48 protein-coding genes (1 of these 48 running past the window's edge) are annotated in these 57,671 nt (G+C 69.6%); 28 read left to right on the top strand and 20 right to left on the bottom strand.

The features are described 5' to 3' along the window. Window positions 1-196: the 3' end of a PrsW family glutamic-type intramembrane protease gene (locus D457_RS0123105; protein ID WP_020480262.1), read on the top strand. 1,955 nt of this gene lie to the left of the window's left edge; 196 of the gene's 2,151 nt are visible here — the last part of the coding sequence; its start codon lies beyond the left edge, outside the window; the stop codon is at window positions 194-196. Window position 197: 1 nt separating this feature from the next. On the opposite strand, the gene D457_RS33180 is transcribed toward D457_RS0123105, so the two are convergent. Together D457_RS33180 and D457_RS0123095 are read right to left on the bottom strand one after the other, a co-directional pair. Further along, window positions 198-479, bottom strand: a complete 282-nt coding sequence (locus tag D457_RS33180) for a type II toxin-antitoxin system Phd/YefM family antitoxin (protein ID WP_017583049.1) — start codon at window positions 477-479, stop codon at window positions 198-200. Between the two features lie 5 nt (window positions 480-484). After that, window positions 485-2,854, bottom strand: a complete 2,370-nt coding sequence (locus D457_RS0123095; protein ID WP_017583048.1) for a molybdopterin-dependent oxidoreductase — start codon at window positions 2,852-2,854, stop codon at window positions 485-487. A gap of 160 nt (window positions 2,855-3,014) precedes the next feature. Here D457_RS0123095 and D457_RS0123090 point away from each other — a divergent pair, with 160 nt between their 5' ends. The 3 genes from D457_RS0123090 (at window position 3,015) to D457_RS0123080 (ending at window position 6,419) form a co-directional block, all read left to right on the top strand. Then, window positions 3,015-3,962, top strand: a complete 948-nt coding sequence (locus D457_RS0123090) for an HpcH/HpaI aldolase/citrate lyase family protein (protein WP_017583047.1) — start codon at window positions 3,015-3,017, stop codon at window positions 3,960-3,962. Window positions 3,963-4,080: 118 nt separating this feature from the next. Beyond that, window positions 4,081-4,779, top strand: coding sequence for a response regulator transcription factor (locus tag D457_RS0123085; RefSeq protein ID WP_017583046.1), 699 nt, complete (start codon window positions 4,081-4,083; stop codon window positions 4,777-4,779). 101 nt (window positions 4,780-4,880) lie between these two features. Then, window positions 4,881-6,419 carry a HAMP domain-containing sensor histidine kinase gene (locus D457_RS0123080; protein WP_051073008.1) on the top strand — a complete coding sequence of 513 codons (1,539 nt, stop codon included), beginning with the start codon at window positions 4,881-4,883 and terminating at the stop codon, window positions 6,417-6,419. Between the two features lie 103 nt (window positions 6,420-6,522). On the opposite strand, the gene D457_RS0123075 is transcribed toward D457_RS0123080, so the two are convergent. Beyond that, complete coding sequence (locus D457_RS0123075; protein ID WP_026116937.1) at window positions 6,523-7,896, bottom strand: glycosyltransferase; 1,374 nt, start codon at window positions 7,894-7,896, stop codon at window positions 6,523-6,525. 396 nt (window positions 7,897-8,292) lie between these two features. Next, the gene (locus D457_RS0123070; RefSeq protein ID WP_017583043.1) at window positions 8,293-10,119 is read right to left on the bottom strand and encodes a trypsin-like peptidase domain-containing protein; all 1,827 of its coding nucleotides are present in this window, start codon (window positions 10,117-10,119) and stop codon (window positions 8,293-8,295) included. Window positions 10,120-10,370: 251 nt separating this feature from the next. Here D457_RS0123070 and D457_RS0123065 point away from each other — a divergent pair, with 251 nt between their 5' ends. Both D457_RS0123065 and D457_RS0123060 read left to right on the top strand, forming a co-directional pair. Beyond that, window positions 10,371-10,976 (top strand): response regulator transcription factor, encoded by a 606-nt coding sequence (locus D457_RS0123065; RefSeq protein ID WP_017583042.1) that lies wholly within the window; start codon window positions 10,371-10,373, stop codon window positions 10,974-10,976. A gap of 93 nt (window positions 10,977-11,069) precedes the next feature. After that, window positions 11,070-11,708, top strand: a complete 639-nt coding sequence (locus tag D457_RS0123060) for a hypothetical protein (RefSeq protein WP_051073005.1) — start codon at window positions 11,070-11,072, stop codon at window positions 11,706-11,708. Window positions 11,709-11,768: 60 nt separating this feature from the next. On the opposite strand, the gene D457_RS0123055 is transcribed toward D457_RS0123060, so the two are convergent. Then, window positions 11,769-13,934, bottom strand: a complete 2,166-nt coding sequence (locus tag D457_RS0123055) for a SpoIIE family protein phosphatase (RefSeq protein WP_026116936.1) — start codon at window positions 13,932-13,934, stop codon at window positions 11,769-11,771. 493 nt (window positions 13,935-14,427) lie between these two features. On the opposite strand from D457_RS0123055, the gene D457_RS0123050 reads away from it, so the two are divergent. Both D457_RS0123050 and D457_RS0123045 read left to right on the top strand, forming a co-directional pair. Further along, window positions 14,428-18,855 (top strand): HAMP domain-containing protein, encoded by a 4,428-nt coding sequence (locus D457_RS0123050; protein ID WP_017583039.1) that lies wholly within the window; start codon window positions 14,428-14,430, stop codon window positions 18,853-18,855. Between the two features lie 6 nt (window positions 18,856-18,861). Beyond that, on the top strand, window positions 18,862-19,503 hold the full coding sequence (locus tag D457_RS0123045; RefSeq protein ID WP_017583038.1) for a response regulator: 642 nt from the start codon (window positions 18,862-18,864) through the stop codon (window positions 19,501-19,503). Window positions 19,504-19,582: 79 nt separating this feature from the next. Here D457_RS0123045 and D457_RS0123040 read toward each other — a convergent pair whose 3' ends face one another. Continuing rightward, window positions 19,583-20,212: a pentapeptide repeat-containing protein gene (locus D457_RS0123040; RefSeq protein WP_017583037.1), complete on the bottom strand. Its 630-nt coding sequence runs from the start codon at window positions 20,210-20,212 to the stop codon at window positions 19,583-19,585. 20 nt (window positions 20,213-20,232) lie between these two features. Next, a complete protein-coding gene (locus D457_RS0123035) occupies window positions 20,233-21,393 on the bottom strand; it encodes a PAS domain-containing protein (protein WP_017583036.1) in 1,161 nt (386 codons plus the stop codon). Between the two features lie 174 nt (window positions 21,394-21,567). Between D457_RS0123035 and D457_RS0123030 the strand changes: the two genes are divergently transcribed. Both D457_RS0123030 and D457_RS0123025 read left to right on the top strand, forming a co-directional pair. Then, a complete protein-coding gene (locus D457_RS0123030; RefSeq protein WP_017583035.1) occupies window positions 21,568-22,341 on the top strand; it encodes a GAF and ANTAR domain-containing protein in 774 nt (257 codons plus the stop codon). Window positions 22,342-22,513: 172 nt separating this feature from the next. Further along, complete coding sequence (locus tag D457_RS0123025; protein WP_017583034.1) at window positions 22,514-22,861, top strand: STAS domain-containing protein; 348 nt, start codon at window positions 22,514-22,516, stop codon at window positions 22,859-22,861. Window positions 22,862-22,868: 7 nt separating this feature from the next. On the opposite strand, the gene D457_RS0123020 is transcribed toward D457_RS0123025, so the two are convergent. Together D457_RS0123020 and D457_RS0123015 are read right to left on the bottom strand one after the other, a co-directional pair. Then, a complete protein-coding gene (locus D457_RS0123020; protein ID WP_017583033.1) occupies window positions 22,869-23,900 on the bottom strand; it encodes an anti-sigma factor RsbA family regulatory protein in 1,032 nt (343 codons plus the stop codon). 16 nt (window positions 23,901-23,916) lie between these two features. Then, window positions 23,917-25,191 (bottom strand): glycosyltransferase, encoded by a 1,275-nt coding sequence (locus D457_RS0123015; RefSeq protein ID WP_026116934.1) that lies wholly within the window; start codon window positions 25,189-25,191, stop codon window positions 23,917-23,919. An 897-nt stretch (window positions 25,192-26,088) separates the two neighbouring features. Between D457_RS0123015 and D457_RS0123010 the strand changes: the two genes are divergently transcribed. Then, the gene (locus D457_RS0123010) at window positions 26,089-26,850 is read left to right on the top strand and encodes a PP2C family protein-serine/threonine phosphatase (protein ID WP_017583031.1); all 762 of its coding nucleotides are present in this window, start codon (window positions 26,089-26,091) and stop codon (window positions 26,848-26,850) included. Between the two features lie 103 nt (window positions 26,851-26,953). On the opposite strand, the gene D457_RS0123005 is transcribed toward D457_RS0123010, so the two are convergent. From D457_RS0123005 to D457_RS35015, 3 genes are all read right to left on the bottom strand, one after another. Next, window positions 26,954-27,604: a copper resistance CopC family protein gene (locus D457_RS0123005; RefSeq protein ID WP_017583030.1), complete on the bottom strand. Its 651-nt coding sequence runs from the start codon at window positions 27,602-27,604 to the stop codon at window positions 26,954-26,956. A gap of 127 nt (window positions 27,605-27,731) precedes the next feature. Further along, the gene (locus tag D457_RS0123000) at window positions 27,732-28,286 is read right to left on the bottom strand and encodes a hypothetical protein (RefSeq protein WP_017583029.1); all 555 of its coding nucleotides are present in this window, start codon (window positions 28,284-28,286) and stop codon (window positions 27,732-27,734) included. Window positions 28,287-28,498: 212 nt separating this feature from the next. Beyond that, a complete protein-coding gene (locus tag D457_RS35015) occupies window positions 28,499-28,762 on the bottom strand; it encodes a WhiB family transcriptional regulator (protein ID WP_017546866.1) in 264 nt (87 codons plus the stop codon). Between the two features lie 791 nt (window positions 28,763-29,553). Here D457_RS35015 and ectA point away from each other — a divergent pair. The 11 genes from ectA to D457_RS0122940 all read left to right on the top strand — a co-directional run bounded on the left by ectA (window position 29,554) and on the right by D457_RS0122940 (window position 40,640). After that, a complete protein-coding gene (gene ectA, locus D457_RS0122990; RefSeq protein WP_275041018.1) occupies window positions 29,554-30,060 on the top strand; it encodes a diaminobutyrate acetyltransferase in 507 nt (168 codons plus the stop codon). A 91-nt stretch (window positions 30,061-30,151) separates the two neighbouring features. Continuing rightward, on the top strand, window positions 30,152-31,423 hold the full coding sequence (gene ectB, locus D457_RS0122985; RefSeq protein WP_017583026.1) for a diaminobutyrate--2-oxoglutarate transaminase: 1,272 nt from the start codon (window positions 30,152-30,154) through the stop codon (window positions 31,421-31,423). A 188-nt stretch (window positions 31,424-31,611) separates the two neighbouring features. Next, the gene (locus D457_RS0122980) at window positions 31,612-32,013 is read left to right on the top strand and encodes an ectoine synthase (RefSeq protein ID WP_017583025.1); all 402 of its coding nucleotides are present in this window, start codon (window positions 31,612-31,614) and stop codon (window positions 32,011-32,013) included. A 514-nt stretch (window positions 32,014-32,527) separates the two neighbouring features. Beyond that, the gene (ehuB, locus tag D457_RS0122975) at window positions 32,528-33,385 is read left to right on the top strand and encodes an ectoine/hydroxyectoine ABC transporter substrate-binding protein EhuB (protein WP_017583024.1); all 858 of its coding nucleotides are present in this window, start codon (window positions 32,528-32,530) and stop codon (window positions 33,383-33,385) included. Between the two features lie 6 nt (window positions 33,386-33,391). Next, a complete protein-coding gene (ehuC, locus tag D457_RS0122970; protein ID WP_017583023.1) occupies window positions 33,392-34,120 on the top strand; it encodes an ectoine/hydroxyectoine ABC transporter permease subunit EhuC in 729 nt (242 codons plus the stop codon). A gap of 35 nt (window positions 34,121-34,155) precedes the next feature. Then, window positions 34,156-34,761 carry an ectoine/hydroxyectoine ABC transporter permease subunit EhuD gene (gene ehuD / locus D457_RS0122965; RefSeq protein ID WP_051073007.1) on the top strand — a complete coding sequence of 202 codons (606 nt, stop codon included), beginning with the start codon at window positions 34,156-34,158 and terminating at the stop codon, window positions 34,759-34,761. Next, window positions 34,748-35,584: an ectoine/hydroxyectoine ABC transporter ATP-binding protein EhuA gene (gene ehuA, locus D457_RS0122960; protein WP_017583021.1), complete on the top strand. Its 837-nt coding sequence runs from the start codon at window positions 34,748-34,750 to the stop codon at window positions 35,582-35,584. Before ehuD ends, ehuA begins: the two co-directional genes overlap by 14 nt. A gap of 213 nt (window positions 35,585-35,797) precedes the next feature. Continuing rightward, window positions 35,798-36,739 (top strand): CPBP family intramembrane glutamic endopeptidase, encoded by a 942-nt coding sequence (locus tag D457_RS0122955; RefSeq protein WP_193374537.1) that lies wholly within the window; start codon window positions 35,798-35,800, stop codon window positions 36,737-36,739. A 231-nt stretch (window positions 36,740-36,970) separates the two neighbouring features. Further along, window positions 36,971-39,076: an RNA degradosome polyphosphate kinase gene (locus tag D457_RS0122950; RefSeq protein ID WP_083926835.1), complete on the top strand. Its 2,106-nt coding sequence runs from the start codon at window positions 36,971-36,973 to the stop codon at window positions 39,074-39,076. Window positions 39,077-39,186: 110 nt separating this feature from the next. Then, window positions 39,187-40,131 carry an NUDIX hydrolase gene (locus D457_RS0122945; RefSeq protein WP_026116932.1) on the top strand — a complete coding sequence of 315 codons (945 nt, stop codon included), beginning with the start codon at window positions 39,187-39,189 and terminating at the stop codon, window positions 40,129-40,131. 56 nt (window positions 40,132-40,187) lie between these two features. After that, window positions 40,188-40,640 carry an SRPBCC family protein gene (locus D457_RS0122940; protein ID WP_017583017.1) on the top strand — a complete coding sequence of 151 codons (453 nt, stop codon included), beginning with the start codon at window positions 40,188-40,190 and terminating at the stop codon, window positions 40,638-40,640. Between the two features lie 146 nt (window positions 40,641-40,786). On the opposite strand, the gene D457_RS33175 is transcribed toward D457_RS0122940, so the two are convergent. Next, the gene (locus D457_RS33175; protein WP_017583016.1) at window positions 40,787-41,029 is read right to left on the bottom strand and encodes a hypothetical protein; all 243 of its coding nucleotides are present in this window, start codon (window positions 41,027-41,029) and stop codon (window positions 40,787-40,789) included. Between the two features lie 312 nt (window positions 41,030-41,341). Here D457_RS33175 and D457_RS0122930 point away from each other — a divergent pair, with 312 nt between their 5' ends. Continuing rightward, window positions 41,342-42,037: a M50 family metallopeptidase gene (locus tag D457_RS0122930; RefSeq protein ID WP_017583015.1), complete on the top strand. Its 696-nt coding sequence runs from the start codon at window positions 41,342-41,344 to the stop codon at window positions 42,035-42,037. A gap of 133 nt (window positions 42,038-42,170) precedes the next feature. Here the strand turns inward: D457_RS0122930 and D457_RS0122925 are convergent, their stop codons facing one another. The 3 genes from D457_RS0122925 to D457_RS0122915 all read right to left on the bottom strand — a co-directional run bounded on the left by D457_RS0122925 (window position 42,171) and on the right by D457_RS0122915 (window position 46,661). After that, window positions 42,171-42,527 (bottom strand): STAS domain-containing protein, encoded by a 357-nt coding sequence (locus D457_RS0122925; RefSeq protein WP_017583014.1) that lies wholly within the window; start codon window positions 42,525-42,527, stop codon window positions 42,171-42,173. A gap of 610 nt (window positions 42,528-43,137) precedes the next feature. Then, window positions 43,138-45,348 carry a hypothetical protein gene (locus D457_RS0122920; RefSeq protein ID WP_017583013.1) on the bottom strand — a complete coding sequence of 737 codons (2,211 nt, stop codon included), beginning with the start codon at window positions 45,346-45,348 and terminating at the stop codon, window positions 43,138-43,140. Window positions 45,349-45,566: 218 nt separating this feature from the next. Next, window positions 45,567-46,661 (bottom strand): CaiB/BaiF CoA transferase family protein, encoded by a 1,095-nt coding sequence (locus D457_RS0122915; RefSeq protein ID WP_017583012.1) that lies wholly within the window; start codon window positions 46,659-46,661, stop codon window positions 45,567-45,569. A gap of 398 nt (window positions 46,662-47,059) precedes the next feature. Here D457_RS0122915 and D457_RS0122910 point away from each other — a divergent pair, with 398 nt between their 5' ends. Both D457_RS0122910 and rsmA read left to right on the top strand, forming a co-directional pair. Then, window positions 47,060-48,247, top strand: a complete 1,188-nt coding sequence (locus D457_RS0122910; RefSeq protein ID WP_051073004.1) for a resuscitation-promoting factor — start codon at window positions 47,060-47,062, stop codon at window positions 48,245-48,247. Window positions 48,248-48,321: 74 nt separating this feature from the next. Continuing rightward, window positions 48,322-49,230 (top strand): 16S rRNA (adenine(1518)-N(6)/adenine(1519)-N(6))-dimethyltransferase RsmA, encoded by a 909-nt coding sequence (gene rsmA / locus D457_RS0122905; RefSeq protein WP_026116930.1) that lies wholly within the window; start codon window positions 48,322-48,324, stop codon window positions 49,228-49,230. 157 nt (window positions 49,231-49,387) lie between these two features. Here the strand turns inward: rsmA and D457_RS0122900 are convergent, their stop codons facing one another. Then, on the bottom strand, window positions 49,388-49,612 hold the full coding sequence (locus tag D457_RS0122900) for a hypothetical protein (RefSeq protein WP_017583009.1): 225 nt from the start codon (window positions 49,610-49,612) through the stop codon (window positions 49,388-49,390). Continuing rightward, window positions 49,593-51,311, bottom strand: a complete 1,719-nt coding sequence (locus tag D457_RS0122895; RefSeq protein ID WP_083926834.1) for a PspC domain-containing protein — start codon at window positions 51,309-51,311, stop codon at window positions 49,593-49,595. Before D457_RS0122895 ends, D457_RS0122900 begins: the two co-directional genes overlap by 20 nt. Before the next feature lie 228 nt (window positions 51,312-51,539). Between D457_RS0122895 and D457_RS0122890 the strand changes: the two genes are divergently transcribed. After that, window positions 51,540-52,742, top strand: coding sequence for an ATP-binding protein (locus D457_RS0122890; RefSeq protein ID WP_017583008.1), 1,203 nt, complete (start codon window positions 51,540-51,542; stop codon window positions 52,740-52,742). A 108-nt stretch (window positions 52,743-52,850) separates the two neighbouring features. Next, on the top strand, window positions 52,851-53,522 hold the full coding sequence (locus D457_RS0122885; RefSeq protein ID WP_017583007.1) for a response regulator: 672 nt from the start codon (window positions 52,851-52,853) through the stop codon (window positions 53,520-53,522). A gap of 95 nt (window positions 53,523-53,617) precedes the next feature. On the opposite strand, the gene D457_RS0122880 is transcribed toward D457_RS0122885, so the two are convergent. After that, on the bottom strand, window positions 53,618-54,547 hold the full coding sequence (locus D457_RS0122880; RefSeq protein WP_026116927.1) for a nucleoside hydrolase: 930 nt from the start codon (window positions 54,545-54,547) through the stop codon (window positions 53,618-53,620). A gap of 263 nt (window positions 54,548-54,810) precedes the next feature. On the opposite strand from D457_RS0122880, the gene pcrA reads away from it, so the two are divergent. Then, complete coding sequence (gene pcrA / locus D457_RS0122875) at window positions 54,811-57,141, top strand: DNA helicase PcrA (RefSeq protein WP_017583005.1); 2,331 nt, start codon at window positions 54,811-54,813, stop codon at window positions 57,139-57,141. 314 nt (window positions 57,142-57,455) lie between these two features. Here the strand turns inward: pcrA and D457_RS36785 are convergent. Then, window positions 57,456-57,671, bottom strand: a 216-nt coding sequence (locus D457_RS36785) for a hypothetical protein (RefSeq protein ID WP_204367468.1), incomplete at its 5' end; no start/stop codon positions are given.

The raw sequence follows: 57,671 nt of genomic DNA, 5'->3' as shown, positions 1-57,671 counted from the left end.
GGCCGTACTCAGCCTGCTCACCCTGGGCAACGGGGTCCCGCACGCCCACCCGAGAACGGGCGATTTCCTCCGTGCGCCCACCGCCCACACCGGCGCCGTCCTCGGCATGCTGGCCCCGGGCCAGGTGGGCTACGCGCTCCTGAGCCTGTTCGGCCTGATCCTGCCCAGGAGGGTCAACCACCTCATCCGCCGCTGATTCACCTAGAGGGGTCCCTGCCCAGCCGCTCACGCATGAGCGCGGCCATCGCGTCCTCGGTGGTCAGCTCCTCGGCGCCAGTGGACTCGGCCAGGTCCGCGCGTGCCTCTGAATCGGTCAGGACGCTCAGTGTCTCCAACAGTGACGAGTACCGATCCGCGGACATCATGACGACGACCGGGCGGCCTCCCTCGGTGAAGGTGTAGTCGACAGGCTCACGCTGGACCCGGTCGGCCAGTTCGGTGAAACGAGCGGCGGCTTCGGTTAGCGAAATGCTTTCCATCGCGCTCAGCCCTCGACGGGTTCCACGCCCGCCGGCGGGTCGAAGGCGCGGACCGGGGGCAGCGCGCCCTCGTACGGTTCCACCTTCACCCGGACCAGCTGGCCGGTGCAGCCCTGGGACAGGGAGGAGGTGCCCACGTCCTCGGTGAGGGCGTTCGGGTTGCCGTGCGCGCAGGTGACGTCGGCGCTCGACGGGTCGTACCAGGCGCCGGTCGACAGCTGGACCACGCCGGGACGGAGCGCGTCGCTCAGCACCAGACCGGCCAGGCACGAGCCCCTCGGGCTGGACACGCGGACCACGTCGCCCTCGCGCACCCCTGCGCTTTCGGCGTCCCGCGGGTGCATGCGCAGCGGGTCGCGGCCGTTGATCTTCCGGGAGACGCTGTAGCCGCCCATGTCCTGCTGGCTGTGTAGCCGGGTGTTGGGCTGGTTGGCGACCAGTACCAGCGGCCACGCGTCGCCCTCCCCGGCGGTGCGGTGCCGACCGGAGCCGGGGCCCAGGCCGGTCACCGCCGGGCCCGGAAGCCACACCGGGTGGCCGGGGCAGTCCTCGTAGCCGAACGACGCGATGGTCTCCGAGTACAGCTCGATCCGCCCGCTCGGCGTGCGCAGCGCGTTCGCCTCCGGGTCCTCGCGGAACTCGCCCAGGTGGGTCTCGTCCTCGACCCGGGCGGGCATGTCGATCCGGCCCCGCTCCCAGAACTCGTCGAAACCGGGGACCTCCAGGTCGCGGCGGGCCAGCAGCGCCCGCCAGCGCTCGTAGGCCACCCGCATCCACTCGCGGCTGGTCCGCCCCTCGGTGAACTCCTCGCGCACACCCAGCCGCTCGGCCAGGTCCGCGTAGGTGTCGTACTCGTCGCGGGCCAGGCCGTGCGGCGCGACGACCCGGGGCATCGCGCGCAGTGCCAGATCGCCGTGGCTGGCAGCGAGGTCGTCGCGCTCCAGCACGGTGGTCGCGGGGATCACGATGTCGGCGTGCCGCGCCGTGGCCGTCCAGTGCGTTTCGTGCACCACCACGGTGTCCGGTCGGCTGAAGGCCCGGGTCAAACGGCTCAGATCCTGGTGGTGGTGGAAGGGGTTGCCGCCCGCCCAGTACACCAGCCTGATGTCCGGGTAGGTGCGTTGCTCACCGTTGAAGTCGTAGGGCTCCCCGGGGTGCAGCAGCAGGTCGGAGACCTTGGCCACCGGGATGGACTCGCGCACCGCGTTGTTGCCCTGCGGCATGCGCGGCAGCCCCAGCGGGGTCGCGCCGCCGCCGTAGTTGCCCATGGACCCGTACCCCGACGCGAACCCCGCCCCGGGCAGACCCACCTGCCCCAGGCAGCAGGCCAGTGCGAACCCCGCCCACAGCGGCTGCTCGCCGAACTTGGCGCGCTGCACCGACCAGCCGACGTTGATCAGCGTGCGCTGGTCCGCCATCCGCCGGGCCAGCGCCCGCAGATCGGCGGCGGGCACCCCGCTCACCCGCTCGGCCCACTCGGGGGAGCGCTCGACCCCGCCCGGGTTCCCGTGCTCGTCCCGGCCGCCCATCACGTAGGCGCGCAGCCGGTCGGCACCCACGGTGTAACGGTCCAGGAAGGCGGTGTCGGCCAAGCCCTCGCTGAACAGCACGTGCATCAGACCCAGCATCACGGCGGTGTCCGTACCCGGCCGCAGCGAGACCCAGGTCGACTTAAGGTCCTCGCCGGTGTCGTCGCGCAACGGCGACACCGACACGAACTCCGTCCCGGCGTCCGAGGCCGCGCGCATCGCCGGACCCGCGGTCTGGGCGGTCCGACCGCCCGAGGAGGTCCACGTGTTGGACACCCGCAGCCCGCCGAAGCTCACCAGGAGCTCGGTGTGCTCGCGGATGCGCTTCCATGACGGCACCCGGCTGAACAGGCGGTTCGCGGCGGGCGTGCCGATCAAGTGCGGGAACAGCACCTCCAGCGCGCCGTGGCTGTAGGTGTTCACGGACCGCGTGTACCCGCCGAGGGTGTTCAGGAAGCGGTGCAGCTGGCTCTGCGCGTGGTGGATGCGGCCAGCGCTGCCCCAGCCGTAGGAACCGCCGTAGATCGCGGAATTGCCGTGCTCGGTGCGCACCCGCTCCAGCTCGCGGGCGAGCAGGTCCAGCACCGTGGACCACTCCACCTCCACGTAGGCGTCCTCGGGGTCGCCGCGGCGCGGGTCGGGGCCGGGGCCGTGCTCCAACCACCGGCGGCGCACCGCCGGACGGGCCACCCGGGTGCGGTGGTGCTGGGCCACGGGCGTGTTGCCGATGACCGGTGCCGCCGCCGGGTCGTCGGGGTTGGCGCGCACCCCGACCACCCGGTCGTCGTGGACCTCGACCTGGTAGCTGCCCCAGTGGGCGCTGGTCGGGCGAAGGGTGGCGGCCATGTGCACTCCCGTGTGGTTCTGCCGGGCTCCTGGAGAGCCGTGTGGTTCTGGATGGTGCCTTCCCGGGCCCGCACCACACTCTATGCACCGCACAGTGCGATGATGAGGCCCGTGGGCCGGGTGCGGCCCGTGTCACGGACGGCGAGGGAGCAGGCAGAGGATGGGCGAGCTCAGGTCACGGCGGTCGGTACTCGCGGTACCCGGGTCCAACCCCCGGTTCGTGGAGAAAGCCCGAGGGCTGGACACCGACGCGTTCTTCCTGGACCTGGAGGACGCGGTCGCGCCCCTGGAGAAGGAGTCCGCCCGCGAGACCGTGGTCAAGGCGCTCAACGACGGCGGCTGGGAGGGCCGGGTCCGCTCGGTTCGGGTCAACGACATCTCCACCGGCTGGGCCTACCGCGACGTCATCACCGTGGTCGAGGGCGCCGGAGCCCACCTGGACACCCTGGTCCTGCCCAAGGTCACCGCCGCCCGGGACGTCCACTGGCTGGACACCCTGCTCACCCAGATCGAACGCGCCGCGGGCCTGCCCGTCGGCCGGATCGGCATCGAGGCGCAGATCGAGGACGCCAAGGGCCTGGTGAACGTCGACGAGATCGCCGCCGCCTCGCCCCGCCTGGAGACCCTGGTCTACGGGCCAGCCGACTTCATGGCCTCGATCAACATGAAGAGCCTGGTCGTGGGCGAGCAACCGCCCGGCTACGACGTCGGCGACGCCTACCACCACGTCCTCATGCGCATCCTCGTGGCGGCCCGCGCGCACGGCATCCAGGCCATCGACGGCCCCTACCTGCAGATCCGCGACGTCGACGCCTTCCGCCGGGCGGCTGGACGCACCGCCGCACTCGGTTTCGACGGCAAGTGGGTCCTGCACCCGCTCCAGGTGGAGGCGGCCAACGAGGCCTTCGCGCCCTCCCAGGAGGACTACGACCACGCCGAGCTGATCCTGGACGCCTATGCGCACGCCACCACCGTGGACCGGCGCGGCGCTGTGATGCTCGGCGAGGAGATGCTCGACGAGGCCTCCCGGAAGATGGCGCTGGTCGTGGCGGGCAAGGGCCGGGCCGCCGGGCTGTCCCGGACCCGCTCCTTCGACGCCGAAGGCTGATCCGGGGCGTGGTCTGAGTCCGCACCCGCGAAGCAGGTCGGGGCCGACCACCCGCGGTCACACAGCGTTCCGCCCCGCCTCTTACCGACCTCTCACCAAGGTGGGAGAGCATGGGCCCATGGAAAGCACCGCCACCGTCCTGGTCGCCGACGACGACCGGGCCATCAGGGAGTCCCTGGAACGCGCCCTCCAACTGGAGGGGTACACGGTGCGGACGGCCGCGGACGGCGTCCAGGCACTGGCCGCCGTCCACGCCGACCCCGTGGACCTGCTCGTCCTCGACGTGATGATGCCCGGCGTCGACGGCCTCGGTGTGGCCCGTGTCCTGCGTGCCGAGCGCGACAGAACCCCCATCCTGATGCTCACCGCCCGCGTGGAGACCCCGGACCGGGTTGCGGGCCTGGACGCCGGGGCAGACGATTACCTGGCCAAACCCTTCGAACTCGACGAACTCCTCGCCCGGCTGCGCGCCCTGCTGCGCCGCGCCGTCCCCGTGCCCGAGGAAACCGGTGAGGAGGGCCCGCTCCGGGCGGGCGAACTCCGCCTGGACGCCCGGGCCCGCCGGGTCTGGCGGGGCGAACGCGAGATCGAGCTGTCCAAGACCGAGTTCGACCTGCTCGAACTCCTCATGCGCAACGCCGGGATCGTCCTGGACCACGCCACCATCTACGACCGCATCTGGGGCTACGACTTCGGCCCCGAGTCCAAGAACCTCGCGGTCTACATCAGCTACCTGCGCCGCAAACTGGAGGACGGCGGCCCGCCGCTGATCCAGACGGTCCGGGGCGTCGGGTACACACTGCGCCCCCAGGGGTGATCCGCATGTCCAAACCCGGCCAAGCTCACTCCGGCCAAGCCCAGCGCGAACCGGTGCGCCCCCACCAGCACGACGGGGCGCTCCCCAACCAGCGCAAACCGATGTTCCTCAACCCGGGCCACTGGCGGCTCGGTACTCGGTTCGCCGTGCTGTTCGCCCTGGTCGCGGCGGTCACGATCGCCCTCGTCGGCACCCTGGCCTACAGCACCGCGGCCGCGCTCATCAGGGCGGACGCCAAGAGCGAGTTCGACGCGGCCGTACTGAACCTGTCCCGGGAGCTCGCGCTGTCCTCGGAGAACAACCAAGGCACCCCGGACAGCAACACCTTCACCTTCCTGGCCCCGGGCAGTTTCGACGCCCAGATCCTGGCGCCGGACGGCACCTGGGCCCGGCTGCTCGCCAGCAGCCACGAACTGTCCAGCTTCCACCCCACCACCGCTGACCTGGAGGTGGCCCGGGCCGATGAAGCCGGGGTCATGGATTCTCGCGAGACCGAGGTCCACGGCAAGGAGTACCGCGTGGGCACGGTCTCCCTGGGGGAGGGGCAGGGCGCGGTCCAGCTCCTGCAACGGCTCTCGCCGGTGGAACAGATGATTGGACGGCTGGCCACCCAGATCCTGTGGGTGGGCCTGTTCGTTGCCCTGTGCGCGGCCTCGATCGGCTGGCTGGTCGGCCACCGCATCACCGACCGCCTGGTCCGGCTGACCGACGCGGCGGAGTACGTCAGCTCCACGGGACGCCTGGACCCGGTCACTCCGAACCGGCCGGGCAACGGTGGCGGCAACGGTGACGCGACCGGCCACGGCCAGCGGAACGAGAACGGCCAGAGGAACAAGGACGGACAGAGCAACGAGACCGGACAGGGGAGCGGATACGGTGCCCCGGAGGACCCCGGCCACGATGAGGTGGGTCGCTTGAGCAGCGCGTTCAACGCCATGCTGGCCCGCCTGGCCCGCTCCAAGGACGAACAGCGCCGCCTGGTGCAGGACGCCGCGCACGAACTGCGCACCCCGCTCACGAGCCTGCGTACCAACGTCCAGGTGCTGGGCCGGGTGGACCGGCTCACTCCGGAGGCGCGCCAACGGCTCATCGACGACCTCCAGGGGGAGACCCGCGAGCTCACCGACCTCGTCAACGAACTGGTCGGCCTGGCCACCGGCAACCACGAGGACGAGACACCGAGCGCGGTCGCCCTCGCCGATGTCGCCGAACGCGTCGCTGCCCGCAGTCGCCGCCGCACCGGCCGGGAGATCCTGGTGGACGCAGACGACAGCCTGGTCTGGGGCCGCCCGGGAGCCCTGGAACGGGCCCTGGCCAACCCCGTGGAGAACTCCGCGAAGTTCGACCCCGGGGGGAGCGCGCCGATCCAGATCCGCATCCGCAGCGGGACGGTGGAGGTCCTGGACCGGGGCCCCGGCGTGGACCCGGCCGAGATCGGGCACCTCTTCGAACGCTTCTTCCGAGCCACCGTCGCCCGCGGCCTGCCCGGGTCGGGTTTGGGCCTGGCCATGGTCAAAGAGATCGCCCACGCTCATGGCGGACAGGTCTTCGCCCGCGATAGGGAGGGCGGCGGCACGGTCATCGGCTTCCACCTGCCGCTCTACCAACCACATCAGGACAGCCCAGGGCAGGGGGCGTAGGGCCGGGGCCGGTGACCGGGGCTGTAGGGGGAGAGCCGAGAGGCAGGGCCCGTGAGCGGGTACGCAGATCCTTTCACCCCCGCCCCGTCCCCACCTGCGCCCCTTATGCCCGGGCGCCGACGGACACGTCGTGGTAGATCTGTTCGAACCGCTTCAGGGAGTCCTCCAGGCGGTGCCGGGAGGCCATCGACCGGCTGTGCGCGCCCATCCGTGCCCGGACCGCCTCCTCCGACACCACCGAACCCACCCGTGCCGCGAGCGCGGCGGGGTCTCCCGGCGGGTACAGGTAGCCGTTACGGCCCTCCTCCACCAGGTGCGGCAGAGCCATGGCGTCGGCGGCCACCACCGGCAGCCCACTGGCCATCGCCTCCAGGGTGGCGATGCTCTGGAGTTCGGCGATACCGGCGATGGTGAACACGTCCGCGCACCGGTAGACGTCCGGCAGGTCCTCGTGCGCGACGAAACCGAGGAACACCACCCGGTCGGCCACCCCCTCCGCGCGGGCGAGCGCTTCCCACCGTTCCCGGTGCGCGCCGTGTCCCGCGAGCACCAGCTGAATGCCGGGGGAACCCGAGGAGCTGGCGGAACCTGAGGAACCAGACGAGCCGCGGGAGAGCGCGACCGCCCGGATCAGTTCGTCGGTGCGCTTTTCCTCGTCCAGACGGCCCACGAACAGCATCGTCCTGCGGTCGGGGATACCCAGCCGGGCACGGATTCGACGCCGTTCGGCGGCCTGGCCGCCTCCTGTCTCCGAGCCGCTTCCCCTAACCGGGCCCCCCTCGCTCAGCGGCCGGAACCGCACCAGGTCGATGCCGCAGGAGACCGGTTCCACCGGCCGGGCGAACCCCTGGTTCATCAGAAGTCCGGCCGCGGCGGGGGTCGGTGTGGTCACGTGTTCGACCCGTGAAAGCACCCGGCCCAGGTCCCACCAGGACAGTCTGGCCATGTGCGGGCGCAGCGGTTCGGGGATCCGCATGTGGTCGAAGAGGTTCTCGGGCATGAAGTGGTTGGTGGCCACCACCGGAATGCCGTGGGTGTGTGCGGCGTTGGCAAGCATCCGGCCGACCAGGAAGTGGTTCTGGATGTGTACGGCGTCCGGGCGCAGTCGGTCCAGGAGGCGGTTCAGATGCCCCCGGACCCCCGGCGGCAGGGCCAGTCTCACGCTCTCGTGGGCCAGCGACGGCATGGAGCGCAGCCGGTGCTCCACCACCTCGTCCTGCTCGACCACGTGCGGACGCCCGCTCGCGGAGGGGCACAGGACGTGCACGTCGGCGCCGCGTTCGGCCAGGCCCCGGGCGAGCCGCGCGGTGAAGTAGGCGGCGCCGTTCACGTCGGGAGGGTAGGTGTCGGTACCGATGAGTACTCGGGTGCGGCGTCTCCCGCCGCCCTTCCCCGGGGATTCACCCGCTCCCGGAGACCTGTTCTCCCCCAAGGCCCGGGGAACGGCGGGGGACTGAGGTGCGAAGGACGTGGACATACCGGTTCTCCTGGGGGCGTGAGCGGCTCGGCCTTGCTTCTGGGCCGGTGCGGCGCGGTGTACCCCGAGTCTGAGCTACGGGCATGGACCGTCGCCGACCTTCCGGTGACACCGAGGCGACCGGAGATGTAGCACACGGCGCAGGAGAGAATACCCTTCGTGTTCAATCATGTGTGTCAAGTCACATTGTTGCTGGCTCTGCTGTGCGTTCTCCGCACCTGGCCCCGTGACCGGCCTCTGCCCCTGCCCCGAATCCTCCGGCCCGCCTTGCCCTCGAAACCGGTCCTTTGGTCTTGAACCCCCGGCTCCGGCCGCTCACACGGGCGGGGGCGGACCGGCCCACTGGCCGACCCGCCCCCGCCCGCGTATCGGAGAAAGTGGCGGAAGACGCCCCCGTCAGTCCTCCTCGATCTCCGAGGTCTCCTCCTCGGCCGTGGCGGCGCCCTGTTCGCCGAGGGTCACCGTCACCTCCTGTTCCGAGCCGCTGCCGCCGCGCAGGACGCCCAGGGTGACGTCGTCACCGGGCTGGCGGGCGCGGATCTGCGCGATCAGCTGGTCGGGCGAGGTCACGTTCTCGCCGTCCACGGACACCACCACGTCACCGGGCTCCAGCCCGGCCTCGTCGGCGGCTCCGCCCTCGGTGAGCTCCATGATCTCGGCCCCGCCGGTCCGGCTGGGCGCGATGGTGGCCTGAATGGCCGGGTAGCTCGCGCTGCCGTGCTCGATCAGCTGCTCGGCGATCGGCTGAGCTTGGTTGATCGGGATGGCGAACCCCAGACCCACCGAACCGCTCTCCTGGGAGAGCCCGGCGATCGCGGTGTTGATGCCGATCACCTCACCGGCCATGTTCACCAGCGGGCCGCCGGAGTTGCCGGGGTTGATCGCCGCGTCGGTCTGGATCGCGTTGATCACCGTTGAGGTCTGGCTGCTGCCGCTCTCGGTGGCTCCGGTGTTCACGGGGCGGTTGAGCGCGCTCACCACACCCGAGGTCACGGTGCCGGACAGGCCGAGCGGCGAACCGATCGCCACCACGTCACCGCCCACACCGACCTGGTCGGAGTCGCCGAGCGTCGCCGGGGCGAGGTCCGTACGGCCCTTGGCCTGGATCACGGCGATGTCGGAGACCGGGTCGGCGCCGAGCACCTCCGCCTCCGCCGAGCTACCGTCGTTGAACTGCACGAGCAGGGGTCCGCCCTCAGCGGCGTCCACCACATGGGCGTTCGTGAGGATCTGGCCGTCGGACGAGATCACCACACCGCTGCCGCCGCCCGCGCTGGTCTGGATGGAGACCACACTGGGCAGGACCTGCTCGGCGACGTCGCCGACAGCGCCCTTGGTCGCGGACGAACCCTGCTCGCCGGTGAGCGAACTGATCGGCGAGCTCGGCCCGCCGGGCATCAGGTAGGCGGTGCCCAGGGCGGCCGCCGGGCCCACGATCAGGCTGGTGACCAGGGCGGTCACCGCGGCGACACCCACGATTCGGCCCGTGCCGCGCTTCTTGCGGGGCTCCTGGAGCTGGTCGGCGTGGATCCCCTGGCCGAACTGGTTGTAGTGCGCGGGCCCGAACGGACCGCCCGGCTGTGGGGCGGCGGGGCCGCCCGGCGGTGGGCCGCCGAAACCGCCGGGCCCCTGCGGAGCACCGGGGCCGGACGGACCGCCTGGAGCACCGAACCCACCGGAGGCGAACGCCGCCGCGTGCGGCCCCTGAGGCTGTCCCTGATACGGCCGCGGCCCCTGAGGCGCCCCGAAGGCGCCGGGCTGGACTGGCTGGCCGGGTTGTGCGCCACTCGGGCCCGGACTCCCCGGCTGCCCCGGACGCCCGAAGTGGCCCTGTTGTCCCTGCTGTACCGGCTGGCCCTGCTGTCCCGGGTGCCCTTCGGGGCCGGGGAAGACGTAGGACGCGCGGTCGGTGTCGTTGGGGCCGGTCGCCCAGCCGTGCTCGGGGCCCTCGGGCGGCGAGAAACGCGGCGCGTCCGAAGGCCGATCCCCGGCTGTCCCGGCGGGTTCGGCGGGCGCGTGGTGCTCGTTGGCGTCCGCCGCCTCGACGGCCTCGGACACCGGATCCCGGTGCGCTACCTGTTCACCCCCGTCAGCCTGCTCGGTACGGGGCTGCTCGGACTGGGGCTGTGCTGCGGCACCGGACCCGGTGCGACCGTGCTCGGCGTCGCCGCGCTCGGCTTCAGCACCGGTCTCCGGACCGTCACTCGGGTCGTTCGGCTGCAACTCATCCTCCGGCTGGCGGGACGATGTACTGACATGCTTCATCTTGGGGCGCGTTGGTTAGAACAGGGTGAGAGCCCGATACAGCCTGGTTTCGAGTTCGCTCCGGCGCTGGTCGGCTGCCTCCCCACCACCGAAACGCGTCTCCCCGGCGTATATGCCCCTGCGGCTTCGGGGTTTTATGCACCACAATGTCCGGAACGATACCGTGCTCGCGCCTCCAGAACGCGCCTGCGACAGGGAAGGCCCCACCCGTGATCAAGCTCGTTCTCGCCGACGACGAACACCTCGTGCGCGGAGCGATCGCCGCGCTCCTCGGCCTGGAGGAGGACATAGAGGTCGTCGCCGAGGTCGGCCGCGGCGACCAGGTGGTGGACACCGTCCTGGAACACGGCGCCGCCGTCGCCGTCCTGGACATCGAGATGCCGGGGGCCACCGGCCTGGAGGCCGCCGCCGAGCTCAAGAGACAAGCTCCCGACTGCGGGGTCGTCATCCTCACCAGCTTCGGCCGCCCGGGCTACCTGCGCCGTGCCCTGTCCTCGGGCGCCCGCGGCTTCCTCGCCAAGGACGCCCCGGTGGAGCAGCTCGCCGGAGCCATCCGCAAGGTCCACGAGGGCGGCCGCTACATCGACACCGAACTCGCCGCCGCAGCGATGGTCGGCGGGGAGAGCCCTCTCACCGACCGCGAGGCCGAGGTTCTGCGCGCCGCCGCCGACGGGGCCACCGTCGCCCGCATCGCCAAGGGCCTCCACCTCAGCGAGGGCACGGTCCGCAACTACCTGTCCAACGCCATCGGCAAGACCGGCGCCGACAACCGCATGTCCGCCATCCGCACTGCCCAGGACATGGGCTGGCTCTAAGGGTTTCCTGCGAGACAAAGGCTGATGCCGTTGATATTTCTCTGTGATCATGAATACTCACTCAGAGTAACAATCTCTAGGTGAGAGGTTTCCATGCGTCACCTTCGAAGCGTTACCTGTGTCATGGCGGCGGCTGCCGTCGCTCTTCCGCTGGCGGCCGCGAGCGCCCAGGCCGACGACTGGTCCGGCTACCACGGCGTCGAGAAGTACACTGCCGACCTCGCGCCGGTCACGGTGAACAACTCCCAGGCCTCCGGTACCGCGGAGGTCTGGCTGGTCGACAACGACGCGCGGATCAAGATCCACGTCGACGACATCCTCGCCGACCACCCGCACGCCCAGCACATCCACATCGGTGGTCGGGGCGAGTGCCCCACGGACTACGACGCCGGTATCCACAACGGACAGCGGGCGCTGAGCACACTGGACGGACTCGACGCCTACGGCGGGGTCGAGACCTCGATCACCACCGAAGGGGACACCAGCGCGGCCAGTGCGCTGGCCATCGATCGCTTCCCCACCGCTCCCGGGGGCGTCATCTCCTATGACCGCACCTTCGAGTTGAGCGACGCCGCCGTCGAAGCGATCCGCTCCGACAATGCTGTCGTCGTGATCCACGGCATCGACTACGACGGCAGCGGTACCTACGGTGATGTCCTGGGTCCCAGCGACCTGGACCCGGAACTGCCCATGGAGGCGACCAACCCGGCCGCTTGCGGGCCGCTGCGCTGAAGCGCCAGAAGAGGAACACCAGGGGCTCCTGTGTCGCGGGAGCCCCTGCCCGGTGTGTTCCTACAGGAAGCGCAGGACCAGCATCGCCGTGTCGTCCGCGTTGCCGCCCGGGGCGTACTCCTCCAGTTCGCGGTCGATGCGGCTGATCACCGCCTGGGCGGTCAGCCCCGCGGCGTGGGAGAAGATCTTCTCCAACCCCTCGTCGCCGAGCATGTCCGAGCCGCTGCGGCGTTCGGTGACGCCGTCGGTGACCGCGAGGACCACCTCGCCCGGGCGGATGTCCACGCTCTCGGTGCTGAAGCCCACGTCCTCGAAGGCGCCCAGCAGCGGTTGCGACGTGCCGAAGGCCGACACCTCGCCCTTCTGATTCAGACGCAGCGGCAGCGGGTGGCCCGCGGAGACCATGCGGACCCGCATGCCGCCTAGGTCGTCGCTGGCCGGGGTCATCTCGCCGTAGAGCATGGTCAGGAACCGGGTCGAGGTGTTCTCGTCCAGGATCGCCAGGTTCAGCCGCTGCATGATGTGCGCCGGGGTGAAGCCCTCGCGGGCCAGGGCGCGCAGGGTGTGCCGGGCCAGGCCGGTGACCGCGGCGGCCTCCGGGCCGGTGCCGCAGACGTCGCCGATCGCGAAGCACCAGCGCCCGTTGGCGGAGAAGACGTCGTAGAAGTCGCCGCCCACCTCGCTGCGCTCGTCCGAGGGCCGGTAGTAGACCGCGTGGTCCACGCCCGGGATCACCGGTTCCTTGTCCTTGGGCGGAAGCAGGCTGCGCTGGAGCGCCGTGCTCATCGCCGTGTGCCGCTCGTGCAGGCGCGCGTTCTCCATCGCCGAGGCCACCCGGCGGCTGAGGTCGTCGGCGACGTCGGCCTCCTCGCGGGTGAAGTCATCCGACTCGTTCTTGCCGATGGTCATCCGGCCCAGCGCGCGGCCGTGCGCGATCAGCGGGATGCTGATCGCCGGACCGCGGGCGATCATCCCGGTGATCTGCTCGTCCAGACCTTCCTGAACCAGGTCCTTGGACGCCCACAGTGGCCCGGGCTCGCGCTGTTCGCGCGGGGGCAGCGTGGTCAGCAGGGACCTCAGGAGGTCGTTGAGGTTCTCGTCGCCGTGCACCACATGCGTCAGCTTGGAGACGCCGAGCTCGTTGGTGGTGTGGATCGCGCACCAGCGCCCCAGCCGGGAAGTGATGAGCTGCGCGGCCAGCGCGCCGGTCATCCGCTCGTCCAGGGTGCCCGCGAGCAGGTCGCTGGCCTCGGCCAGGAAGCTCAGCGAGGCGCGGCGGCTCAGTTCGACCTCGGCCAGTCGGGCCCGCTCCACCGGCAGCGCGATCAGGTCCGCGCCCTCCTGGAGCCGTTTGGCCGCGGCCGGGCCGAAGTGGCGGGCCCGGGTGGAGGCCACGCCGAGCAGTCCGGTCACCCGGCCGTCCACGATCAGCGGCGCCGTCACCAGCGAGCGCATCCCGGCCCTGGCCAGGGCGCCCCGGGTGGCGCGGGCGATCATGAGGTCGTCGTTGATCACCGGGCCCGGCTCGGGCGCGGCCGACGGGAAGATCTCCTCGGTGCGCACCCGCAGCGGGCGCCAGTGCGCGCCGCCGGTCAGCCCGATCGCCGAGCGCACTTCCCACATGGTCTCGTCGGAGGTGGCCAGCGCGATGTAGGCGGCGTCCCCGCTCAGCGCGGTGGTCGCGTACTCCACGGTGCGCTCCAGCAGCTGGGGCAGGGAGAGCCGCGAACCCAGGGCCGCGTCCAGGGCCGACCACGCGGGCGGCCGTACGGGACGCGAGGGGCCCCGGCGGATCGGTGGTGACTCCAGGGACGGGTGTTCTTCGGCCCTGTCATCGATCCGGAACCACACGGCCTTGTCGCCCGGCCCGTAGCTCACACCCCAGCTGGAGGCGATCGCGGAGGCCAGGGCCAGGCCCAGGCCGCCGCTGCGCTCGTCCCCGGTGGAGGGGGAGGTGTCCACGGTCAGCGGTCCGGCCTGCGGCACGGCGCGCTCGGGCGCGGAGTCGGTGACCATCACCTCGGTTGAGCCGTCCGAGCGGCGCACGGTCACCTCGAGGGCCGAATCCGCGTGGATGACCGCATTGGTGACCAGTTCGCTGACCAGCAGGATGATGTCGTCGAAGGGATCGGGCACACCCCAGGTCAGGAGGGTGTCGTGCACGAATTCTCGGGCGGCCGCCGCGGTCTCGGGAGCAGGGGGGAACTCTCGTCGAGCGACCTTCAACGCGTCTTGTGCTGCCAAGCCGTCGGTGTCCTTCGTCACTGGGCGCGGGTGTGGGAGTGGTGGCCACTGCCACGATACGCGTGCCGCCTGGCCGGGGAACCCTGATCCGCTTCGAAGCGGTCCCACGGGTCCACCATGAACCTCTCACCCGGATGGTGTTCGTACCCGGCTCACACCCGACTCACAGCCGGGTCCGGCCGGCACGCTTCCGGTTCGCCGGTCGCGGGCACAAGGGGAACATGGCGAAGCCTCCTGTGCGCGATGGCTTGGCCAGTTAGTGTAAGACGACACATCCGCTTCTTTCGGGTGGTACCTCGCGACGGTAGCGTGACGGGGGATCACCAAGGGTGCGCGTGCGACACGTGTACCTCCGTGTCCCGTGCGTGAGGTTCGTACGGGGCCGGTCCACCGTGGGCCGGGCGGGTCTGGCCGCGCGGGTTCGGTGGCCGCGAAGACGTGAGCCGACAAGACGTGCGGGATTGAGGAGGGGTTCATGCCCGAGGCGGTCACGGAACTGGCCGACGATCAGCTCGACGAGATCCTGAGTGCCCTGTACCGGATGCGCGACGGCGACTTCAGCGTCCGCCTCAGGTCGCGCGGCAGCGGCAAACTCCGCGAGATCACCTCGGTGTTCAACGAGGTGATCGACCACAGCGAGCAGCTCAGTACCGAACTCCAGCGGGTCGGCGACGTCGTGCGCGACGAGGGCCGGCTCAACGAGCGGGTCAACGTCCACCCGGCCCGGGGAGCCTGGGGCAACAGCGCCCGGGCCCTCAACGTCCTCCTTGACGAGGTCGCCGAACCCGTCACCGACGTCGCCCGGGTCCTGGACTCGGTCGCCGAGGGCGAACTCAACCGCCGCGCCTCCACCGAGGGCCGCCGTGGCGAGCTCAAGGGCGACCTGTTGCGCCTGGCCAACACGGTGAACCGGATGGCCGACCAGATGAGCGGCTTCACCGAGGAGGTCACCCGGGTGGCCCGCGAGGTGGGCACCGAGGGCAAGCTGGGCGGTAGCGCCAACCTCGAGGATGTCTCCGGAGCCTGGCGCGAGGTCACCGAGTCCGTGAACCAGATGGCCTCCCGCCTCACCCTCCAGGTCCGCGACATCTCCACGGTCACGACCGCCGTCGCCAAGGGTGACCTGAGCAAGAAGATCACCATCGATGTCCAGGGCGAGATGCTCGAGCTCAAGGACACGTTCAACACGATGGTGGACCAGCTGTCCACGTTCGCCGACGAGGTCACCCGGGTGGCTCGTGAGGTGGGTACCGAGGGCAAGCTGGGCGGTCGCGCCAACGTCCGCGGGGTCCAGGGCATCTGGAAGGACCTCACGGACAACGTGAACTCCATGGCGGACAACCTCACCAACCAGGTCCGCGACATCTCCAAGGTGACCACGGCGGTGGCCCGCGGTGATCTGACCCGCAAGGTCGAGGTGGACGTCCAGGGCGAGATGCTGGACCTGAAGAACACCGTGAACACCATGGTCGACCAGCTCGACTCCCTGGCCGACGAGGTCACCCGGGTGGCCCGTGAGGTGGGTACCGAGGGCAAGCTGGGCGGTCGTGCCAACGTCAAGGGCGTGTCGGGCATCTGGAAGGACCTGACCGACAACGTCAACTCGATGGCCAACAGCCTCACCTACCAGGTCCGCAACATCTCGCAGGTGACGACGGCGGTCGCCAAGGGTGACCTGAGCAAGAAGATCACCGTCGACGCCCAGGGCGAGATGCTCGACATGAAGGACACCATCAACAAGATGGTGGACCAGCTCTCGACGTTCGCCGACGAGGTCACCCGGGTGGCCCGTGAGGTGGGTACCGAGGGCAAGCTGGCCGGTCAGGCCCACGTGCGCGACGTGTCCGGGGTCTGGAAGGACCTCACGGACAACGTGAACTCCATGGCCAACAACCTCACCTATCAGGTGCGGCAGATCTCCATGGTCACGCGGGCGGTCGCCGCCGGTGACCTGACCAAGAAGGTCACCGTCAACGCCAAGGGCGAGATGCTGGAGCTGAAGGAGACCATCAACGTGATGGTCGACCAGCTGTCCGCGTTCGCCGACGAAGTGACGCGGGTGGCCCGTGAGGTGGGTACCGAGGGCAAGCTGGGCGGTCGCGCCAGCGTCAAGGGCGTCTCCGGTATCTGGAACGACCTCACCGAGAACGTGAACTCGATGTCGCACAACCTCACCACCCAGGTGCGCAACATCTCCGAGGTCACGACCGCGGTCGCCGCAGGTGACCTCACCAAGAAGATCGACGTCAACGCCCAGGGCGAGATCCTTGAGGTGAAGACGACGGTGAACACGATGGTCGACCAGCTGTCGGCCTTCGCCACCGAGGTCACCCGGGTGGCGCACGAAGTGGGCAGTCAGGGGCAGCTGGGCGGTCAGGCCAAGGTCCAGGGCGTCACCGGTACCTGGAAGCAGCTCACCGACAGCGTGAACGGCCTGGCCGGGAACCTCACCACTCAGGTGCGCGCGATCGCCGAGGTCGCCAACGCCGTGGCCAAGGGCGACCTGACCCGCAGCATCCAGGTGGACACCCGCGGCGAGATGGAACAGCTCAGGGACAACATCAACCTGATGGTGTCCAACCTGCGCGAGACCACCACGGATCAGGCCGACGCCGACTGGCTCAAGTCCAACCTCGCCCGCATCTCCGGTCACATCCAGGGCCACCGCGACCTCAAGGAGCTGGCCCGGCTGATCATGACCGAGGTCACCCCGCTGATCAAGGCCCAGCACGGCGCCTGCTACCTGCCCGAGGACCAGAACAACGAGGGTGTCTTCCGCCTCTACGCGGGCTTCGGCTTCGACCCGCCCGAGGAGCGCCTGCGCATCCGCAAGGGTGTGGGCCTGGCCGGCGAGGCACTGTCCCAGCAGGTCGAACAGCAGATCTCCAACGTCCCTCCCGGGTACGTGACGATCCAGTCGGGTCTGGGCAGCGCCCAGCCGGGCCACCTGTACATTCTCCCGATCGTGACGGAGGGGCGCTCGCTCGGCGTGATCGAGTTCGCCTCCTACGAGGAGTTCCGGGAGATCCACAAGAACTTCCTCCGCCAGCTGGTCGCCCTGCTCGGCACCACCATCAACACCATCCTGGCCAACAACCGTACCGAGCACCTGCTCGAACAGTCCCAGCAGCTCACCAGCCAGCTGCGCGAGCGCTCCAACGAGCTCCAGCGCCAGCAGGAGGAGCTGCGCGGCAAGAACGCCGAGCTGCGCCAGAAGGCCACCCAGCTGGCCAACCAGAACCGCGCCATCGAACTCCAGAACCAGCAGATCCAGCGTTCCCGCAACGCTCTGGAGGAGCGCGCGCACCAGCTCCAGGTCTCGTCCAAGTACAAGTCCGAGTTCCTGGCGAACATGTCGCACGAACTGCGCACCCCGCTGAACAGCCTGCTGATCCTGGCCCGCCTGCTCGCCGACAACGCCGAGCAGAACCTGTCCGCCAAGCAGGTGGAGTTCGCCCAGACCATCCACAAGGCCGGCAGCGACCTGCTGCTGCTCATCGACGAGATCCTCGACCTGTCCAAGGTGGAGGCGGGCCGCGCCGAGGTGCAACCCAGCGAGGTCTCCATCGCGCAGCTGGTCGACTACGTGGAGGCCACCTTCCGCCCGGTCACCGGCGAGCAGGGACTGGCGTTCGCGGTGGACGTCTCCCCGGACATCCCCGGCACCCTGTGGACCGACGAGCAGCGCCTGCAGCAGATCCTGCGCAACCTGCTCTCCAACGCGGTCAAGTTCACCCCGCAGGGCGAGGTGCGGCTGCTGATCGAACCGGCCTGGGCGCTGGAGGACACCGACCTCGACATGTTCGTGGAGAACGAGGAGGTCATCGCGTTCACCGTCGCCGACACCGGCATCGGGATCGCGGAGGACAAGCTCCAGGTGATCTTCGAGGCCTTCCACCAGGGTGACGGCGGCACCTCCCGGCGCTTCGGCGGCACCGGGTTGGGCCTGTCCATCAGCCGGAACTTCGCCCGCCTGCTCGGCGGTGAGATCAGGGTGCAGAGCGTGGCCAACCAGGGGTCGACCTTCACCCTGCTGCTCCCGGTGCGCCTGCCCGACGATGCGGGGGAGGCCACCGACGCGATCCCCGCCATGGAGCCGGTCGCCGCACTCGAACCGAGCCGGATCGACCACGAAAGCCTCCCGGACCTGGGCGCCGACGACCTCGACATCGCCGACGAGGACTTCGACGCGGTTGTGGCCGCCCTGACCGACTCGGGGGAGGACCCCGAGCCGCTGCCGATGGTGCAGGTGCTCAAGTCGCCGGAACCTGCCGAGGCCGAGAGCACCGAGGAGGAGAGCGCCCGGGAGGCGGCCGAGGCCCGGACCGACCCGGAACGGCGCGCCGTCCTGGCCGGGCAGCGGGTGCTGATCGTCGACGACGACGTGCGCAACGTGTTCGCGCTGACCAGCGCTCTCGAGGCCCAGGGCCTGGAGGTCCTCTACGCCGACAACGGCCACACGGGGATCGAGAAGCTGGAGGCCAACGAGGACATCTCCCTCGTCCTGATGGACGTGATGATGCCCGAGCTGGACGGCAACCAGACCACCCAGCGGATCCGCGAGATGCCGCAGTTCGAGGACCTGCCGATCATCTCCCTGACGGCCAAGGCCATGCAGGGCGACCGGGAGCGCAGCCTCGCCGCGGGCGCCACCGACTACGTGACCAAGCCGGTGGACCTGGACCACCTCCTGGACGTGATGCGCAGGTGGCTCACGGCGGGTCCGGAGGAGACCAGGGCCGGTGCCGCGGGCGACGATCTCAGGGCCGCCGACACGGCCGGATCTCCGGACGGGCACAATGGCGCCACAGGTCACAACAACCACAGTGACACCAGGGATAACAGCCAAGCGAACGGGGACACTGGCAGCACCGGTAGAACCCCGACCGAAGACTCGGAGTAGCCAGCAGTGACTCAGAAGGCCAACATCCTTCTCGTCGACGACCGCGACGAGAACCTCATCGCGTTGGAGGCGGCCCTCACCTCCCTCGACCAGAACCTGGTCCGGGCCAATTCCGGTGAGGAGGCGCTGAAGCACCTTCTGGGAACCGACTTCGCGGTCATTTTGCTCGACGTGATCATGCCCGGCATGGACGGCTACGAGACCGCCGCGCACATCAAGCAGCGCGAGAAGACCAAGGACGTGCCGATCATCTTCCTGACCGCCCAGGAAGTCGATCGGCACCAGGTCTTCCGCGGCTACTCCTCGCGCGCGGTGGACTTCCTGATCAAGCCGTTCGACCCGTGGGTACTGCGCTCCAAGGTCGAGGTGTTCGTGGAGTTGCACCAGCTCAAGGCGCAGATGCGCGAGCAGGCCAGGTCCCTCCAGCGAGTGCTCAACCAGGAGACCGGCGAACCCGGCAAGGTCCTGGCCGAACAGCTCTCCCAGCGCTCCCGCCAGGTCCAGACCGACCTCACCGCGCTGCGCGAGCACGTCGTGGACAAGTACCAGGAGATCGACCAGCCCCTGGTGGACGCCGTCCGCCGGGTGGACCGCTCGGCCTCCCGCCTGTCCACCCTCGTCGACACCCTCCACGGCCCCGAAGAATAGGCCCGCCCTCCTCCCCGTGATCTTGCTACCAGAAGCAAGTTCGGCGCCGATCTTGCTTCTGGTAGCAAGATCACGGGGGTCAGGCCTCGCTGACCAGGACCCCCGGCGCCCCGTGCTCCGTGAACCAGGCGGCGAGCTCCCGCCCGCCGAGGACACGGGCCCGCCCGGTAGGTCCAACATCGGCGGTCCCGCGCACCCAGCCCTCGGCCCCGGCCACCTGACAGCCGTGCAGACGGGTGACCTCCATGAAGGCGGACCCGACCGGCCCACCCGGCCCGAAGCAGACCTCTCTCAGGTCGGCCCCACGAAGGTCCGCCCCGTCAAAGCTCGTACCGGCGGTGTAGGCGTCCCTGAACAACGCGCCGGGTAGCTCGGCCCGATACAGGTAGGCACGGATCAGCTGGGCCCCGCTGAAGTCCGCACCCGTGCCCAGGCCGTCGGAGAAGTCGGTTCGGCGCAGCCACGCACCCCTGAAGCTCGCGTGTTCGAACCGGGATCCCGGGAGCTCCGCCTTCGTGAAGTCGCACCGGTCGAACCGGCAGCCGCGGAGGTCGGATCGGTGGAGGCACTCCCACCTCATGTCGAACCCCGAGAGATCGGCCCCGCGCATGTCTTCGGTGCAGAGGCAGTGGCCGGGCTCCCCGCGGGCCCAGGCGAGGAGTTCCGTCACGGCGGCGGGGTCGTGGGGGAGGGACAGGGGTTCCCGCACGTGCCGTCTCCTGTGCTCTCTTACTGGGGCCGGGGCGGTAGGGCCAGGCCGATGTGTTCGCCGATCTCCTCGATGAGGCCGAGGTCGGCCAGGCGGAAGCTGCCGCGGTTGCTGCGGCGGATCAGGGTGAGGGCGCCTCGCACGCCGCGACTTCCCCTCAGCGGAACCGACAGCAGCGAACCCGCGCCCAGCACCGACAACAGCGGGGCGCCCGTGTCCGTGTGGCCCAGGACCGTCTCGTCCTCGATCAGCGGGAACAGCAGCGACTGGCCGCGGCCCAGGACCTCGCCGGGGATGTCGGAGTCGCCCGGGGTGAGCGCCGCGACCTCCTCGCGCTGGCCCCTGGGGGCGTCAGCCGGGCCGACCACGGAGGCGCGACGGGCTGCCTTGGGGCCCTCGGGCAGGTCGCAGACGTCGATGACCACCCAGTCCGCGTACGAGTCGGCCAGCAGGTCCGCCGCGTCGGTCAGGGCGAGGTCCTCGGTGGGCGTGGTGCCGCGCAGCAGCAGCCGGGTCATCCGGGTGAGCACGTCCAGCCTTCGGGCGGCCAGGACCACCACCTGGTCCTCCACCTCGGACTCCAACGGCGCGGGGCCTTCTTCTTCGGCGCCGTTCATCGGCGGGGACATCGCGACCAGCACCAGCGGCTGCGCCTCGGTGGGCAGTTCCAGACGCGTGAGGGTCAGGTGCACGTCCTCCGCCCAGCCGCGCTGGGCCAGCCGGGACTCCAGGTGGGCCGGGCCGTCCCCGCGCAGCACGGCGGCCAGCCACGACTGCATGGCCGCCCGTTTGCGCAGGTCCACGAAGTGGGTGAAGGGCTTGCCGGTGAGGTAGCCCGGGGCACTGCCCAGCTGGTTGGCCCCGGCGTTGTTGATCCGGCGGACGTAACCGTCGTGGTCCAACAGCACCACGGGCACGCTGAGTTCGTTGAACACGGCGCGCAACAGGACCCGGTCCCCGTCCTCTGCGGGTTTGCGGGGCCCGGGGGCTTCACTGTGCGAACGGGCCAGTTCGGCCCCGGCCGTGCCGAGCAGCCGCTCGGCGTACTCCAGCTCGGCCAGCGAGGCCTCGGCGGTGCCCTGGGCATCGTCCGGATACATGGCGTGCGTATTGCGCAAAGCGGCGATGCGCTCACTCAGAGCAGCGATCTCGCGTTGCAGATCGGCGAGGTTCTCCGACACGCTCACGGTCTCCCGATCGTCTTCGAGGGCTTCTTGCCGGTACCCGTCACGGCCGGGCCTGACACCGTTGGCTCCGATGTCCGCCCGCCGAAACCGGCGGCTGTCCGGTCGGGGGTCCCCCGAAGGTTACCGTTGGTCCTGGAACCCGGGAGTTTTCGGCAGGAGGTTCGGGCTGTGTGGATCGAACACCTCGCCCGTGACATCGGCGCGTTGGGGCAGGCGGAGAACACCACGCTCGAACGCGCCCTGGATCAGATGAGCAGGGCCGCCGCCCTCGGCGTCCCCGGCTGCTCGGCCGCCCTGGTGGTGGTCTGGCGCGAGGTGGTGGGCTCCGACGGCGCCATCCGCCACGTGGTCACCGACTACGGGGCGTCCCACGCCGACCTCTCCGAGGCCCTGGAACACCAGTACACGACCGACGAGGGCCCCACCGTGGAGGCGGTCCGGGAGATGCGCCAGGTCCGGGTCGCCGACGTGCTGCGCGAACACCGCTGGCCCCGCTACACGAGCATGGCGGTCCAGTGCGGAGACCGCTCCTCGGTCACCCAGCCCAGCAAGCTCTCCGGGGACACCGACGGCGACGAGGACCGGATCCTCACCTTCGGGGTGCACTCCGGCCGGGCCGACGCCTTCGACGAGGTGGTGGTCACCCAGCTCACCGCGCTGCTCGCCGAACACGCCGCCATGGCCCTGAACACCGCCGGCCGCCAGGCCGACGCGGCCCGCGAGTCCGCCCACATGCGCCGCGCGATGTCCGCGCGCACCCTGATCGACCAGGCCAAGGGCATCATCATGCACGCCCGGGGCTGCGACGCCGACACCGCCTTCACGGCCCTGCGGGAGGTCGCCCAGCGCAACCGCAAGAAGGTCGTGGACGTCGCCCGGGACCTGGTGGAGGAGAACACCGGGCCGCAACGGCCGCGCCGACCGCGGCCGAACGGTCGCTGAAGCCCCGGTTGCACAGACCTGACCGGGGTCGGGATGAGTCCCGAGCGTGACCGTAAGCCGTCATGATGAGGCAGGGAGTACGAACTGGGACGTCGAGGTGCGGTGGCGGTCGGTCCGCCCGGGGGCGCGCCGAACTCCGATCGGCGCACGTGAACGACAAGGAGAACCGAGCGTGACGTCAGACATCTCGATCCGTCGCGAGGATGGCGTCGTCGTCGTGGCCCCCGTGGGGGAGATGGACGCGGTCACCTCGCCCGCGCTCGCGGACGCCCTGGACGAGGTCCTGTCGGCGCCCCTGCCCAAGGGGGTGGTGGTCGACCTCGCCAAGGTGGGCTTCTGCGACTCCCGCTGTATCGGTGTGCTGGTCTCCGCCTTCCGGCAGGCCCGCGACCTCGGGCTGGGCCTCATCGTCGCCGAGCCCCAGCAGCAGGTGAACCGCCTGTTCGTGATCGCCGGGATCGACCAGGTCATCCCGATCGACGCCAGCATCGACCATGCCGTGGGAGCGCTCAAGGGCTGAGCCTGCCCTACGGGCTCTGCCGGTTCTCTTCGCCCTGCTGCTGTCGCTGCCCGGCCGGTCTCGGTTGTTCGGCGCGCACCCGCTCCTCCAGTCGCGCCTGTTGGTCAAACCGTGCCTGTTGGTCAAAGAAGTGCAGCCGCACCAGTGACCCCTGGTCGCTGCCGCTGATCTCCAGGAAGTCACAGCTCTGCCGGGCGATCCACAGCCCGTACCCGCGGGGGCGGAGCGTGTCGGCCGGGCGGTAGCCGACGAGCGGGTCGGTGAGGCCGCCCTGCTCGTCGAAGACGTCGCACACCCACCGGTCCTCGCCCCGCCACACGTGCACGCTGCCCTTGCCCGCGCCGTGTTCGAGCACGTTGGCGGCGAGCTCGTTCACCGCCACGACCACGCTTTCCACCCGGTCCCGGGGCAGCCCGACGGCCTCGCCCAGGGACGTGAGGTCCCCGCGCAGGCGGGGGAGCGACTGGCAGATCTCCAGGCGGTGCACCGGCCCGCGCACGGGGATCGGCTCCGGAGCCAGGGGGCGGCGCCCGAAGGCCTGGGTGCCCAGGTAGGCCGGGTTCGGTCGGGGCCCCTCCTCGTCCATCAGCGCCGGGTGGGTGGCACGGACCGCGGCGCGCACCCCCGGACCCAGGGTGCGCTGGTCGTGCACGCACAGCAGCCGCATGCTCATCGGGGCTAGCGCGGTGCTCAGCACCGACTCCAACCGGTGCCACTCGCGCAGTTCCATCGTGGAGCCGTCGCTGAGTTCGGCGAGCGGGGGCTCGGCGACCACGCAGACCGGCCCGGGGCCGTGGGCCAGGGCCAGCCGGTGCAGAGCGGCCAGAGTGCGCCCGGGGGCGTCGTAGAGGCTCTCCCTGGCAATGACGTCCACCCGGTCGCGCTCGTGCGGGGTGAGCCCGTCCAGGAGCGCGGCCGGGTCGGTGACCGAGAGCACCACGTGAGCGTCCTCGCGTACGGCGGATCTCAGCCGCTCCCGGGCCACCTCGTGGAACCGTCTCTCACGGCGAAAGAGCAGTCCCTGGTGTTCGAACGTCATCAGTGTGTGGGGCCGTTCAGTTGGCCGAACCGGACAGGAGGAGCTCCGCCTCGTCCTCTTCGACATCCTCGCGCACGGCCTGCTGCGGCCGGGAGCGCTCGTAGGCGATCTCGGTTTCGACGGCGATGCGCTGCCAGGTGAACCGGGAGCGGGCCCGGTCCACCGCGGCGATGCCGTAGGCGGTGCTCATGGTGGGCGTGTTCAGTACGGCGCGCACGGAGCGGGCGACCTCGTCGGGGCGGCCGAAGCGCATGAGCACGCCGCTGGTGCGGTGCAGGACCGCGCCGGGGACCGCCCCGGTGGCGGTCGCCACCACGGGCAGGCCGCAGGCCATGGCCTCCAGGACGGCGCCGCCGTAGGGGTCGTAGGAGGCAGCCGAGACGTACACGTCGGCCGAGCGCAGCAGACGCGGGAGCTCCTTGCGCTCCACCGGGCCGGTCAGGTGCACGCGGTCGTCGACCCCGGCCTCCTTGGCGAGCAGCTCGATCTTCCGGGCGTTCTCGTCCAGGGCCACTTCCTGGTCGTCCGCGGTGGAGACGAGCAGGAGTTCGGCCTCGGGTAGGCGGGTCATCGCCTCCACCAGACGCTCGGCGCCGCCGGCCTCGGTCAGGGAGGTGACCGAGATCAGCCGGGGTCGCTCCTCGCGGCGGGAGTGCCACGGCTCGGCCGAGGCGCTGCCCTCGACGCTGAAGTGGTCGGGGTCCACTCCGAACGGGACGACGCTCACGTGGTGGCGGGGCACGCCCAGGCGCGCCAGCTCGCCCTGCTGGTCGGTGGAGTTGACCAGGACGTGGTCGGCGCGGGAGGCGAGGATCGTCTCCATGCGGGCGCGGTCGGGCCGGTGGGCGAGGCCGGAGCGCTGCTCGCTGGCGTTGAGGGAGTGGAAGGTCTGGACGATCGGCGTCCCGCTCTGGTCCTTCTCGCTGTGCGCCTGGGCGTGCAGCGCGGCCAGGCCGCTGGTCCAGCCGATGGCGTGCAGGACATCCGGGCCGTCCTCGTCGAGGACGGCGGCGAGCGCGGTGCCGAAGGCTCCGGTGTGCTCGGCCTGCTCGCTGTCGTCGAGCGGTCGGGCGGGCCCGGCGTCCAGGTAGGTCACGGAGACGCCGCGGGCCATGCGCGTGCGGCCGTCGGGCTGCTCAGGGTCGCTGCGGCGCGCGTAGACGGTCACCTTGTGACCGCGCTTGGCGAGCTGACGGGACAGCGCGCACACGTGCAGGCTCGCGGGGCAGGCCGGTTCACCCCGGTGGGCGGGAAGGGGATTGGCGTGTTCGGCGACCATGGCGATCTTCACTGGGCTGAACTCCTTGGACACCGCCTTGGTGTCCGTCGTGGATGGGCCTGGGGGGACTCCGGAGCGGGGAGTCGGAATCCTCCCGGGAGCGACTGTGCGTTGTGGTCCGTCTCCGGCGCCCGGGAGGGGCGCCGGACCGCCCGGTCCGCCCGGACAGGGCGGCGGGTCCGGGACCTGGAGGACGGGTCAGGAAGCGAGTCAGGGGGATTCAGGGGATGAGATCTGGGGAACGGGTCCGCGAACCGGTGGAGGGGGATGCAGGGCAGCACTGGGCGCCGCACGCACGCGAGGTGTACGGACGGTGGATACCGGAGAGGGAAGGAGCTGGGAACGACGCACGACAAGACCACACCAAACGACCGTCGAAGGAAGGGTTCGAGCCACCGGGCGCACCTGGAAACGGGTCACTGAGGACCCAGGCGCCGCGCGGGGCGGGTCGTGTGTGTCTGCGTCTTAGACACCCAACGCCCCCCATTCTGCCAGACCGTGAGCGAGGCGACAACGTGGGTCCGATCGCCTCCGTGGCCCCACGGCACATCCGAAACCCCTCCGGCGTAACGGGTACCGGGTCCCGCACAGGCCCTCTGGTCTGCGGGTTGACCGAACCTGTCGGTTGGCCCTGTCGGCCGGGTCCCAGCAGCGCTACTGTCAGACCGGAACCGGACGACGGCACAACACACGTCCCAGGCTGAACCGTCGCAACACTTTTGGCGGCGAAAACCGGTGCGGGAACTGCATATCCGGGTGTTTTCCGCCATGATGTACGCGGATTTTGACTGACTCCGGCGGTGGCTCGGTACGGTTACAGAATCCAGACGTTGTACGGGACTCGACCAAGGCCCGGCGCCAGACGCCGGCCAACCGGCCATACGGCCGATGAAACGGGAGGAAGGGCGTATGGGTGTCGCTGGTGGGGAAGTCATTGTCACGGCCCTCACGCACCGGGGCGCTATCCGCCCCGCCAACGAGGACTCCGTGGTCATGGGTGCTCTCACCGTCGCCAGCGCGAACATGACCTCCCCGGTCCGCTGCGTGCTGCCAGTGAGTGAACCGGTCATTCTCGCGGTCGCGGACGGAATCGGCGGCCAGGCCGCGGGAGAGATCGCCTCCGAGCACGCGGTGCACCGGATGGCCGAGATGGGGCCGCGCCTCAACGGCCCGGAGGAGATCGCCCAGCTCCTCACCAACATCGACGAGGAGATCAAGGACCACGCGCTCCAACACACCGAGTTCTCCGGCATGGGGACCACGGTCGCGGGGGTCCTGCTCAACAGTGACGGCAACTTCTGGTTCAACGTGGGTGACTCCCGCACCTACCGCCTGGAGGGCCGCTACCTGCGCCAGCTCTCCGAGGACGACTCCCCAGCGCTGCCTCCCTCCGAGGACGGCCGCCCCGTCACCACCAACTTCATCACCCAGTCCCTGGGCGGTAGCTCGGGCGGGTCGATGCACCCCCACGTGGGACGGGACGAGGCCGCCGACCCCAGCGCCTGGCTCATGTGCAGCGACGGCCTGTCGGACCTGGTGCTGCCCGAGGAGATGGAGCGGATGATCGCCGAGGCAGGCAGCGACGAGGCGGCCGTGCACGCCCTGTGGCAGGCCGCCATGGAGGCGGGCGGCAAGGACAACATCAGCATCCTGCTGGCCCGTCGCCGCTAGAGGGCCGAAGAAGCCCACACGAACACGGGAGGGGCCCGCACGCGTCGGCGTGCGGGCCCCTCAGCCCTTGTGCCCCCTCAGCTGTCGCTGGGGGCCGTGCTGGCTATTTCTGGGCTGAGTCCCCGCCCGAACCCTCGTCCGAGCCCGCTCCGGGGCGGTTGCGCAGGCGCACCGCGACGAGCACGATAGCGCCGAAGGCGGCGACCGCCGCGACGATACCGGCCAGCACCATCACCGGGGAGGTACCGGACTCCTCGGCCGCTGTGTTCTCCGCGGTCGCGGGGGAGTCGTCGATGGTCTCCGCGTCCTCGGCGGGGGCCTCCTCGTCGGCCCCGGCCGGGTCCTCCTCGGGCTCCTCCGGGGCGGCGGCCGCGACGGCCTCCTCACTGACCGAGAAGGTCAGGGTGTCCTGGATCGGGTGGCCGTCGGAGGACACCACGCGGTAGGCGATGCTGTACTCGCCCGCCTCGCCGAGCGGGGCCAGGTCCACGGACACGTCGGTGCCGTCGAACTCCAGTTCTCCCTCCTGGTTCTCGGCGCCGTCGGGGCCGGTCACCACGATGGCGCTGCCGCTGCCGCCCGCCAGCGGGGAGTTGTTGAAGGTCAGCACGACCTCCTCGGGAACGGTGTCGAGGGCGGCGCCGTCCTCCGGGTTGGAGTCGATGAGCACGTCATGGGCGAAGGCGGGTGCGGGGGCCAGCAGCAGCGCCGCGGCGAAGGGGGCGAACAGGGCTGCGGTACGGATGGATCTCATGGTCTTCTCTCAGGCCGTTGCGGGTGCGGTTCGCGCCCGGAGGGCACGGGTCGGGGCCCGTTCTGCTCCGGGTGTTTCGTGAGGGACCGCCTCAGGCAGCCCCGCGACCGGACGGTCCGGGGCGGGGTCAGGAACAGAGGCGGAACGCGGACGAACCGGGAGGTCCGCGGGGGCCGTGCGCCGACGGCACGGGGGGAGGGGGCGCGCCGAGCCGGGGCGCGCTGAGAGTCCGGCCGGGCGTACCGAACGCGAGGTCGGGGACCCGGAGCAGGCGCGGAAGAGCACGGGAGAGGGCGGTGGCCAGGGACCAGAGCGCGGACTCTCCGTGGGCCAGCAGCGCGGCGGCGAGCAGGGCCGCCCACAGGTGTGCGAACAGCATTCCCGGGGCGAAGCCGAGGGCGTGGGAGAGCAGCCCGTGCCCGCTGTGGTCGGTTCCGTGGTCGAGCGCGACGAGGCCGGGCCCGGCCGCCTGGAGGATCAGGTGCAGGGCGACCTGTGCGAGGGCCATCACGGCGAAGATGTCGCCGAAGCCCCGCATGATTCGGGTGAACCGCCACAGGAGGCCGAAGAGGAACGCCGTGGCCAGGAGGAAGCCCCCGGCCCCGGCAGGCGTCTCGGCCCAGAGGTTGTGTCCGACCCAGGCAAGGCCTGTGGACGCGCCGGCGAGGAGAGCCGTGCGCATGAGGCGGAGTGTGCCGTGAGCGGGTCGCACGATAGTGAACCTAGGCTGTGCCCCCAGGGGTCGCAAGACCTCCGGACGTGAGAACGGGCTCGTTCGTCTCGGGGACTCGGGTCCGGATTGTCCGGGGACACGAGTTGGGGAGGCACAGGTGAGCCGCCGGGCGCGGGGTCAGCGGCTCGCGACCTCCCGCGCCCGGCGGCTCCGCCTTGCGCCTATCCCGCCGGTACCAGCTCGCGGCGCATGTAGCGACGCTGTTCTGGGGTGGTCCCACCCCAGACTCCATGAGCCTCACCAGCGCGAAGGGCCCACCGCAGACATTCCGGGCGAACAGTACAGCTGCGGCAGACGTCCAGGGCCTGCTCCGTGTCGGTGCGGCCGATCCCGGTGCTGCTCACCGGGAAGAAGATCTCCGGGTCGTACGAGCGGCAGTTTCCCTGCTCGACCCAGTCCTCGCTGTCGTGGTAAAGGCGATTCACGGACGCCTCCGATCCCTGGTCAGTGGTCCCCGCCGTGGTTCTACGGCAGGGGCGACGAAGTTCGAGTCCGCACTGCCGTCTCGGGGATGCGCGTCCCTGATGGCCTGCGGCGAAGCGGTGCGACTAATTGTAGTACTACATGAGGTCGTACTACACAGAGTCTGATGGAAACTCGGCGATTCATCAAGGACGTTCAGCTGTGTCGAGGAGCTTCGTGCCCCTGTCGGCGTCAAGGGAGCGGGGCGATTCGGGCAGGAGATGACAAGCTGGCGTGTCGCCGCGGGGGTGCGAGAAATTCCTGCGTACAGGTGGTTCCGAGAGTCGGCAGGCGTAGCGTGTGACGTGCGGGGTCGCCTGGATCGCGCGTTATGTCGCGAGCTTTCCACCGAATTGATGTGACTTAACGCACGCTTAATATTCCTCGCGGAGGCTCTATGTTTGACCCTGACGGATGTCGGTGGCCCATCGCCGGGTGCGTTCTCACCCTGGGCTACGCGAGTCCGCTCCCGGGGTCGAATCCCCTGATAGGCAGGGCGTGAGCAGGGCGGACAGCCACTACTGCGCGTCACCTGAAAGCCCGGCTCAGAGTGGACTCAAGCTGCTAAATAAACGAGTCCTACCCACTCAGAATCCCCTTAAACATCTGCGCGGAATCTCGCTGAAACGTCTTTGACCTTCGTTCGCTAAGTTCGATCGACGTGCCACATCTACGAACGAACCTCCAAGCACGCGACCGAACTGAAGGCGGGGCTGTGAGCTCCCAGACCGCAGAGGCCGCGCGCCGTGAAGGCGTGCGCCTTTCGCACCCTTCCCCGGAGGACGGGCCGCACATGTGGCGGTTGGCCGGCGAGACGGGGATGGACGTCAACTCTCCGTACGCCTACACGCTCTGGTGCCGGGACTTCGCCGCGACCAGCGTCGTGGCGCGGGACACCGACGGCCGGGTGGCGGCCTACGTCACCGGTTACGTCCGTCCCGACAGCCCGGACACGTACTTCCTCTGGCAGGTGGCCGTCGACTCCGCGTACCGGGGTCAGCGGCTGGCCCGCCGGATGCTCGACTTCATCGGCGACGCGATCGCCGAGCAGGGCCTTCAGTACCTCGAAGCGACCGTCACTCCCGACAACGAGGCCTCCCGAGCCCTCTTCGCGTCCTTCGCGCGGAGCCGGCAGACCGAGGCCGTGTGGAGCCCGCTCTTCGGCGAGGAGCACTTCCCGAAGCACGGTGACGAGCCCCACGAGCCCGAGGACCTCGTCCGCATCGGACCCTTCGGCTCGCACCCCGCCACCGACGACTGACCATCCGCACCGGATCAACTCGATCCTGTACCCACCCCTCGTCTAAGCCATGAGCCCACGAAGTTGGGGAAAGGAACCAAGGAACAGCACCATGGATACCTTCCAGCGCCTCGAGTCCGAAGTCCGCGGATACTGCCGGAACTGGCCGGTCGTCTTCGACAAGGCGGTCGGCAGCCACGTTTATGACGAGTCGGGAAAGCCCTACCTGGACTTCTTCGCCGGGGCCGGATCGCTTAACTACGGTCACAACAACCCCGAGCTGAAGACCTCGCTCATCGAGTACCTGACGGACGACCGCATCGTCCACAGCCTCGACGCCTACAGCGTGGCCAAACGCGAGTTCCTGAAAACCTTCGAGGAACTCATCCTCAAACCGAGGAACCTGGACTACAAGATCCAGTTCCCCGGCCCCGCGGGCAACAACGCGGTCGAGGCCGCGCTCAAACTGGCCCGCAAGTACACCGGTCGCCAGACCATCATCAACTTCACCAACGGCTTCCACGGCATGACCCTGGGCGCCCTGGCCGTCACCGGCAACTCCATGAAGCGCGGCGGCGCCGGCGTTCCGCTGGACCACGTGGCGACCATGCCGTTCGACAACTACCTCGACGGCAAGACCCCGGACTTCCTGTGGCTGCGCACGCTCCTGGACGACAGCGGCAGCGGCCTGGACGCCCCGGCCGCCGTCATCGTCGAGGGGATCCAGGGCGAGGGCGGCATCAACGTCGCCAGCGCCGAGTGGCTGCGCGGGCTCTCCGACCTCTGCCAGGAGTACGGGATCCTGCTGATCCTGGACGACATCCAGATGGGCTGCGGCCGCACCGGCAGGTTCTTCAGCTTCGAAGAGGCCGGCATCGTCCCGGACATCGTCACCCTGTCCAAGTCCATCAGCGGCTACGGCCTGCCGATGGCGCTCACGCTGTTCAAGCGCGAGCTGGACGTGTGGGAGCCGGGCGAGCACAACGGCACCTTCCGCGGCTTCAACCCGGCCATGGTCACCGGTGCCGAGGCGCTGCGCCGCTTCTGGAGCGATGACGCCTTCGCCGAGGCCACCATCGCCAAGGGCAACATGGTCGAGGCCCGCCTCGCCGAGATGGCCGCCGAGCACGCCGACTTCGGCGCGCACGTGCGCGGCCGCGGCCTGGCCCGCGGTCTGGCCTTCGACGCCGAGGGCGACATCGCCAAGAAGGTCGCCGCCGAGTCCTTCGACCGCGGCCTGCTCCTGGAGACCTCCGGTCCCGAGGACGAGGTCGCCAAGCTGCTCCCGCCGCTCACCGCGACGGAGGAGGAGCTGACCGCCGGCCTGGACATCATGGCCGACGCCGCCCGCGCCGCCGTCAAGGCCGCCGCGCAGCCCGCCTAAGAGCGGTTCAGCCGCCGGGACAGCCGTCCCGGCGGCGGTGCCCGAACGCCCCAGTGGCGCTTTCGGGCCGACGGGTTCCACCGAATTCGGTGCCGGGGCCGGTCGCCACCCCTACCGGGGTGCCGGTCGGCCCCGTACCGTGTATCACCAGCGCATACAGCGCGCATCAGAGCGTGAAGGAGACACAAGTGATCGTTCGCAGTCTGGACGAGGTCAACGACACCGACGCTGACATCAAGACCGAGAACTGGCGCAGCCGTCGGATCGTCCTGGCCAAGGAGAAGGTCGGCTTCTCCTTCCACGAGACCGTCCTGTACGCGGGCACCGAGTCGACGTTCTGGTACGCCAACCACATCGAACTCGTGCACTGCATCGAGGGCGAGGCCGAGCTGACTAACGAGGAGACCGGGGAGAAGCACATCATCACCCCGGGCACCCTCTACCTGCTCAACGGCCACGAGAAGCACACGGTCCGCCCCAAGACGGACTTCCGCGTCCTGTGCGTCTTCAACCCGCCCGTCACCGGGCGCGAGGTCCACGACGAGAACGGCGTCTACCCGCTGGTCGTCGAAGAGGACGCCAACGCGTAGTCACACCGACGCGTAGGCACGTCGAAGCGTAGCCCTCGGGGCACACAGCGTCGCCAGAACGGGCGGGGTTCATTCATTTGAGCCCCGCCCGTTCGCGTGCGGAGGGTAGTGACCCCTGGGTAACGGGCATAAGAACCCATAGTCACTAAGCACAGGTGGCCAGCTCGGAGGGGCTGTCTCATCGGGTCACTCGATGAGATGCGACTCATAACCAGTGCATAACGGACTAAACATGTTCAGTTACTGCACGGCGGGCCCGGGGAGGGAGAACCCCGTACCAGTGCCGTCGTCCCACGCACCCGGGCGACGGCGACTGCCGCGGTACCGCGCCGCGGAAGCGCCTACACGAGGCGATCCACCATCCGAACGCGCGGCGCCCTCGCCCTGTCCTTCGGGCGAAGGCTCCGCTATCGCGAGTTTTCGAGGAGCAGTCGTGAAGAATCAGGGACCAGCGCGTCGGCGGGGAACCTGGGGGCGCCGAGACGCTCTCCGTCTGGCCGGGGTCGGTGCGGCAGTGACCGGACTCGCAGCGTGCAGTCGAGTCGACAACGGCGGTGGCGGTACCGGGGCCGACGGTGAGGAGGGGCAGAGCACCCTCGAGCGCCTGCGTGAACAGGGATTCGTGGCGGTGGCCCTGGCCAACGAGGTGCCCTTCGGCTTCGTGGACTCCTCCGGTGAGGCGGCCGGGCAGTCCCCGGCTGTGGCCCGAGCGGTCTTCGAGGAACTGGGTGTCCCGGAGATCCAGGCGTCGGCAACCTCATGGGACGGTCTGATCCCGGGTCTGCAGGCCAACCGCTACGACGTCATCGCCGCCGGTGTGTTCATCACCCCCGAGCGCTGCGAGCAGGTCTCGTTCACCGAACCGACCGCCACCTCGCCCGAGGCCTTCCTGGTGGACGAGGGCAACCCGCACGGCATCCAGCACTTCGAGGACTTCGCCGACAACCCCGACCTCACCCTCGCCGTGCTCAACGGTTCGGTGGAGCAGACCTACGCCGAGTACTTCGGCGTGCCCGGCGGCCAGCTGGAGCTCATCCCGGACCAGACCCGCGGTTTCGAACTGCTGCAGAGCGGTCGCGTCGACGCGGTGTCCATGCTGGCGGTGTCCCACACCTACCTGCTGATCGAGCGTGACCTCGAGGACGAGTACACCGTCACCGACCCCTTCTACCCCGTGATGAACGACAACGAGGAGAAGGGCTGGGGCGGGCTGTGCGTCCGCCAGGAGGACGAGGAACTGCTCTCGGAGATGAACCGGGTCATCGGTGAGTTCAAGGAGAGCGGTCGTCTGCTCGAGCTCGGCGAGGAGTGGGGCTTCACCGAGGACGACCTGCCCGACGAGACCACCACAGCGGAACTCTGCGAGGGCTGATCCCTCGTGGAGTTTCTTCTAGAACAGTGGCCACGCTTCGTTGACGGAGCGTGGCTCACCATCCAGCTCACGCTCGGCGGCATCGTCTTGGCCTTTGTCCTGGCGATGTTCTTCGGCATTTTGGGCACCGTCCAGCACTGGCTGGCCAGGGCCGTCGCCACGGTGTACGTGGAGGTGTTCCGGGGCATCGCGGCACTGGTCGTCATGTACTGGTTCATCTACGCCCTGCCCGTGGCGACCGGCTTCCAGTTGGACGACATGTTCGCCGCGATCCTGGCGCTGGGTCTGAACCTGGGCGCCTACGGGGCCGAGGTGGTGCGCTCCTCGATCAACGCCGTGCCCAAGGCGCAGATCGAGGCAACCGTCTCACTGAACATGTCCTGGCTGCAACGCATGCGACTGGTGGTCCTGCCCCAGGCCTGGGCGCAGATGCTGCCCACGTTCGGCAACCTGGTCGTGGAGCTGATGAAGGCGACGGCCGTGGTCTACCTGGTGGGTCTGCACGACCTCTCCTGGGTCGCCGACGACCTGCGCCGCCTGTCCGGCGAGACGATCCCGGTCTTCCTCGTGGCCTTCGCCCTCTACTACCTGATCGCCCAGGTCCTGATCTTCTGTGTGCGGCTGCTCGAACGCAGGGCCAACCAGAAGCTGGGTAGGACCCCGCCGTCAGGTGGCGGGATCTTGGGGCTGCTGCGACCCCCGACGGTCGGTACGAAGGTGGGGGTGGCCAAGTGAGCGGGTTCTGGGATTTCGAGTACACCGGTCAGGTCATGCCCGACCTGTTGAGCGGTCTGCTGGTGACGATCCAGGCGACGGGGATCGGCTACGCCCTCGCCCTGACCCTCGGTCTGGTCATCGCGATGGTTCGGCGCGTACCGCTCTTCGGCTCCATCGTGCACTTCTTCATGGAGTTCATTCGCACGACTCCGCTGGTGATCCAGCTGGTGTTCGTCTTCGCGCTGGCCCCGGCCAACGTCTCGGCGTTCACCATCGGTGTCGTCGTCCTCGGTATCCACTACGCGGCCTACACCGCGGAGGTGTACCGCTCGGGCATCGAGGGTGTGGCCAAGGGCCAATGGGAGGCGGCCCGGGCCCTGAGCCTGCCGGGCACGCGGACCTGGGGCGCCATCGTGCTGCCCCAGGCCATCCGCAAGGTCATCCCCGCACTGGGCAACTACCTGATCGCGATGTTCAAGGACACCCCCTTGCTCTTCGCCATCGGAGTGGTGGAACTGCTGGCCGTGGCACAGCAGGTCGGAAGCAGGGACTTCCGCTACGTGGAGACGTTCACCATCGTCGGTCTCCTCTTCCTCGTGGTGAGCGTCCCCTCCGCGATTCTGATTCGACGACTGGAGAAGCGATATGTCGCCGTCTGATACCCCCGAGAACACGACGGCACCGGGTGTCGAGGGCGATGCCGCAGGCGAGCCGCTGATCGTGTTCGACCAGGTGGTGAAGCGCTTCGGCGACCTCACCGTCCTGGACCATCTCGACTTCAACGTGGCGGCCGGTGAGCGCGTCACCCTGATCGGGCCGAGCGGTTCGGGCAAGACCACCATCCTGCGCCTGCTCATGACCCTGGAGAAGGTCACCGAGGGGCATATCCGGATCGGTGGCGAGCCGTTCAGCCACATGCCCCGGGGCAGCGGCCTGGTCCCGGCCAGCGAGAGCTACCTGCGCCGGCGCCGCAAGAGCATCGGCATGGTTTTCCAGCAGTTCAACCTGTTCCCCAACATGACGGTTCGCAAGAACATCATGGAGGCGCCGGTCCACGTCCTGGGCCTGAGCAAGGACGAGGCCAGCGAGCGGGCCGCGGAGCTGCTGGACCTGGTGGGGCTGGGCGACAAGATCGACGCCCACCCGACCCAGTTGTCCGGTGGCCAGCAGCAGCGCGTGGCGATCGCCCGCGCCCTGGCCATGCGCCCGGAGATCCTGCTGCTGGACGAGGTCACCTCCGCCCTCGACCCGGAGCTGGTGGCCGGCGTGCTGGACGTGCTGCGCGAGGTGGCCGAGACCACCGACATCACGATGCTGTGCGTGACCCACGAGATGGGTTTCGCGCGCGACGTCTCGCACCGCGTGCTGATGTTCGACAAGGGCCGGATCGCCGAGGAGGGCCATCCGGACCAGATCTTCGGCGACCCCCGCGAGGAGCGGACGAAGTCCTTCCTCAAGTCGGTCCTGGAGAACGGCCACTAGGTTCGGCTCCGTGTGCCGCGAAAGCTGAGGGCGCCGACCGGATCGTCATTGCGATCCGGTCGGCGCCCTGCTGATTTTCCACCGCGACGTCACCCCCTGTGCGTGTGTCGCCCCTGTTGACAGCCGGGCGACGACATACCGTAGTCATTAAGTCGCGTTTAGTTTCCCCTGGTGGAGAATGTGTGTTCTGAGACAGGGGGGACGCTTGTGACCATGGTGCGAAGATGGGGGCTCACCGGGGGGCTCGCCCTTGCCGCGGTCCTGCTCGGCGGCGCGCTGTTCGCCCATCCCGTGCTGCGCGGCGACGTCTTCGGGGACGGCGCCGTGCTGTTCCTGATCACCTGGTTGCCGATGCTGATCGCCGGGGTCATGGCCTGGGGCCTCGTGCAGGCGTTCGGTCGGCGGGGCGAGCTCGACAGGCGCGTCTCCGTCGCCATGGGCGGCCACCCCATGAGCCGCGAACTCAGCTGGATGGTGCTCCTGCTGGGCTGTTTCATCGCGTCGATGGTCGTGTTGTCCTGGATCTTCGCCGTCTACAGCGAGGAGACGGGGATCGCCCCGGATCTGGCGATGTCGGCTTCCCTGGTCTCCCGGTTGCTGTTCCTGTTCGCGCTTCCACTGCTCATCATGGACCGCTCGGGGCTGACCGTGGACGGCAAGGGCACCGCCATGCCCGCGATCGCGCTGAAGGTGGCCGAACTCTGGCGCTGGCTCGGGCTGATCCCCGTGGTCGCCGCGGTCGGGCTGATCGGCTACCTCATCACCCCGCACATCGGACTGCCCTCCCCCTCCCTGGCCCTGTACGCGCTGCTGGTCGCCTTCACCGTGATCGCCACGTGCGAGGAGATCTTCTTCCGCGGCATGATGCAGACCCGGCTGGAGCAGTTCATGGGCCGCTGGGGAGGCATCGTGATGACCTCGGTGGTGTTCGCGCTGACCTACGCGCTCATCCAGCCCTACGACGCCGTCTCCCAGCTTCCCGGCCACGACCTCATGCACGACACCGGCCTGGCCCTGCTCACCTACGGCGCCGCGAGTCTGCTCTACGGCTACCTCTGGGCGTGCTTCCGCAACACGTGGATCAACGTCCTCATGCGTGTGGCGATGTTCGTGCTCCTCCTGCCGCCCGACCTCCGCATCGGCATCGGCCAGTAGAACGGCATCGCCCGGTAGGCCATTCGCCGAACTCCCCGGAAAACTCGTCAGACCACGCGTCCTGCCAGGTCAGGTAGGGCGCGTGGTCGCGTCGTGAGCGAAAAGTTGCCCCGAATCCCAGGACACGGGTGTGGATATGGGTACAGAAGCTGCATAGCAGCCGTGTTGCGGTCATTTTCCCCTCATGGGGTTGTCACCGTGCGGTCATGAAAAAGGGGGAGTCTGCCCACTGTGAGCACGGAATCAGCGCCAACGCCAGCGGGTCCCACTACCACCGCCGAACTGCCCGTCGACAGGTTCATGGACCGAGAGGAGGGATGGCTCCGCTTCAACCAGCGGGTCCTCGAACTCGCCGAGGACGAGAACATCCCGCTGCTCGAACGGACGCGGTTCCTCGCGATCTTCTCCAACAACCTCGACGAGTTCTTCATGGTCCGGGTCGCCGGACTCAAGCGCCGCCTGGCCACCGGACTGTCCGTCGCCTCGGCCAGCGGACACCACCCGCGGGACCTCCTGGAGCGTGTCTCTCTGTTCACGCACGACCTCATGCTGCGCCAGACGGCCTGCTTCGAGGACAGCGTCGCCCCGGCCCTGGCGGAGGAGCGCATCCGCATCGTCCGGTGGAACGAACTGGACACCGCCGAGCGCGAGTACCTGCACGGCTACTTCCGCCGCTCCATCTACCCGCTGGTGACGCCGTTCGCGGTCGACTCCGCGCACCCGTTCCCCTACATCTCCGGGCGCTCGCTCAACCTCGCCGTCACCGTGCGGGACCCCCAGGACGACCGGCGCATGTTCGCGCGGGTCAAGGTGCCCAGCTCACTGCCGCGCTTCATCGAACTCACCGCGCACGGCGGCGGCCGCTTCGTCCCGGTCGAGGACATCATCGCCGCCCACCTGCCCCAGCTCTTTGAGGGCATGCAGGTGGTCGAGCACCACGCCTTCCGGGTCACCCGCAACGCCGACCTCGAGGTCGACGAGGACGAGACCGACGACCTCGTCCAGTCCCTGGAGAACGAACTCCTGCGCCGCCGCTTCGGTCCGCTCGTGCGCCTGGAGGTGGAGCAGACCATCAGCGACGAGGTCCTGCTCATCCTGCGCGAGGAACTGGGCGCCGAGGAGGAGGAGATCTACCGGGTCCCCGGGCCGCTCAACCTGGCAGGGCTCGCCCAGATCGCCGACAGCGACCGCCCCGACCTGAGCTACCCGCCCATGGTCCCGGTCGAACCGCGCGCGCTGACCTCCGGCGACCTGTTCGCGGCCATCCGCGAACGCGAGATCCTGGTCCATCACCCCTACGAGTCCTTCGCCACCACCACCGAACGGTTCCTGGCCCTGGCCGCCATGGACCCCAAGGTCGTGGCGATCAAGCAGACCCTCTACCGCACCAGCGGGGACTCACCCATCGTGGAGTCGCTCATCGAGGCGGCCCGCGGCGGCAAGGAGGTCGTGGTCCTGGTCGAGATCAAGGCCCGCTTCGACGAGCAGAACAACATCCAGTGGGCCCGCAAGCTTGAGGAGGCCGGCTGCCACGTGGTCTACGGCGTGATCGGCCTCAAGACCCACTGCAAGCTGTCCATGGTGATCCGCCAGGACGACGACGGCCTGCTGCGCCGCTACTGCCACGTCGGCACCGGCAACTACAACCCGAGCACCGCCCGCGTCTACGAGGACCTCGGCCTGTTCAGCGCCGCCGCCGAGGTGGGCGAGGACGTCAGCGACCTCTTCAACAGCCTCACCGGGTTCTCCCGCAAAAAACACTACCGACGGCTGATGGTCGCGCCTGCGGCGCTGCGCAAGGGGCTGCTCCAGCAGATCGAGACCGAGGTGGACAACAGCCTCAAGGGGGAGCCCGCCCACATCCGGATCAAGGTCAACTCCCTGGTCGACGAGGAGATCATCGACGCCCTCTACCGGGCCTCACAGGCGGGGGTCAACGTCGACCTGTGGGTGCGCGGCAGCTGCGTGCTGCGCGCCGGGGTGCCGGGGCTGTCCGACAACATCCGGGTGCGCAGCATCCTCGGCCGTTTCCTGGAGCACTCCCGCGTGTTCGTCTTCGCCAACGGCTGGCGGCCCAAGGTGTGGATCGGCAGCGCCGACCTGATGCCCCGCAACCTGGACCGGCGCGTGGAGGCACTGGTCCGGATCGCCGATCCGGAGCAGTGCCGCCGGTTGGTGGGCATCATGGACCTGGCGATGTCCGACAGCACCTCCTCGTGGCGGCTCGAACCCGACGGCACATGGACCCGGGTCACCCACGACGAGGAGGGCCAACCGCTGGTCGACCTCCAGGACACCCTGCGCGGCGACCGGCACCTGAGAGTGGTGGACGGGTGAACACCCACGAGTCCGGGACCGAAGGTTCCGAAGATACCGACGTTTCCGAAGGGTCTGGCCCAGAGAGCAGCGCCACGGAGACCACCGGCACGGAGAGCGCGGATATCCGTGTGACCAGTGCCTTCCCGCCGCGGGACACCGCGGTGGGCGGGTACCTGGAGCCGATCCGGGCAGGCGGGGCGGTGCTCTGGCGCGACGCCGGGCGGGGCCGGGAGGTCGTCCTCATCCGCCGCCCGGACCGGGGCGACTGGACCCTGCCCAAGGGCAAGCTCAAGAACGGCGAGCACCCCATCATCGGCGCCGTCCGCGAGGTTGAGGAGGAGACCGGCGTGACCCCCGTGATGGGGCGCCGACTCCCGCCGCAGCGCTACCTGAAGGACGGTTGGCCCAAACAGGTGGAGTGGTGGGCGGCCACCCCGGCCCAGCCGGGTGGGGAGATCGACTACGAACCCAACGAGGAGGTGGACGTGGTCGAGTGGGTCTCCGTGGAGGAGGCCCGCACCCGCCTGACCTACGACCACGACGTCCAGGTCCTCGACAACTTCCGGGCCGGTCCCGCACGGACCTTCCCGGTCATCCTGCTGCGGCACCTGTCCGCGGGGGAGAAGCGGGCCTGGAACGACAACGACCTGCTCCGCCCGCTCGATGCCTCGGGCCGCTCCGACGCGCTGGCGCTGCCGCGGGTCCTAGCGGCCTACGGGAGCCCCGGCGCGGTGTCCTCGGCCGCGGCGCGCTGCACGGAGTCCCTGCTGCCCTACACCGTGGAGTGCGACGCCCCGATGCGCACCGAACGCGCCTTCACCGTGGGGCGCGAGGGCAAGGGCTACGAGGTGGAGGAGGCCCGGGAGGCCTTCGCGCGGATCCTGGCCGAGGGGCGGCCCGCCGTGGTGTGCACCCACGGGGAGTTGATCCCGCATCTGATGACCGAGGCGCTCACCAGCCTGGGCGCCCCGCTGTCCCAGCAGCGCGCCCTGCGCAAGGGTTCCTTCTGGGTCGTACACGTGTCCCAGGACGGGAAACTGGCAGGGGTGGAGCGACACGGGGTGCGGGAGTGAACCGCGTCTGTCGGGCCGGGTAGGGGAGTGCTCCCGAGCGGTGACATGATGCGGTCATGGCCAAACACATGGTGGCTCGGAGCGTCGTCGTCGACGCCCCGGCCAAGAGGATCTTCGACCTCGTCGCAGCACCGTCCCGGCACCCCGAGATCGACGGGTCGGGCACGGTCCAGAGCGCGCTCTTCGGTCCGGAACGGCTGGAGCTGGACTCCGAGTTCGGGATGGACATGAAGATGCTCGGGCTCCCTTACCGGATGACCAACCGGGTGGTGGAGTTCGAGGAGGGCCAGCTCATCGCGTGGAAGCACGTGGGGTCGCACCGCTGGCGCTACGAGTTCGAGGAGCTGCCGGAGGGCGGGACCCTGGTCACCGAGACCTTCGACTACTCGCGGGGGCAGGTGGGCTTCTACATCTTGAGCGGGGCTCCGGCACGCAACGCCCGCGGCATCGAGCGGACGCTGGAACGCCTCAAGGAGCTGGCGGAGGCCGAGGAGGCCGCGCAGGCCTGACGGTCGCGGAGACCTGTCGGCCGTGCAGGTCTGCCCTTCCTTCCCGAACACACCTGGGCCCCGGTCGCGTGACCGGGGCCCAGGGCGTTCGGCCGACCGAGGAGGTCAGGACCGGGAGACAGTGGTCAGCGGCCAGAGGCCGACGGCTAGTAGTAGTAGCCGTAGTCCTTGCCCTTGTCCTTGTGGCCCTTGTGCCAGTGCTTGCCCTTGTCGTCCTTGTCCGACCAGTAGCCGTAGCCGTGGCCCTGCTCGACCACCGTGCGCTGGAGGTCGTAGTAGCCGTCATAGCCGTCATAGCCCTTGTGCCCCGCGGCGGCGGGGGAGGCGGCCATGGCGACGGCGGCGCCGGTGGCGGCGGTCATGAGGGCGAGAGCAACGAAGCGCTTCACACGAAATCCTTGCTTTGAGTAGCGAGAAAATTACTAACAGTGGTGACTGTAGGTCGGCTTCGCTCGTTTGGCCAGTCCATCGGAGCCCAAAGCCACGGACTTTTCGGTTCAGCCGCAGCTCAACCGTCAGACACGGCACCCGCCCAAATGCCCTAAAGTTCGGCAAGGGCCCGCGTTCTCCGCGCCTCCCGGCCGCCGCGGTGTCGGCTGAACCGGCCCGAAGCGGTGCCGGCTGGTCCGGTCCGTCGAAAGTACTGAACGTGGTGCCGGTCGAAGCGGGAAGTCGGGAGTCCAGTAGTGGTGGGAACGAGCTTGGGTGACGTGTGGCAGGACGTGCTGTCCGTCCAGCCCGACCCGGAGCAGTGGATCATCGTCACGACGGCGGTGGTGGCCCTGGCGACCGTGTTGCTGGGTCCGCCCTGGCGGGTGGCGCGCAACGTCGTCACCATCGTCCACGAGGGAGGGCACGCGCTGCTGGCCCTGTTGAGCGGGCGCCAGCTGACCGGTATCCGGCTGCACTCGGACACCTCCGGGGTGACGGTCTCCCGCGGCAAGCCCACGGGTATCGGCATGATCCTCACGGTCTTCGCCGGCTACATCGCCCCGAGCGTGGTCGGCCTGCTGGGCATTCTCATGCTGATGTCGGGCCGCATCACCGCGCTGCTGTGGCTGAGCATTGTCTTCCTCGCCGCCATGCTGGTCATGATCCGCAACTTCTACGGCGTGCTGTCGATCGTGCTCACCGGCGCGGTGGTTTTCGGTGTCAGCTGGTTCACCCCGCACGAGGTCCAGGCGGCGTTCGCCTACTTGTTCATCTGGTTCCTGCTCTTCGCCGGGGTGCGGCCGGTCCTGGAACTTCAGTCGCAGCGCATGCGCAACCCCTCCCCGCAGTCGGACGCGGACCAGATGGCACGCCTCACCGGCCTGCCGGGCACCTTCTGGGTGATGGTGTTCCTGCTGGTGAACGCGGCCGTCACCGGGCTGGGCGTGTGGCTGCTGTTCTTCTGACCCCGGACATGACAAGGGGCCCCGCGTTGCGACGCGGGGCCTTTCGTGTACCTCGGACGGGTATGCGCCTCGGATGGGCGCGTGCGGAGTGCTCCGCGGGACAGGCCTAGGGCAAGTGTTCGCCGAACACGCTCTAGCTGGCGGTCTGCGGGGCGGCGAGCGCCTGGGCGACCGAGGCGAACACCGGGATGCGGGTGTCCAGCGAGGTCACGCGCAGGGTCTGCATGACCCGCGGCACCGGAGCGGCGATCACCAGAAGGGCCTGCTGCTCCTTGGCGGTCTTGTGCGCGCGGATGAGCACGCGCAGCCCGCTGGAGTCGATGAACCGCAGGTCGGAGCAGTCCAGCACGACGCGGCCGAAGGGCTGCGTGGTCAACGCCTCCGTGACCGCTTCCTGAAAGCGGCCCTCGGTGGCCATGTCGATCTCCCCGTCCAGGGCCAGGACGCGTCCGGACTCGTGGAGGGTGGAGGAAATGGTCAGGTCGGGCATTGCGACTCCGGCGTACTCGGGCCGTGCCCGAAGGGTCGGCGAGGCAGGCCGCACGTCGCCCCACCGGGGGCGCGTGGTGACCGGTGCGCTGGTTGCGTTACCGCGTGAGCCAAACTGATGGTTCATCAAGTTCCTTGCGTGGTACCCCGGGCTGGGAACCGGGGGAGGAAACGCCTTTCTCGCCTGGTTTGCTCGGAAAAGCACGGCACCCTTGGAACGCCTGGGTCGGGGCCCAAAGTTCCTGGTGCTGTGCGTGTCATCGGTGTGACGTGCGTCCGTGCGACGTGCGCTCGAGGGCTCGGAGCTGGTTCCTTCTGTGGCCCCGGCCCGGCTGGTTCGCCGGAGTCCGGTGGCCGTGTCCGGCCCTGTGCTCGTAAGAACCCGCCTGCGGTGGCGGTCATTCCCCGGTGGGTATCGGCGGGGAACGGTGGCTGGGCCGGTGATCCCCTGGCGTTCCCGACTCCCGTGCGCTCTGTCAGGGCGCTGGGATCTGTGTCACCGGGGTAGTTCAGCCTCGGACTTTACCATAGCGCCGTGGCCGATTCGTGACGTGAGAGACGCCGGGTCGTGCCCGTGCGCTTTGCTCTTCGCGAGGTTTCTGGTGTATGAGTCATGTCCTTTGGACGCACTCGGGCTCCTCGCGGTTCACCCCTTGCGGCTCCTGTTCCCGCTGCTGAAGTGCCCAGACGCAGGCGGAGAGGGTGAGCGGCACCGCCACGGTCAGCGCCAGGGCGGGGATTGCCACGCCCGAGTCGTTGGCCGCGAAACCCACCAGCGCCGTCACCAGGGAGCCGGTCAGCCCCGCTCGGAGTGTCGGAGCACACTCGAAGGCCTGCTGGAGCGCCCCGATCCGCCATTTTCCTGGCCGGTTGAGGACAGCGAAGAGGAACAGCAGGGCCACAGCGGCCAGCAGGGTGAGCTGCCAGTTGCCCAGCGTGCCCAACATCGCGCCGAGCTTGCGGGCCAGCACCGTCCCGGCCTCCCCGTTCACCACCTGCTCGGCGAACGCGCCGAAGTGGCTGCGGTCCTCCACCGGCCGGAGGTAGTCCATCCAGGCCAGCAGCGAGATCGCCGTGACCGCGACCGCGCCCACCGCGGCCAGCCGCACCGCGGTGACCCGCACGCCCGCGATCATCATCGTGGTCACCGCCAGCCCGGGGATCAGCGCGATCACCCCGCCGAAGTCGGTCCCCAGCCCCGGCCAGCCGACGATCAGTACCGAGGCCGTACCGATCACCAGTGTCGTGACCACCGCGGCGCGCTGACGGCCCCGCGAGATCAGCACGTGGGCGATGCCCGCCACCGCCATGAGCATGCCGGTTGCGAAGGTCGCGAAGGCGATGTTGCCGATCCCGTAGAACCGGCCGGCCACGATCGGCGAGTAGCCCGTGGGCGAGTTCATCTGCAGGTGCGCGCCGAAGCAGAGGTCGAGGAAGAGCACGAGCGTGGTCGCGCCCGCCACCACTGTCATGGGGCCCAGAACCGTCCGGCGCCACGGCCCTGCCACGGCAAGGGCCACCACCAGGGCGTCCACGGCCAGGACCGACGCCAGTAGAGCCAGCTGCGGAGTGTCGGCCGCCCACCACGGGATGAGGTTGGCTAGGTAGCTCGCCACTGGGAAGGCCGCGCCTGCCAGCGCCACGATCCTGGTGACCGATAGCACCAGCGCGCGTTTGCCGCGCTGACCACCGGAGTACCGGTGCAGCGCGTAGGCGGCCGCCGCGTAGATGAGCAGCTGGAGGGCGACCAGCCCGCTGAAGAACCCGGGGATGGCGGCGCCCACCACCACGGCCGCGGTGTTGAAGTCCACCAGGCGGCCCACTGCCTCCTCGGCGGGTTCGGGGCGGTCGGTCAGTTGCCAGACCCGCCCGCCGGTGGGTTCGGCGGGGCGCATTCCCAGGGCGGTCAGGGCGGTCACGGTGGTGTCGGTCAGCGCCACCAGGCCGGGGCGCCGGGTCGATTCCGAAGCCAGGTACGCGGCGGGGCCGACCAGTCCACGGTCGGTCATCTCGCCGGTCAGCGCCACCGTCAGCTGCGAGGGTCCGGTGTCCATGGACACCCCGACCACCATCAGGGTCGAACCGGCGGGCAGGACCGCGGTCAGCGCGGACAGCCGGGAGTCGAGTGTCTCCAGGGTCTCCTCGCGCACCTGCTCCGGCACCTCCCCCGGGTCCGGCTCCGGCGCCTCCTCGGCGCCCTCGGGTTCGACCGACGGGGGTTCGGGGTAAAGGCGGGTGAGTTCGGGCAGCTCCACCACCGCCAGGGACACGCCTCGAATCCGGTCCTGGGTGAGGTCGCGCGCCGAGTCGACGTAGTGGTCGACCCGTCCCGACTCGTCGGCGGCGCCCAGGGCCGCCCCCGGACCCGCGGCCAGGGTGAGCCCGCCCCGGTCGCGCACGGTCTGACCGAGCAGCCCGACCGGAGCGGCGAAGGCCGACTCGGCGTTGCGCTCGGCGAAGGAGCGGTACTCGGGCACGGTCGCGCCCGAACCGTCGCGCACCGGCTCCGGGGCAGGCTCGCACACGGTGAAGCGCTCCCGGTCGGACAGCGCGCGCTGGCCCGCCGAGACCGAGAGCCAGCCGTCCGTGGGACAGGTCCGGGAGGTGGCGGTGCGGATGGACACGTTGCCGATCGCTCCGGTACCGGCCAGGTCCCACAGGGTGGGCGTGTGCTCGGGGGTGACGTCCTCCCACAGCAGTCCGGGCACGCCCACCAGGACGACGGGTCCGGTGCGCGGGTCGGTGATGTCGGGGTCGTGACCGGAGGCGCTTGCGGCCCCCGCCACGGCGGGGGCCGTACACATCAGGAACAGCACTGCCATCAGCAGCGCGCACAGCCGCCCGCCAAGGCGCCCTCCCCAACGCCGGCCTGAATGCCTCTCCGAGTGCACGCCGAGTCCTTGACCCGGTGCCATGGCGGTCCCCCGATCGCGCGATCACCTCACTGTCACTGGCCGACCACACTAGTGACCAAGCGGCTCTGAGCGGGGGAAACGGCGATTCCGGGCGGTAGGGGCGAAAGGGGTTCAGGGTCGGAGCGTCAGCGGGTGACGCCCCACTCCTTGAGGGTCTCGTCGGCGTCGGGCAGGGGGCGGCCCCTGGTGACCCCGCCGGGGGTACGGCTGAACCGCGGCGCCGGCCCGGACACGACCCGCTCGCCCTCACGCACCAGCGAACCCCGCGCCCGCACGTGCGGGTGGTCGGGCGCCTCGTCCAGGGACAGGATCGGCATGACACAGGCATCGGAGCCCTCGAACACCGCGCCCCACTCGTCGCGGGTACGTGTGCGCAGCACCTCGGCGAAGCGCTCGCGCAGCCGCGGCCACCCCGCCGGGTCCCACTGCCCGGGCAGCTCCTCCCCGGCCAGTCCGGTGCGCTCCAGGAACTCCGCGTAGAACTGCGGTTCGATGCAGCCCACGGACAGGTGGCGGCCGTCGGCGCACTCGTAGACGTCGTACCAGGGAGCCCCGGTATCCAGGTAGTTGGTGCCGCGCTCGTCGCTCCATGAACCGCGTGCCCGGTCCTCGTGCACCATCGACATCAGCAGGGCGCTGCCGTCGACCATCGCCGCGTCCACCACTTGGCCGCGCCCGGAACTCTGCCGCTCCAGCAGCGCGGCGAGGATGCCGGTGACCATGAACATCGTGCCGCCCGCGAAGTCTCCGAGGAGGTTGATCGGGGGGACGGGGGGACCGCCCGCGCGGCCGATCGCGTGCAGGGCCCCGTTCACGGACACGTAGTTCATGTCGTGCCCGGCAGTGTGGGCCAGCGGACCGTCCTGGCCCCAGCCGGTGACCCGCGCGTACACCAGGCCGGGGTTGAGCTCCAGGCACTCGTCCGGGCCCAGCCCGCGCCGTTCCATGACCCCGGGGCGGAATCCCTCCAGGAGGACGTCGGCCTTGGCGACCAGTTCGCGGGCCAAGGCCAGCCCTTCCTCGGACTTGAGGTCGGCGCCGACCACGGTGCGACCCTCGCTCATGTGCGGGCCGCTGGAGCCCGCGTTCATGGCGTCGGCTGCCTGGGGGCGGTCGATCCGGATGACGTCGGCGCCCATGTCGGCGAGGAGCATCGCGGTCATCGGCGCCGGGCCGATCCCGGTGAACTCGACGACGCGGATTCCGTTGAGGGGTCCCATGGTGCCTCCGGGGTTCGACTGGCGTGCTGACTGACTAGAACGACGTTCGGTTCATTGTGCAGGGTATGCCCCGCGGGCGCCAGGCCGCTCTGCGGGGTGGTCCGGGTGGCGACGCGAAGAAGAAAAGGACCGCCTTGGGGTATTTGGTGGTGGAATGGTTTTCGGTCAATGTCAAAACCCCACTCTCAGGTGATGTTAATGTGACCCTGTCCAGCTGCCGAAAAGCCTTTTCATGGCGTGGCCCTCCCGCTCGCGCGCCCCACACGCGCCAGGAATTTCGATGCCAGGGCTGAGCAGTGAGGACATCCAGGGAACATCCAGGGGTCGAGGCGATCCGCCCCGAATCGGGTGCGACCCCTGGAATTCGTGCCAACCATCCCCAGAAGGGTGTCCAAGCCATGCCCAGAAAACCCGGGAAGAACGGGAGCGGACGCCGGTCCAAAGGGCGCCGACGCTCCCGCGGCGCCCTGCCTTTCCCCGTCCCCGTGCTGGCCGCCGTCGTCGCCGGGACCCTGGCCATCGCGGGTACCGGCACCGCCCTGGCCATGGAGAAGACCGTCAGTCTGGACGCCAACGGTGAAGAGGCCATGGTCCGCACCTTCGGCGGCACGGTCCAGGACGTCCTCGACTCCGCCGGGATCGAGCTCGGCGAACACGACGTGGTCGCGCCCTCCACGGACACCACCGTCAGCGGTGGGGACCACGTCGTGGTCCGCTCCCCGCGGGAACTGACCGTCGACCTCGACGGCCACGCACACGCCCACCGGGTGCACGCCGCCACCCTCGGTGAGGCCCTCCACCAGATCGGCCTCGATCCGGCGGGCGTCGAACTCTCCCAGGAGCACGACACCCCCGTCCCCGAGGACGGCCTCACCGTCAGCGCCGAACGCGCGCCGCGCATGATCGTCATGTACGACACCGTCCGCTCCGAGACGCGCACCACCGGCGGGACCGTCTCAGCCGTCCTTGAATCGGCCGGTGTCGAGACCGGGGAGCACGACATCGTCACCCCCGCCCCCGACACCCCCGCCGAATCCGACATGGTGGTGCGGGTGACACCCGCCCTCGGCGAACCCGAGACGGAGGAGGTCGTCATCGAGGCCGAGACCGTGGAACGCGAGAACCCCGACCTCCCCGAGGGCGAGACCGAGGTCATCACCGAACCCGAGGACGGGCTCAAGGAGATCACCACGCTCCTGGTCCTGCGCCACGGTGAGGAGGTCGAGCACGAGCTGTCCGAGGAGATCGTCACCGAGCCGGTCGAGGGCCTGGTGGAGGTCGGCACCAAGGTCGAGGAGGACGACACCTCCAGCCCGCCCCAGGGCGGTGGTGAGGCGGGCGGCCTCAACTGGGCCGGGCTCGCGGAGTGCGAGTCGGGCGGCAACCCCACCGCCGTGAACTCCGCGGGCGGGTACTACGGCCTCTACCAGTTCAGCACCAGCACCTGGGCGTCCGTGGGCGGCAGCGGCCTGCCCTCCGAGGCCGGCCCGGCCGAACAGACCCAGCGCGCCCAGCAGCTCTACGACACCGTGGGCGGGGACTGGCAGAGCCAGTGGCCGCACTGCGGGGTCCACCTCTTCGACTGAGTCCGGCCGGGACGTGAGGTGTGCGCGGCGAGTGCGGTGAGGTGGCTGAGCAGGTGGGCGGCGGCTGGCAAGATGTGTGGGTGACACAGACACCCGAACCCGACCCCGCCGACCGTTCCCGCCTGCTCAGCCCCGCCGACGTGCGGGCGCTCGCCGAGCGGTTCGGTATCCGGCCCACCAAGACCCTGGGCCAGAACTTCGTCATCGACCACGGCACCGTCCGCCGCATCGTCCGCGTGGCGGGCGTGGGCGCCGACGACGTGGTCGTCGAGGTGGGACCCGGGCTCGGCTCGCTCACCCTGGCCCTGCTCCCGCACGTGCGCCAGGTCACCGCCATTGAGATCGACCCGGCGCTGGCCGAGGCTCTGCCCGGCACCGTCACCGACCACGCTCCCGACCTCGCGGACCGGCTCACCGTGGTCCCCGGCGACGCCATGCGCATCACCGAGGTACCCGGCCCTGCGCCCACCGCGCTCGTGGCCAACCTGCCCTACAACGTCTCCGTGCCCGTCCTGCTGCACCTGCTGGAACTTCTGCCCAGCCTGGAGCGGGTCCTGGTCATGGTGCAGTCCGAGGTCGCCGACCGGATCACCGCCACCCCCGGCGGACGGATCTACGGGGTGCCCTCGGCCAAAGTCGCCTGGTACGCCCACGCGCGCCGGGCCGGTGCGGTCGGCCGGAACGTCTTCTGGCCCGCGCCCAACGTCGACTCCGGGCTGGTGGAGCTCATTCGCCGTCCCACACCGAGCACCAAGGCCCCGCGCGCGGAGGTCTTCAAGGTGATCGACGCCGCCTTCGCCCAGCGCCGCAAGACCCTGCGCGCCGCTCTGTCCGGCTGGGCGGGATCGGCCCCCGCGGCGGAGGAAGCCCTGCGCGCGGCCGGGGTGGACCCGAAGGCGCGGGGCGAGTCCCTGGGTATCGAGGGGTTCGTCGCGATCGCCGAGAACCGCCCGGAGCAGGCGGGTCAGGCAAGCAGCAGGTAGCGGGCAAGAGGCAGCAGGCAACGGGAAGGGGCGCCCTCCGTTGAGCAGTCGAGCTCAGCGGAGCGCGCCCCTTCTTTCTTGCCTGTGCTGTCCGAGTGCCGGATGAGTCGACGGGCGGGCGCCGGACGGGTCGTCGGACTGTGCGACGGGTCGGTGGTCAGCCCTGATCCGCCGGAGGGGGGAGCTCCCCGCTCTCCCGGGGCCGGGACCGGAACAGCGCCCTGGCCAGCGCTGCCACGCCCAGACCCACAGCGAGCGCTGGTAGCAGCCACATCACGTTGAGCTCCCATGAACCGCTGCCCTGGACCACGAACGCGACCGCCAGTCCGAGAAACAGCAGTCCCGCGACCAGCGAACCCCAGTCAGTTCCCCGCTTGGTCATACTGAACCCCCACTTTCCCGGCCTTGGTACTGGTGTGCACGTTGATCACGGGCACCTCGTCCTGGCCTGATCCGTCGTCAGCCCCCTCAGCGGGCTCCTGCGTTCCCTCGTCTCCATCCGTTTCCCCGGAGTTCTCGCCCGCCTCACCGTTCGCGGTGTCCCCGCGACCCTCGGTCTCCCCGCGGCCCTCGGCGTCCTCGACGGGCTCCAGGGGACCGACCGGTCCGAAGGTCGACTCGTAGGTGAAGAACATGCCGGACCGGATGTTCTCACCGGTGTCCGGGTCCTCCACGGAACCGGCCCCGACCCGCGAGACCAGGTTGACGCGTACGCCCTCCGGGAGCACCAGGTTCACGTCGCCCCAGTCCACCCGGGCCGTGACGTCCACGCTCTGCCCCGGTTCGAGCTCGGCGGCCAGCTCGGTCAGGTCCAGCCTGGCCGTGCCCACGTTCAACCACATGTCGTCGGACTCGGCCTCGGCTGCCGAGGCGGGCACCCACCGGTCCTCACCGATCCGCAGTTTGGTGACGTCGGTCGAGGACACCAGGACCGCGGCCAGCACGGCCAGAGTGCCCAAGAACATCAGCCCGCGCGGGTTGCCCGCCCAGGTACCGATCAGCGAGTAGAGACCGACCACCCCGACTGCCGCGGCGAAGAAGAAGACGCCGTACACCGGGCCGAACAGCAGGTTCGTGGTCGATACCTCCGAGAACGGAGCGCCGAGGCGGGGAGCGGTCACCGCCCACACCACCGCCATGATCACCACGGTCCACAGCGCGTGGGAGGCCAGCGCCGCCCGCCGGGGCTTGTGACCGCCAGGGGCGCCCCCGCGGCCACGGCAGTCGTGGTCGCCCCGGTGGTCCCCGTGGCGCCCGTACTTCCCGTGGTCGTCGTCCTCTTCCTCGTCGTCCTCTTCTTCGTCCTCGTCGAGGTCGTTGTCCGGCCCCAGTGACGTGCGCTCCGACACCACCGCCAGGTCCACCGGACCCTTGGGCGACGAGGCCCACGGCTGGGCCGGGTTGTAGTAGGCGGGCACCGGCTGCGGCACCGGGCCGGTGGGCGGGGGTTCGTGCGTGGCCAGGTCCGACCGCAGCGCCAGCAACGAGGCCCGCAGGTCCACCCCGCGACCCCGGGCGGTCAGCAGCCCCAGGGCCAGCGGTATGGCCAGGACCAGCGTCCCCCAACCGAACCCGCCCACGAGGCTGAACGCCGTCGCTCCGGCCAGGCCCACGGTCAGCAGCTTCAGGACCGCCTGCGGCGGGATGCTCCGGTTCAGCATCTGTTCGAAGGTCGCCGGACCGCCCTGGGGATCGCGCATCAGCATCCACGCGGCGATGTACAGCAGCACGCCGGCGCCGCCCGCGAAGGCGGTCAGCACGAACGCGGCGCGCCACACCACGGGATCGATCCGCGTGTACTCGCCCAGCCCGGCACACACCCCGGCCAGGGCCTGGCGGCTGTCGTCGCGGCGCAGCTCGGTACCGATGGCCGCGGGACCTTCGGCGGGCCCTCCAACGGCCCCCGCCGAAGGGCTGCCCGCGGAAGCCCCTGAGGGGCCGCTCGCGGAACCGCCCGAGAAGCTGTCCGAGGACTCGCCCGCGAAGCCGTCCGCGGACCCGCTTGCGGAACCGTCCCCGGAACCGTCCGCGAAGAGGCCGTCCCCTTCGGATGCTCCAGTCGGCGTCTCACTGCCGGTCATGGACGCTCACCACACTTTCCTCATGGAACCATCGTGACCGCTGATGCGTCGCGTGGGAATCCGGGACGACCCTGAACCCACCCTGACCGGCAGACCAGGGCAGGACCAGGGACGCGTCCCCGATGTCCCACGAGGGTCACACAGGGCATGCTGGAACCGTCCATAACCACGCGCGCGCCGGGCCGCAACCGTCGCGCCTCACACGAAAGCGGTGATCGGGCGGTGCCAATGACAGCCGTGGAGACCCCGCGGCTCACCCGCGCGGTCGACGGCAGGCTCCTCGGCGGTGTCGCCTCAGGGCTGGCCCGGCACCTGGGCCTGGAACCGGTCGTGGTCCGGCTCGCGTTCATGGCGCTGGCCGTGGGCGGGATCGGGGTGGCCGTCTACGTGGCCCTGTACTTTCTCGTCCCCCTGGAGGAGACCGAGGAGGAGGGCAGGTCCGACCCCGCCGCGGACAACAGACGCAAGGGCCGCGACATCTCGCAGCTCATCGCCTACATCGGCCTCGCCGCCGGGCTGGGCATCCTCTTCCTGCTCTTCGGCGGCGTCTTCGACCCGCTGTTGTGGTTCGTGATCTTCGGCGCGCTCGGGGCGACCATCCTGTGGCAGCAGGCCAACCCGGCCGAACGCAACGAGTGGATGAACAGCACCGTCAGCCGCACGCGCCCCAAGAGCATCATGCGCACCGTCGCGGGCATTCTGCTCGTGGTCGTCGGCGTCCTCGGCTTCCTCGCCTTCCACCAACAGCTCCAGGAGGCCCGCGCCGGGCTGACCTTCGCGTTCACGCTCATCGGCGGGATCGCGCTGATCGTCGCCCCCTGGATCATCGGGCTCATCCGCGAACGCGACTCCGAACGCCGCGAACGCATCCGCAACGCCGAGCGCGCCGAACTCGCCGCGCACATCCACGACTCCGTTCTGCACACCCTCACCCTCATCCAGCGGCGCGCCGACGACCCGCGCGAGGTCCAGCGCCTGGCCCGCGTCCAGGAACGCGCCCTGCGCAGCTGGCTCTACCAGCGCCCGGCCGACGCCGAGACCACCGTCACCCCGGGCCTGGAACGCGTGGCGGCCGAGGTCGAGGAGGAACACGGCGTGCCCATCGAGGTGGTGTGCGTCGGTGACGCCCCCATCGACGACGGCATCAGCGCGATGCTGCGCGCCGCCCGCGAGGCCATGGTCAACGCCTCCAAGTACGCCGGGACCGACAGCATCTCGGTGTTCGGTGAGGTGGACGAGGAGGAGGTCCTCGTGTTCGTCCGCGACCGGGGAGCCGGGTTCGACCTCGACGACATCCCGCAGGACCGCATGGGCGTGCGCGGCTCCATCGTCGGCCGGATGGAACGCCACGGGGGTTCGGCCCGCATCCGCACCGAGCCGGGCGAGGGCACCGAGGTCCAGCTCCGTATGCCGCGCATCGCCGAGATGTAGCCGCGAGCGGCGGTAAGCAGCAGTCAGCAGCGGCAAGTGGCCGCAAGTAGCCGCAAGTGGACAGCGTCCCGCTACCCGCGGGGGGCCTTCCCTGGGTAGGGTCCAGGTGTGGGAGACGAGAGCACGAAATTCAGTGACGGAGGCGCGGTACCCCGCGTCGTGATCGTGGACGACCACCGACTGTTCCGCAGCGGGGTGCGCGGAGAGCTCGGCGACGCCGTCAACGTCATCGGTGAGGCCGGGGACGTCGACAGTGCGGTGCACGTCATCGGAGAGACCCTCCCCGACCTCGTGCTCCTCGACGTCCACCTGCCCGGCGGCGGGGGAGTGGAGGTGCTCCGGCGGGTCCTGGCCAAGCACTCGCAGATCCGGTTCCTCGCGCTGTCGGTCTCCGACGCCGCCGAGGACGTCATCGGCGTGGTGCGCGGCGGCGCCCGCGGCTACGTCACCAAGACCATCTCCGGCAAGGAGCTCGCCAACGCCATCGTCCGGGTCGCCGACGGTGACGCCGTGTTCTCTCCGCGGCTGGCCGGTTTCGTACTGGACGCCTTCTCCGCCACCGACGCACCCCCGGTCGACCCCGAGCTGGACCGCCTCACCCAGCGCGAACGCGAGGTCCTGCGGCACATCGCCCGCGGCTACGCGTACAAGGAGGTGGCCAAGGAGCTGTTCATCTCGGTCAAGACGGTCGAGACCCACGTCTCCTCGGTACTGCGCAAGCTCCAGCTGTCCAACCGCCACGAACTCAGCCGCTGGGCCACCGCCCGCCGCCTGGTCTGAGTTTCAAGAGACCTGAGTTTCAGGGGAACACGAGCACGAACGGCCGCCCCCGTCAGGGAGCGGCCGTTTCGTATGTGAACCCGCTCAGCGCCCGGTCAGCGCAGGGCGTCGAGCATACGGTCGAGGAACTCTTCCTCACTCACCTCGGTGATCACCCGCGCGGCCCGGCGCTCGTCCCCGCCTGGCCGCAGCCGCCGGTCGGCGACGGTCATGCCGCGGGTCAGCGCGCCGTTCAGTTCCACCCGGATCGGCGCGTCGAACGCCCCGGTCACCAGGTGCGGGTCCACCAGCACGGCCGCCGCCAGCGGGTCGTGCATCGCGCACTGGCGCACACCGAAGATGCCCTTGTAGAACTCGGCGTAGAAGTCCAGGAACGCCGACGTGTTCTGCGCGCGGTCCCCGGGCACCTCCTTGAGCCGGTCCAACCAGGCCCCGGTGGCCACCGTCTTCATGGTGATGTCCAGCGCGATCAGGTCCAGGTCGAACCCGGCCGCGAACACCGCCTCGGCGGCCTCCGGGTCGTTGGCGATGTTGGCCTCGGCGTGCGAGGACACGTTCCCGGGCACCTCGACGGCGCCGCCCATCACCACGAGCCGCCGGACCAGTTCCGGCAGGCGCGGCTCCAGACCCAGCGCCAGCGCCAGGTTGGTCAGCGGGCCGACGGCCAGCACGTCGATCTGGCCCGGGTTCGCCCGCACCAGGCGCACGAGCAGCTCGGCGGCGGACTCCGCCACCGGCACCCGGGCGGGATCGGGCAGTTTCACGTCGCCCAGACCGTTGCCCCCGTGCACGTGCCCGGCCAGGCGCGGCTCCTGCACCAGCGGACGGGCGGCACCCACGGCGACCGGAACATCCGGACGGCCGTACAGGTCGAGCAGGCGCAGAGCGTTCTGGGCGGTCACGTCGACCGCGTTGTTGCCGAACACCGCACCGATCCCGACGATCTCCACCTCGGGCCGCGCGGCCAGATAGGCGAGCGCGACGGCGTCGTCGATCCCCGGGTCGCAGTCGACGAACACACGCATGGACTCCCGGTCAGCCAAGACCAATCTCCCCCGAACAAGGCACGGACCAGCGAGGTGAAAGTTCTCAGCTGGTATGAAAACAGGGTAAGCCGCCGACGGCACCGAACGTGGCCGTCGAACGTCGCCGCTGAGCGGACCACAGTCATGGCGGCCGTCGCGATGACCGGCTGGCGACAGGCTGGCGACAAGGTGAGGACGGGCGAAGCAGCAGGCAGGAGATCGGGTGGACGGGACCGTCACCGCACGGCCGTAACCTGGTAGGCGTGTCCTCCCAAGAACAGCTTCTCGAAGGTCTGAACGGTCCCCAGCGCGACGCCGTCACCCATGCCGGCGCGCCGCTCCTGATCGTGGCGGGCGCGGGCTCGGGCAAGACCCGTGTCCTCACCCACCGCATCGCCTATCTCATGGCCGAACGCGGGGTGCGCCCGGGGGAGATTCTCGCGATCACCTTCACCAACAAGGCCGCGGCCGAGATGAAGGAGCGCATCGAGGCCCTCCTCGGCAGCCGCGCCGCCAACACCATGTGGACGATGACCTTCCACTCGGCGTGTGTGCGCGTCCTGCGCCGGGAGGCACACCGGCTCGGCTACCCGAGCAGCTTCACCATCTACGACGCCGCGGACTCCCAACGCCTCATGCAGTTGGTCTGCAAGGAGATGGACCTGGACCCCAAGCGGTTCCCGCCCAAGTCCTTCAGCTTCCAGGTGTCCAACCTCAAGAACGAGCTCGTCGACTACGACACTTTCGCCGAGCAGGCCCAGACCGAGCAGGAAAAGAAGCTCGCCGAGGCCTACCAGCTGTACCAGCGCCGTCTCCACGAGGCGGGCGCCATGGACTTCGACGACCTGATCATGATCACGGTCAACCTGTTCCAGATGTTCCCGGACGTGGCCGAGTACTACCGGCGCCGCTTCCGGCACGTGATGGTCGACGAGTACCAGGACACCAACCACGCCCAGTACGTGTTCGTCCGCGAGCTCGTCGGCGTGGCGGAGGGCTCCGACACCAGCGTGGTCCCGCCCGCGGAACTCTGCGTGGTGGGCGACGCCGACCAGTCGATCTACGCCTTCCGCGGCGCGACGATCCGCAACATCCTGGAGTTCGAGCGCGACTTCCCGAACGCGCGCACCATCCTTCTGGAGCAGAACTACCGCTCCACCCAGAACATCCTCGCTGCCGCGAACACGGTCATCGACCGCAACGAGGGGCGCCCGGCCAAGAACCTGTGGTCGGAACAGGGCGAGGGCCCGATGATCACGGGGTACGTCGCCGACAACGAGCACGACGAAGCGGCGTTCGTGGTCGGGGAGATCGACAAGCTCGCGGACCAGGGCATCGTCAAGCCGAGCCAGGTCGCGGTGTTCTACCGGACCAACGCGCAGTCCCGTGTCTTCGAGGACGTGTTCATCCGGACCGGGCTGCCGTACAAGATCGTCGGCGGCGTGCGCTTCTACGAGCGCAAGGAGATCCGCGACATCCTGGCCTACCTGCGGGTCCTGGCCAACCCTGAGGACACGGTGAGCCTGCGCCGCATCCTCAACGTGCCCAAACGCGGCATCGGTGCCCGCGCCGAGGAGTCGATCGAGCTGCTCGCCGCCCGGGAACGCGTCTCCTTCTCGAAGGCCCTGCGCCGCGTGGACGAGGCCCCGGGTCTGGCGACCCGATCCGCGAAGGCGATCAAGAACTTCACCGCCCTCCTCGACGAGCTCGCCGAGGTCGTGCCGGGCAGCATGCCGGCCGAGATCGTCGAGGCGGTGCTCAGCAAGACCGGTTACCTCTCCGAACTGGCCGAGTCCAAGGACCTCCAGGACGAGAGCCGGGTGGAGAACCTCGAGGAGTTCGTCGACGTCGCCCGGGAGTTCGAGCACACCTTCGCCGCGCTCATCGAGGACGAGTCCTTGCTGGAGGGCGAGGAAAACCAGGGCATTGACCCGGGGGAGCCGACCCTGGTCGACTTCCTGGAGCGCATCGCCCTGGTCGCCGACACCGACCAGATCCCCGACGAGGACGACGAGGGCGGGGTGGTCACCCTGATGACCCTGCACGCGGCCAAGGGGCTGGAGTTTCCGGCGGTCTTCCTCACCGGCATGGAGGACGGGGTCTTCCCGCACACCCGCACCCTCGGGGACAAGACCGAGCTGGAGGAAGAGCGGCGCCTTGCCTACGTGGGTATTACCCGCGCCCAGGAACGGCTGTACGTCAGCCGCGCCGCGGTCCGCAGCGCCTGGGGCACCCCCTCCTACAACCCGGCCTCCCGGTTCCTGGACGAGATCCCGTCGAACCTCGTCGACTGGCGCCGCGCCGAGTCGACCCTCGCCGCTCCACCCAGCCGGACCATCGGCGGTCGCTCCGGCGGTGGTTTCGGCGGCGGGCCCGGCGGTTTCGGGAGCACCTTCGGCAGCGGCAAGAAGAAGGCCGCGAAGGAAGCGCCCACATTGAGCGTCGGCGACCTGGTCAACCACGACTCCTTCGGGATGGGCCGGGTCCAGCTGGTCGACGGAGCCGGCGACAAGACCAAGGCCCGCATCGACTTCGGCGCCGACATCGGTGAGAAGGACTTCCTGGTCAAGTACGCCCCGATCGAGAAGCTCTAGCTTCTGCGGCGCACGGTGGCGGGCTGTGGCCCGCCACCGAGGGACGATCAGTTGCAAACGGGGGCGATCGGGGCATCCTCGGCGGCGTGTAAGCCACGACACCGGCGAGTTTCGCCGAACCCGTCACGAGCACTCCCGCTCAGGGGTAGAGTTGGGGAAGACCGAGCGAGACGAACGCGGTTTCTTCCGCGGGCGGGCCGGTCCATCTCTGACGAAACACACCGGTTCGAGCACTTCTAGAGCCATGTAAACTCAGAGAGTTGCTTCAAACAGCCCAGCGAAAACAACGCGGTAAAAACACCGCCGAGGAAACGCTAGACTGGGAAAAGCACAACGGGCTTTACCCCGATCTGGTTAACACAAACCGCCGATTTGGCGGGGCGCGGAACACCTGATAAAGTAAAGACACAACGAAGCAGAACGGACGCGAAAGCGACCGGGAAGCAGAAGAAAAAAGCCTTCCACGGAAGAGCAGACAGAACTAGCTGGTTCTGGCGCTTGTACGGGAAGAGTGATTGTTTCTTGAGAAC

Origin of the sequence: Nocardiopsis valliformis DSM 45023 (genome assembly GCF_000340985.1) — a bacterium.
Classification (GTDB): Bacteria; Actinomycetota; Actinomycetes; order Streptosporangiales; family Streptosporangiaceae; genus Nocardiopsis; species Nocardiopsis exhalans.
This window is presented reverse-complemented; position numbering and strand designations above follow the sequence as displayed.

What these genes read in the sequence shown, in the direction of transcription:
- D457_RS33180 (WP_017583049.1), bottom strand. Translation starts at nt 479, where the DNA reads ATGGAAAGCATTTCGCTAACCGAAGCCGCCGCTCGTTTCACCGAACTG.
- D457_RS0123095 (WP_017583048.1), bottom strand. Translation starts at nt 2,854, where the DNA reads ATGGCCGCCACCCTTCGCCCGACCAGCGCCCACTGGGGCAGCTACCAG.
- D457_RS0123090 (WP_017583047.1), top strand. Translation starts at nt 3,015, where the DNA reads ATGGGCGAGCTCAGGTCACGGCGGTCGGTACTCGCGGTACCCGGGTCC.
- D457_RS0123085 (WP_017583046.1), top strand. Translation starts at nt 4,081, where the DNA reads ATGGAAAGCACCGCCACCGTCCTGGTCGCCGACGACGACCGGGCCATC.
- D457_RS0123080 (WP_051073008.1), top strand. Translation starts at nt 4,881, where the DNA reads ATGTTCCTCAACCCGGGCCACTGGCGGCTCGGTACTCGGTTCGCCGTG.
- D457_RS0123075 (WP_026116937.1), bottom strand. Translation starts at nt 7,896, where the DNA reads ATGTCCACGTCCTTCGCACCTCAGTCCCCCGCCGTTCCCCGGGCCTTG.
- D457_RS0123060 (WP_051073005.1), top strand. Translation starts at nt 11,070, where the DNA reads ATGCGTCACCTTCGAAGCGTTACCTGTGTCATGGCGGCGGCTGCCGTC.
- D457_RS0123050 (WP_017583039.1), top strand. Translation starts at nt 14,428, where the DNA reads ATGCCCGAGGCGGTCACGGAACTGGCCGACGATCAGCTCGACGAGATC.
- D457_RS0123020 (WP_017583033.1), bottom strand. Translation starts at nt 23,900, where the DNA reads ATGACGTTCGAACACCAGGGACTGCTCTTTCGCCGTGAGAGACGGTTC.
- D457_RS0123010 (WP_017583031.1), top strand. Translation starts at nt 26,089, where the DNA reads ATGGGTGTCGCTGGTGGGGAAGTCATTGTCACGGCCCTCACGCACCGG.
- D457_RS0123005 (WP_017583030.1), bottom strand. Translation starts at nt 27,604, where the DNA reads ATGAGATCCATCCGTACCGCAGCCCTGTTCGCCCCCTTCGCCGCGGCG.
- D457_RS0123000 (WP_017583029.1), bottom strand. Translation starts at nt 28,286, where the DNA reads ATGCGCACGGCTCTCCTCGCCGGCGCGTCCACAGGCCTTGCCTGGGTC.
- ectB (WP_017583026.1), top strand. Translation starts at nt 30,152, where the DNA reads ATGGATACCTTCCAGCGCCTCGAGTCCGAAGTCCGCGGATACTGCCGG.
- ehuD (WP_051073007.1), top strand. Translation starts at nt 34,156, where the DNA reads ATGCCCGACCTGTTGAGCGGTCTGCTGGTGACGATCCAGGCGACGGGG.
- ehuA (WP_017583021.1), top strand. Translation starts at nt 34,748, where the DNA reads ATGTCGCCGTCTGATACCCCCGAGAACACGACGGCACCGGGTGTCGAG.
- D457_RS0122955 (WP_193374537.1), top strand. Translation starts at nt 35,798, where the DNA reads ATGGTGCGAAGATGGGGGCTCACCGGGGGGCTCGCCCTTGCCGCGGTC.
- D457_RS0122940 (WP_017583017.1), top strand. Translation starts at nt 40,188, where the DNA reads ATGGCCAAACACATGGTGGCTCGGAGCGTCGTCGTCGACGCCCCGGCC.
- D457_RS0122925 (WP_017583014.1), bottom strand. Translation starts at nt 42,527, where the DNA reads ATGCCCGACCTGACCATTTCCTCCACCCTCCACGAGTCCGGACGCGTC.
- D457_RS0122920 (WP_017583013.1), bottom strand. Translation starts at nt 45,348, where the DNA reads ATGGCAGTGCTGTTCCTGATGTGTACGGCCCCCGCCGTGGCGGGGGCC.
- D457_RS0122915 (WP_017583012.1), bottom strand. Translation starts at nt 46,661, where the DNA reads ATGGGACCCCTCAACGGAATCCGCGTCGTCGAGTTCACCGGGATCGGC.
- D457_RS0122910 (WP_051073004.1), top strand. Translation starts at nt 47,060, where the DNA reads ATGCCCAGAAAACCCGGGAAGAACGGGAGCGGACGCCGGTCCAAAGGG.
- D457_RS0122900 (WP_017583009.1), bottom strand. Translation starts at nt 49,612, where the DNA reads ATGACCAAGCGGGGAACTGACTGGGGTTCGCTGGTCGCGGGACTGCTG.
- D457_RS0122895 (WP_083926834.1), bottom strand. Translation starts at nt 51,311, where the DNA reads ATGACCGGCAGTGAGACGCCGACTGGAGCATCCGAAGGGGACGGCCTC.
- D457_RS0122890 (WP_017583008.1), top strand. Translation starts at nt 51,540, where the DNA reads ATGACAGCCGTGGAGACCCCGCGGCTCACCCGCGCGGTCGACGGCAGG.
- D457_RS0122880 (WP_026116927.1), bottom strand. Translation starts at nt 54,547, where the DNA reads ATGCGTGTGTTCGTCGACTGCGACCCGGGGATCGACGACGCCGTCGCG.